Source organism: Gilvimarinus sp. F26214L, assembly GCF_054401055.1.
In genome coordinates this window covers 57,451-100,007 of record NZ_JBTIYG010000015.1, presented here as the reverse complement: position 1 = coordinate 100,007, position 42,557 = coordinate 57,451, and the positions used below count along the sequence as shown (strand labels likewise).

Below are 42,557 nucleotides of genomic sequence, written 5' to 3'. Positions count from 1 at the left end.
GAGAACGTTTTTCTGCGGTGGTCATGCTACTCTCCTTCTGAATAGTGAATCAGGAGGCTAGCAGGACCGAGCACGGGGTTTTAGATGGGGTTTGCTGATCGCTTACAGAATGCCAGCCTTGGAATTCCGTTTGTGTTGGGTTACGGCCTGCGGCCTAACCCAACCTACGGGCAATGGCGAGTTTTCGATAGTCTGTGCGTAGGTTGGGTTATTGAAGCGTAACCCAACAGGGCGTTTCGGAGTGCTCGTCCGCAGTACAGTTTGAATGACTAAATAGCCCGTCCCTTCACCAAGGCATTGCTCAATGCTTTTTGCGCGTAATCGTTGGCTTTTCGCTGAAGCTCGACTAGAACAGACCGGATAAAGGTTTGGCTTAAGTCGGCAGCTTCCACCGCATCACCGTGTCCGGTGATGATCATTATCTTCCGAATCAGGTGGACAACCCAGGTCGAGACGACCTTGGAAACGTCGAGGCCCCGGTTCAAGATGTAAGCGAGCGAGTCGAGCAGAGTGAAATAGCTTGATGCCGCTTGCGAGATGATTTGCGCAGCGCCGTGCATGCACTGCCTCAACACATAGAGGAGCGCATCATTAAGCCACTCAAGGTTGGTCAAGGTCATGCTCAACGGGCGAGTGTCCTCCAGCCATCGAGCAATGGCTGCATCGGTTCGTCGCGGTGGCTTGAGGGCGGCCAGGGATTTCCAGGTCTGGCCGGTAGCAGATTCAACGTAGCTACGCGCCTCGTGATATTTGATCGCGGGAACGATACCGGGTGAGGGTACGTAATAGTCGGCGCCCTGGTTCGGGACATGGATAAAGGGCCAGATCGGTAGGCAGGGGACCAGGTCGGTTTGGTGGTAAACGCGAAACATGCTCTCGCAGCCGATTCGTTGGGTGCAGATATCGGCGAACCCCATGAGGCCAACGCGGGGGCTGCCAAATGTATACAGATAGGGTTTGATCCTGTAAGTGCTTGTGATCCATTCTGCGCAGATGGTGGCAAGAGCACCGCCCAGGCTGTGGCCGATGCAGTGGACCGTTGTTCCCCGGAAACCTCGCATTGCTTCCTGCAACTGGTGTCGCATGCTGCGCAAGGCCTGGGCAAAGCCATCGTGTATTGGCTGGCCATAGGCGGACCGGGAAAGTGTGAAGTTGAGGCTGGTGAGGTGATCCGCGAGATATTGGGTGCCGCGAAAGATTGCAAACGTGTGGCCTGCAAATGAACCCTTACCGGAGACTATAAAACCAAAAGCGGTACGGCACTTGATAAATCCGGGACCACCGGTCTTGCCCCTGACTGTACTGCTTTCGTTGAAATCGAATTGCTGGCCCCATTTCAAGTTCAGTTTCGAGATCGCGCTTTTGAGGTCTTTCATTTGGGCCAGCGCGTAAACGTCGCTCGCAAGTTCGGCGGCTATATTTGGAAGTAGTGCGTTGCCCATTGGTATGCTCACTCATCGCCAGTATCGAAGAATGGCCCGGTAATCTTCGGGTCAGGTTCTACATCCCAGGTGCAGCGACTGCTGATCCAGCCGTGATTCACAAACAGATGAACTTCGTCTGCCTCGAGGTTGCATTCGACGACCAGGGGGTTCCCCCTCGACTCTGCGTTTTCGGAGGGGTCTCGCTTGATCCCATCCCACACCACGTATTCCTTCCCCTCGTGTATCGCCACCAGATCCTGCTTGGCTACAAACTCCTGCGGCAGATATTTGGATATTGACCGTTCATACAGCGGCGGAAACTCGAAGTAGCCGTTCTCGTCGGTGGTTGTTTCGTCCCGTTTCGGGCTGAATTCCAGGGACGCGGTGCGGACCAGTCGGGCGCCAGCCACTGGTTCTCCATGCAGTTTGATCACGCCCGAAATGCCCGAAAACAGGCAAAGTTTCCCGAAATCACTCAGGCTCATGGCACAAGCTCCAGCGGCGGTTATGGTTAACAGGAGAGATAATAAAAGAGCGGTCTTCATTGGGTGGGCCGATCTATGATTTGTGCATTTTTTGTGATCGCTCGCGCTACACGGCGCTCCGCTTTTTGTAGGTTGGGTTAGCGCAGCGTAACCCAACACAGCGAGTCAGCGTGCGACTTTGGAACTCCGATCGTGTTGGGTTACGGCCTGCGGCCTAACCCAACCTACGCGGCGGGTGCATTGCGCGGTCTGTAGGTTGGGTTAGTGCAGCGTAACCCAACACGGCGTGTCAGAATACCGTGTCGGTTGCGCGCGTCTGCGGCCATTATGGCGCCGCGGATTGTGCGGGTCATCAGAAGAAGGACTGACAATTATGGTTTGCTATCGCCCCTAAAACTGCACCTTAAATCCGATGGACGGAAACACACCAAGCCCTTCCGAGCGGGTTGTGTGCATGTCGCCGCTGATACGGTCGGGTGTGGAGCTGATGGCCTGAAGGTTCTCCTGGTTGTAGGCGTTGAGCAGGTCTACGAACATGCTCCACATGCCATAGCCGGTAGGGCGGGAATACTCCGCACGCAGGTCCAGGCGGTGGTAGGCGGGCAGGCGTTCGCTGTTTAGCGGGCCGTAAATCGATTCTGACACAGCGGGGTTATTTGCGTTGGGCCGGGTGTCCACTACGGGGGTGTATAACTGGCCGCTGCGGTAGGACCACTTCATTCCCAGCAGCCAGCGCTCGGATGCCTGGTAGTTCATCACCCAATTCACAATGGCCGGCTTGTCGTAGTCGGATTTCCAAACTTCCCCGCTGCGCTCGTTGCGGCGCTCGGAGCGGGACAGGCTTACGGCCAGCCAGCCGTAGAGCTTTTCAGTCAGGTCTTTTTTCAGGAGCAGTTCCAGCCCGTAGGTTTCGCCGCTCACGTCGTTGCTGTAGCGGTTCTGGAAATCCGGGTCCCGGTCGGCGCTTAAACTGAGGGGCAGGTTGTTCAGGGATTTGTGATAGGCCTCGACGCGCCAACTCCAGCCCTCGCCGAACCGCCGTTCCACACCCAGCACCGAATGGGCGGATTCGATGTAGCCGAGTTGCGGGTTGCCAAGGGCCGGGGCGAACTCGCCGGGTTCGGGCAATTGAGCGTAGTGCCCGTAGGCAGCGTGGAGCCGCCACTGTTCGGTGGCTTGCCATTGCAGACGCAGGCGCGGATCAAGCGCCTGCCCGTTGAGGTAGTCGTCCTGCATGTAGTGCAATCCAGCGCGCAGAGAGAAGTTGGGCGAAATGCTCCAGAAGTCTTCCAGGTATCCCACTTGGCTGTTCATCTCAAAGTGGTCGTCGAGGCGAACCAAAGGCGCGTCGATGGTGGGGCAGGCCGGATCGAAGGAGGAGCAGGGCGGCAGCTTAGCGTTCAGGCCTAGCTGATATTCGGTCTCTTCCAGCCAGCCACCTACCGTAAGATGATGCGCTTCGCTCAAGTTTGCATCCCATTGCCCCCGCAGCATCTGCCGGTCGGTGTCGATATTCAGGAATTGGGCCGTGCCATAGTGTGCGTTGTCGTAATCACTGGTGCGGGTGATGGTCAGGTTCAGCCCGTGCTTGCCGCTCTCGGACAGGCGATCCCAGGCGAGCCCGTGACTGTCGAAGCCGGTGGTCACCGCGGCGGGGCCGGCGAAGGCGGGGTCGCGGCGCGCCATGTCGGAATGGGGGCGCAGTGTCGCGGCCACTTCATCGGAGGCTCCGGCGGCAAGCACGGTGAGCCGGTTGAGTGGATTGAGGTCCCAGCGGTACTTGAACTGATAATCCTCCGCCACCGGCAGTTGCTGAATGGTTACGCCGGAATTTTCATCGATGCTTTCGGGGTCTTTCACGAACTGGTCGAACAGACTGCGGCGGTAGGAGGCGTAAAAAGCCTGGTTGTCAGTGATCCCACTTTCCAGCAACAGCCCTGCGCTGAGAAAGCTGGCGTCCAGTGTGGTGCTAAAGGCCTGGTTGCGGGGGTCTCGCAACTGCACATCGATAACGGCACCCGTCGCATCGCTGAACTGGCTGCCGAACGCCGCGGGGTACAGGTCAAAGGAATGAATCAGTTCGTGGCTTAGAATGCTGTTCCCGAACATGTGGAACACATAACGGGCGGGAATGAAGTCCACGTAATAGCCGTTGTCGTCCGGCGCGGAGCCTCGCACAGCCGGCTCGCTGCTGTGGTCGGAGGTAAAGGTTACGCCCGGTAAACTCAGGGCCGCGGCCAGCGGATCAATGCCGGCGCCGGCCACATTCAGCAGCCGCTCGGTCTCGGGCTCCATTTCGGTTCGCAGGGCGAGTGCCTGGCCCGTAACCACCACTTCCTCAATCAGTTCGTCATTCCGGTCATCCGTATCCGGGTGCCGCCCGGCATGCTCCTCTGCAGCGTGCGCGCCGGGGCTCAATGGCGCGAACAGAGTCAAACACAAAGCAATCCTGCGATATCCCTCGCAATTCCACATGGGCGTCCTTGCTCCAAAATCGTGGCAATGTCGAGTTTGAGACTGGACGAGAAAAGGGAAGTTGCGGGCGGAAGGGGAACCGGGTGCTGAAGAGTGCCACGCGTTTCGCAATTACGTAGGTTGGGTTAGCGAAGCGTAACCCAACAGAGTTGGTGCATGGTGTTGGGTTACGGCCCTTCGGGCCTAACCAAACCTACGGGGTATGGTGCGGGGTGTCGGGCACGGGGCTCGCGTCGCGACAGGTTGTGTAGGTTGGGTTAGCGGAGCGTAACCCAACAGAGTTGGTGCCCTACGGGTGCGGGAAGGGAACTCGCGCCAGTCATGAGTGACTAAAAAATGTACAAAGGTGTGCCGGTGAACCGCCCGGGGGCGGGATCGAGCGGGCACCTGTGCTAAAATCCGTCTGTTTTTCTCAGTCAGGACCGCTGATTCCAGCGCCACATCACGCCTATGACCCTTGTTAAAGAAGCCATGACTCCCCAGGAGCTGGTTCAGGTGTATCTGGACCAGGCCACCGCCGCACCTGCTTACAGCCCAGAGCAGCTCGCAGCCTATACGGCGAAGATTAAGGAGCTGTTACAGCAGCAGAACGCCGTGCTGGTGGCTCATTACTACACCGATCCCATGGTCCAGGCTCTGGCCGAGGAGACCGGTGGCTGTGTGTCGGATTCACTGGAGATGGCCCGGTTCGGCCGTGACAACCCCGCCTCGACCCTGATCGTGGCCGGTGTGAAGTTCATGGGCGAAACCGCCAAGATACTCAGCCCCGAGAAGCGGGTGCTGATGCCCACCCTGGAGGCCACCTGTTCTCTCGACATCGGCTGCCCCGAAGACGAGTTTGCTGCCTTCTGTGACGCCCACCCGGATCGCACCGTGGTGGTTTACGCCAATACCTCCGCCGCTGTGAAGGCGCGGGCGGATTGGGTGGTGACTTCCAGCATCGCCCTGGACGTGGTGGATTATCTGGATAGCCGTGGCGAGAAGATTATCTGGGCCCCGGACAAGCACCTGGGCCGCTACGTGCAAAAACAGACCGGCGCCGATGTGCTGCTGTGGGACGGTGCCTGCATCGTTCACGAGGAATTCAAGGCCAAGGGCGTGGAGGATCTCAAGGCGCGTCATCCGGACGCCGCCGTGCTGGTTCACCCGGAATCCCCGGAGTCGGTGGTGGCGCTCGCGGACGTGGTGGGCTCAACTTCTCAGCTCATCAATGCGGCCAGGAGCCTGCCGAATCAGGAGTTCATCGTCGCCACGGACCAGGGCATCTTCTACAAGATGCAGCAGACCTGCCCGGACAAGATATTCCACATCGCACCCACGGCCGGCAACGGCGCCACCTGCCGAAGCTGCGCCAACTGCCCCTGGATGGCCATGAATGATTTGGAACGCCTGGCCAAAGTTCTGGAGCACGGTGGCGAGGAAATTCACGTGGACCCGGAGCTGGCTCGTCGCGCCATGATCCCCCTGCAGCGCATGCTGGATTTCAAGAAGGCTCCAACCCCCGCCGAGATGGCGTAAGGCCCCCGTAGGTTGGGTTAGCGAAGCGTAACCCAACGGTTTGTCCATTCTCCCTGAGCGCACCATGTTGGGTTACGGCCTGCGGCCTAACCCAACCTACGATCCCGGTCGTCGTGTAGGTTGGGTTAGCGAAGCGTAACCCAACGTTTATTCCAACTCCCTAAGCGCACCATGTTGGGTTACGGCCTTCGGCCTAACCCAACCTACGATGTCCGGGTCGTCGTGTAGGTTGGGTTAGTGAAGCGTAACCCAACGGTTGGCCAATCTCCCTGAGCGCGCCATGTTGGGTTACGGCCTGCGGCCTAACCCAACCTACGATGTCCGGGTCGTCGTGTAGGTTGGGTTAGCGAAGCGTAACCCAACGTTTATTCCAACTCCCTGAGCGCGCCATGTTGGGTTACGGCCTGCGGCCTAACCCAACCTACGATGCCCGGTCGTCGTGTAGGTTGGGTTAGCGAAGCGTAACCCAACATCCGGACCGGATCATGCTGACTAAACATGGCAGCAGCACTGCGGTATGGTATGGGAACATCTTCGGTCACATGGACAATGCAGCATCATGAGCGACTACAACACCTACACTCCCCCCAAGGTCTGGACCTGGGAAGACAAAAACGGCGGGCGATTCGCCAATATCAACCGGCCTGTGGCGGGCCCTACCCACGAGAAGGAGCTGCCGGTCGGCACTCACCCGCTGCAACTGTATTCCCTGGGCACACCCAACGGCATCAAGGTCACTGTTCTGCTGGAAGAGCTGCTGGCTCTGGGCCATGCCGGTGCGGAATACGATGCCTGGTACATCAACATTGGCGAGGGGGATCAGTTCAGCAGCGGCTTTGTGGCGGTCAACCCCAACTCGAAAATTCCCGCTCTGCTCGATACCAGCACCAACCCCCCCACGCGCGTGTTCGAGTCGGGCGCCATCCTGCTTTACCTGGCGGAAAAGTTCGGTGCGTTTGTACCCACGGAGCCGTCCGCCCGCGCGGAATGCCTGTCCTGGCTGTTCTGGAATATCGGCAGCGCACCCTTTCTCGGTGGCGGCTTCGGCCACTTCTTCGCTTACGCGCCCGAGAAATACGAATACCCCATCAACCGCTACGCCATGGAAGCGAAGCGCCAACTGGATGTACTGGATCGCAATCTGGCTGAACGCAAGTTCCTTTGCGGTGACGACTACAACATCGCGGACATGGCCAACTACGCCTGGTACGGCCAGATGGTGATTGGGGACATCTACGGGGCCCAGGAATTCCTGGATGTGGGCACCTATCAGAACGTGGCCCGTTGGGCCCGGGCAATTCGGGAGCGTCCCGCGGTGCGCAGGGGCGAGCGCGTCAACCGCACCGACGGTGTGGAAAAGCCAGTGCGCGAGCGCCACGCCGCCAGCGACCTGGAATGACGCGGGGGCCGGATGTTGCGAATGGGCGGCCTGCCTCTGCAAATTTGCTGACAGGCGGCCCGCCCCGATCCTTCCGGCCCGAGCTGGGCCGCCTACACGTTGCCTGAACCGCGCCGCCTTTATTGCACGTGTTCAGCGGTGCCGGCCGCAGCCGTTTCGGCTTTGGCCTTGCGCCCAAACAGCGACTGCACCACCACAAAAAACAGCGGGATAAAGAAGATCCCGAGCAGTGTGCCCACCAGCATCCCGCCCAGCACCCCGGTGCCGATGGCCCGCTGCGCGCCTGAGCCGGCGCCGGTGGAAATGGCCAGGGGCAATACGCCGAAGCCGAAGGCCAGCGAGGTCATCAGAATCGGGCGCAGCCGGTCGCGCACTGCCTGCAGGGTGGCCTTGATCAGGTCCATGCCTCCTTCCAGATACTGCTTCGCGAACTCCACAATCAGAATGGCGTTCTTGCTGGTCAGGCCCACGGTCGTGAGCATGGCCACCTGGAAGTAAATGTCCCGCTGCATGCCCAGGGTGGTGTTGGCCAGCGTTGCGCCGAGAACCCCCAGGGGCGCCACCATCAGTACGGCGGTGGGTACGGTCCAGCTTTCATACAGCGCCGCCAGACAGAGGAAGACCACCAGCAGCGACAGTGCATACAGCAAGGTGGACTGGGCGCCGGCTTCCTGCTCCTGGTAGGACAGGGCCGTCCACTCCAAACCAAAGCCCGCAGGCAACTGGCTCACCAGCCGTTCCATCTCAGCCATCGCCTCACCGGAGGACACGCCGGGGGCGGGTTCGCCGTGAATCTCCATGGCGGACACACCGTTGTAACGCTCCAGCCGTGGGGAGCCGTAATCCCAGTAGGAGCGCCCGAAGGCGGAGAAGGGCACCATTTCGCCGTGGCTGTTTTTAACCGACCACTGGTTGAAGTCCTCCGGTGTCATCCGGTAGGGCGCGTCCGCCTGCACATACACCCGCTTCACCCGGCCGCGATCATTAAAGTCATCAATGTACTGTCCACCCCATGCCGCCGACAGGGTGGCGTTGATGGTGGCCGTGGAAAGGCCCAGTGAAGCGGCCTTTTTGTTGTCGATGTCCAGACGCAACTGGGGCGTGTCCGGTTGACCGTTGTGGCGCACGTTCTGCACCAGCGGGCTGGCTTCGGCCATTTCGAGCAACTGGTCCCGCGCCTGGGACAGGGCTTCGTGGCCCAGGGCGCCGTTGTCCTTCAGGAAGAAGGAGTAACCGGCGGCGATGCCCAGTTCCGGCATGGCCGGCGGCACAAACACGTTGATCATTGCATCCTTTACCTGGCCGAGTGCTTCCATGCCGCGGTCGGCCACTGCTTTGGCGCTCAGGTTTTCATCGGTGCGCTCGTCCCAGTCCTTCAACTTCACGAAGGCGATACCGGTGTTCTGGCCTATCCCCGCAAAGCTGAAGCCCTGCACGGTAAAAACCGATTCCACCGCCTCTTTCTCGTTCTCCAGGAAGTGGGATTCCAGCGCGCGGATGGAGCGCATGGTGCGTTCCTGGGTCGCGCCCACGGGCGCTTGCACCATGGCCAACAGTACGCCCTGGTCCTCATCGGGCAGGAAGGCGCTGGGCAGGCGCATGAACAGCACCGCCATTACTGCAGTGAGCGCAACAAAAATTGCCATGAAGCGGCCCTTGCGCGCGAGTATGCCGAACACGCCGCGCTCGTAACGGGCGCTGCCCTTGTCGAAGGTGCGGTTGAACCAGCCGAAAAAGCCCGTCTCGCCGTGGTGTTCCCCCTTCTTGAGTGGCTTCAAAAAGGTTGCGCAAAGCGCGGGAGTCAGCACGATGGCCACCAGCACCGACAGCGCCATGGCCGAAACAATGGTCGCGGAGAACTGCCGGTAAATGACCCCGGTGGAGCCGCTCATGAAGGCCATGGGGACGAACACCGCAGACAGCACCAGACCGATCCCCACCAGCGCGCCGGTGATCTGATCCATGGACTTGCGGGTGGCCTCCAGAGGCGAGAGGCCTTCCTCGCTCATCAGGCGCTCCACGTTTTCCACCACCACAATGGCGTCGTCCACCAGCAGGCCGATGGCGAGAACCATGGCGAACATGGTGAGCATGTTGATGGAGAATCCGAGTGCGGCCAGAACTCCGAACGTGCCCAGGAGCACCACCGGAACCGCAATGGTTGGAATGATCGTGGCGCGGAAGTTCTGCAGAAACAGAAACATCACCACAAACACCAGCGCAATGGCTTCGAGCAGGGTTTTGACCACGTTGTCGATGGACACCTGCACAAACGGTGTGGTGTCGAAGGGAACAACCACCTCCAGGCCCGGCGGGAAGTAGGGCTCCAACTCCGCCAGCGCCTCCTGAACGGCGGCGGAGGCTTCCAGTGCGTTGGCGCCGGTGGCCAGGGAGATGGCGATCCCCGATGAGGGCTGGCCATTGTAGTTGGCCTTGAAGTCGTACATCTCCTTGCCCAGTTCCACCCGTGCAATATCGCCGAGAGTCAGAACCGAGCCGTCCGCAGTGCTGCGCACCACGATTTCGCGGAATTGCTCCGGCGTTTGCAGCCGGTCCTGAGCGTTGATGGTTGCGTTCAATTGCTGGCCATCGATTGCCGGTGCGCCGCCCAATTGCCCAACGGACACCTGGGCGTTCTGGGCCTGGATTGCGCTGACCACCTCCGGTACCGCGAGTTTGTAGGTTTCCAGCTTGCTGGGGTCCAGCCAGATGCGCATGGCGTACTGGGTGCCGAACACCTGAATGTTGCCCACGCCCGGCACACGGCTGAGCGGGTCGGCGATGTTCGCACCCACGTAATCCGCAATGTCCCCCTCATCCATGCTGCCGTCGGTGGACACAAAACCCACCACCTGCAGGAAGGTGCTGGTGGACTTGCTCACGTTAATGCCCTGGCGCTGCACCTCCTGGGGCAACATGGGCATGGCGAGTTGCAGCTTGTTCTGCACCTGCACCTGGGCAATGTCCGGGTCGGTGCCGCTGGCAAAGGTGAGCGAAATGGTCGTCATCCCGTTGGAGGAACTGTTGGACGAGAAGTAGAGCAGGCCATCGAGGCCTTTCATGTTCTGCTCGATGATCTGCGTCACCGACTCCTCCACCACCTTGGCGGAAGCGCCCGGATAGGTTGCCCGCATTTCCACGGTGGGCGGCGCCACCGTCGGGTACATGGACACCGGCAACTGGGTAATGGCCAGTCCGCCCGCGAGCATGATCACAATGGCGATCACCCACGCGAACACCGGCCGATCGATAAAGAAGCGCGCCATAAATCAGATCTACCCCTCGTTCCGGGTGGAGGACGATGCGTCCGCGAAGCCGGATTCCTGGCCGGCCGCATTTGAGGACATTTCGGTGATCTGATGGGCCGCCAGCTCATCGCCGGGCTGGACCTTTTGCAGGCCTTCCACAATCACCCGGTCCCCGGCGGACAGGCCGCTTTCAACCAGCCACTTGTCGCCCACCGTGCGGCTTACGGTCACCTGCCGCACCTGCACCTCATCATCGGCGCTAAGCACCATGGCCGAAGTACCGCCCCGGGGAGTGCGGGCGATGCCTGGCTGAGGCACCAGTATGGCGTTCTCCCGAACGCCCTGGCCGATCATTGCCCGCACATACATGCCGGGCAGCAGGGTGTGGTCCGGGTTGGGTACCACCACCCGCAACAGATTGCTGCCGGTGGATGGGTCCACGGTCACCTCGGAAAACGCCAGGGTGCCCTGGTGCTCGTAGGGCGTGCCATCTTCCAGGATGACGGTGACCGGCAGTTTGTCGCCGCGGGACAGGCGCCCGGCCTCCAGCGCTTTGCGCAGGGCCAGCAGCTCGCTCACGGACTGGTTTACGTCCACATAGATGGGGTCCAGTTGCTGGACGGTGGCCAGGGGCTGACCCTGATTGGCGGTAACCAGTGCGCCGGGCGTCACCGTGGAGCGGCCGACCAGACCGGATATGGGGGAGCTGATGCTCGCGTAGTCCAGAATCACTTTGCTCCGGTCCAGCGCCGCCTGGGCCACGGATACATCCGCCGTTGCCTGTAGCAGGGTGGTCTTGGCCGTGTCGTGCTCCTGCCGGCTGACTGCGCCGGTCTCCACCAGCTCTTCAATACGCCTGGCGTTGAGCTGGGCAATTTCCAGCGCGGCCCGGGCGCGCTCGAGGGCCGCCTGTGCGCTCTTGTAGTCTGCCTGGTACATGGCGTCGTCCAGTTGATACAGGGGCTCGCCGGCTTCCACCAACCCGCCTTCCGTGAACAGACGATCCTCAACGATACCGCTGACCTGTGGGCGAACCTCCGCCACCAGATAGGGGTTGGTGCGACCGGTCAGCTCGCGGGTGAGCGTAACCCGCTCGGGCTTGAGCGTTACCACGGATACGGCCGCCGGCGGCTCGGCCGGAGGCGGGGCTTCATTGCTGCATGCACCGAGCAGAACTACAGAAAGCAGTGCGGCGACGAATGGGGTATTCCTTTTCACTGAGTGACCTCTTGTGAATCCGTAATTGGGGTTGGCCCGGATAACTCACCAGCACGCTCGGGGTCTGCCTTGGAAACGGCTGAGCGAATAATGGTGGGTCCGGCAGGGGCAGTTGCCGATGGTTGCGCATCTTATACATTCATGCATGTATGTCAACGTATTTATTCATGAATGAATATGACGTATGATTGCGTGCAAACGTTCCCCAATGTGAGCACGGCTCCGAGAGAGAAATGGCAAGACGCACCAAAGCAGACGCGCTGGAAACACGGGAGAGCATCATTGATGCCGCCATCTCCGTGTTCCATGAACGGGGGGTCTCGCGGCCCTCATTGACGGACATCGCCGAGCTGGCCGGTGTCACCCGCGGCGCAGTCTACGGCCACTTTAATAACAAAGCCGACCTGCTCAACGCAATTACCTCCCGCATCCGTTTACCCTCCGATACCCTCTGCGATACCGATCCGGCTCGCGTTCGCGACGATCCTCTGGGAGAATTGCGGGCCCGTTGGCTCGAGCTCTACGAGAAAGCCACCACAGACAGGGAATGGCAACTGATCCTGGACATTATTTTCCACCGCCTGGAACTGGTGACCGAAAGCGGCGAGATCCGCGACCGGGTTGAACAGGGCCACAGCCTGGCCATCCAGCGGATGCGCAAGCTGCTCAAGCTGGCAGTGGAGGCGGATCAGCTACCGAAGGATCTGGATATCAAACTGGCCGCTTCCGTGCTGCACGGTTCGCTCATGGGCATTGTTCAGGATTGGCTGATCAAGCCCGGCGAATACAACCTGGTCAAAACCCGCGAGCGCAATGTGGATGCATTGTTCGACATGCTGCGGCTGTCGGGCGCATTGCGAAAAACGCGCAAGGGCTCCGGCGGGAACGGCCGGTAAATTGCTGGTCCGCACGAGCCCCGGGAGAGCAAGTGCTCAAGCTGAACGAATTACAAACCCGAAAGAGGAGTAATCTATGATCGTCCGTAACCTGGAAGAGTGTCGCAAGACCGACCGCTACGTTGAGGCCGAAAACGGCAACTGGGACAGCACCCGGCTGGTCCTGGCCGATGACAACGTCGGTTTCTCCTTCAATATCACCCGCATCCGTCCGGGGACCGAAACCCACATTCATTACAAGCATCACTTTGAAGCCGTATTCTGCTACGAGGGCGAAGGCGAAGTGGAAACCCTGGCCGACGGCAAAAAGCACCCCATCAAGGCGGGCGACATGTACCTGCTCAACGAGAACGACGAGCATCTGCTGCGCGGCCTGGAGAAGGGCATGACCGTGGCCTGCGTATTCAACCCCGCCCTGAGCGGCCGCGAAGTACACCGCAAGGACGGCTCCTACGCGCCGCCCGAGCTGGAAGACTGAAACTGAACATGACCTGGCCGTTATCTGTTCGGGCTCGTCCCGGACACACGGCCATCGCCGCACCGCGGCGAATCCACGAACCCCGGCCCTTGCGCCGGGGTTCTTCGTTATGAGCGGCCCGATTCCTGCTGACACACCCTCGCAGCCAACAGCACACACCCGTTGAAAAGGAGGTTGTCATGACCCATTCACCCGGACACCGCAAATGGCCCGACCACAAGGTGGAGGAAAAGCAGCTCAGCGATCACGTTCAGGTTCTGGTTCGCGGGGAGGTCATTGCGGACTCCCAGCACGTTATCGAAGTGGATGAAACCGAGCACCCCGCGCGCTTCTACATCCCCAAAAGCGATGTGGACATGAGCAAGCTCTCCCCCTCCGATCAAACTTCGACCTGCCCCTTCAAAGGCAGAGCCAGCTACTACAATCTCGCCGATGGCCAGGGGGAGTTGCAGGACGCGGCCTGGAGCTACGATGACCCCTACGAGGAGCATGCGGACCTGAAGGACCACATCGCCTTCTACGACGACAAACCGGAGATCGAGGTCAAGCGCATCCATTAAACGCGCAGCGCGCGACCCCTCCTGCACAGACTCCGATCCGGGCCCGCCAACCGCGGGCCCGTCCGAAGGCCCCGCGGCGGCCGCAATCCCGTCATCCGCCAAACAACGGGGCGCCCGCAAACCGCGACCGGCGGCCAAGCCCGGGAATTGCGCCTTGCGCTCACGGGCTCACTCAACAATACTTCACGACGTTCCGCCACATTTCCGGCGGACCGGAATCACATCGTATAAAAAGCCCGCACGCGAGCGCGCCGGCATCAAGCAAGACCGAGGAGCCAAGAATGAGTGAGTTGTTGTTTTACGGGAAGACGGTCCCACTGAACCGCGAGAAGCATAAAAACCTGAAGTTCAAGCCGCTGGTGGACCTGAGCTTTTCCAAGCACGCCAACTCCGTGCCCGTGGCCGGCATCGAGTTCTTTGAAGCGAGTCGCGACCTCGCCATCCTCTTCACCAAGTCCCCCAAGGGCGACTACGGCCCCGTAGCCCTGCTGTCCCTGCGCAACGACGGCCACGATATGGTCACGGAAGAGGGCAAATGGCGGGGCCAGTACATCCCCGGCTTCATCCGCCGCTATCCCTTTGGCCTGACCGAAAACGGAACAGTGTGCCTGGATGAGACCTGCCCGGCCTTCTCGGAGAAAGAGGGCGAGCCGCTCTTCGACGGCGACAAGAGCACCGAGCAACTGGACCGGGTCGTAAACTTCCTGCAAGCCTACGATGCCGATATCAAGCGCACCCGCGCGTTCTGCGAGGCCCTGAAGGAACAGGACATGCTCATACCCTTCGACGCCCAGGTGGGTGGCGGCAGCGGCGGCTCCGTGCGCCTGCAGGGCCTGTATGCCATCGATGACAAGAAGTTCGCCAAACTGTCCGGCGAAACCCTGGAGCAGTGGTTCCAGCGCGGCTGGGTTGGCTGGGTCTTCGCCCACCTTCATTCCCTGGGCGCACTGCGCCAACTGCCCCGCCCGGCACCCAAGCCGGACGCCCAGCCCGAGGCCGCCAACTCACCGGAAGGCGAGCCCGCCTAAGACCCCGGCACGTTCCACCCGCGCGGGCGACCTGCTGGTCGCCCGCCTGCCGCTGCCCTGTTAAAAATCCCGCACATTGTCGTTTTCGTCCCCGCCCGCTCGACTGATCTCTGACCATCACGCCTCAGCAGCGTGATGCACTCGCACCCACAACTTCGACAATACAGGGATGAGCACATGACAACCCGAAAAATCAGCGCCTATACCTGGGTTCCCCCGTTCGCACAGGGGCTGGTCCGCGACCTGCGCGTCCGCTGGGCCCTGGAAGAGGCCGGCTTCGATTACCAGGTCAACCTCATCGACCACCCCAACCGGCTGGTTCCCGACTACCTGGCCAAGCAGCCCTTCGGGCAGGTGCCTGTTTATGAAGAGGACGACCTCGTACTCTTCGAATCCGGCGCCATCGTCCTGCACATCGCCCACCAGTCAGCGGCCCTGATGCCCGAGGACCCGACCCGCCGCGCGAAGGTCACCACGTGGCTCTTCGCCGCCCTCAACTCGGTGGAGAACGACGTGAGCGCCCTGACGGAGCTGGACGTGTTCCACGGTGAGGAGGATTGGGCAAAACAGCGTCGCCCGATGGTGGAGGAGGCCCTGAATACCCGCCTGGAAATGCTCGCCGCCGCCCTGGGCGAGGACGACTACCTCGCGGACCGCTTCACAGTGGCGGACCTGATGATGAGCACCGTGCTGCGCATTCTGCGCCACACGGATGTTCTGGCCCGATTCCCCGCCCTGGCCGCCTACCGCCAGCGCTGCGAAGCCCGACCGGCATTCCAGCGGGCACTGGACGGGCAAATGACCACCTTTGCCGCCCACGAACCGGCGGAGCAGCAATAAAGCGCCTGATCAGCCCAGCAGGCTCGCCAAGGTCTCCCGCACCTTGCGGGCCTGCTCCTCCACCACCAGGGCGTAGTAGTTTCGGGTCTTTCAGGGCGGCGGCTACTTTCAGGTCGGTACGCCGCAGCCCCCGGCCTGCCGGGGCCCGCTCAGTCGCGCCAGTAATTGTTGGCCGCCGCCACGGTCTGAAAGTGCACGGCCACAACATGGGAGACAGCGATCAGCGCGTCCGCGTCCCTGGAGTACTTGCCGCGCCCCACCACCAGAACATCCTTGTCCTTCTGCGTACGGGTGACCGCCCGCCGGGCCAGTTCAACGGCCAGCTCGAAGCCTTCCTCCGGTGAATCCGTCATCAGGTTCAGAGGTTCCGGCGTTTGGTCCGCGTCGTTGGTCTGGGCGCCGGCGCCACCAGGCAGTGCAAGCAACAGGCTGGACAAGCTCAGAATCAGCAGGTGTTTTCGCATAACGACCTCCCTGTGAGTGTTATGGGTGATTCTCTACTGTGAGTTGCGAAACCGAAAAAAGTCCCTGAAAAGACCCGCGCCACCCCGACGGAGCGAGCTTCCCCGCCCCTGGCCACCTACCGCCAACCCGCGAAGCACGACCGGCATCCCAGCGGCCGCTGGACGCGCAAACGACCACCGTTTCTGCCCACGAACCCCGGCGGAGCTGGAATAAAGCGCCTGATCAGCCCAGCAGCCGCGCCAGGGTCTCCCGCACCCTGCGGGCCTGCTCCTCCACCACCAGGGCGTAGTAGCTCCGCGTCCCCAGAGCCAACTCCTGCTCGCCTTCGGTGAGAGCCGTCTGGGCCACACAGAGGGCCAGGAGCTTGTCCATCTGCAGGAAGATCTCGTCTTCCAGGGCTGCGGATTCTTTCAAGTCGGTGGTGGGTTTGTAGTTCTTTGGTTGCACGAGTGTCCCTCCTGAATGGCGTCTCACGCCGTATCCCAAAATCGGATACTAACAAACCATAACCCGAAATGGTATATCCCAAAAACGGATGTCCAATTCCCGCATGCTGGCGAAGAATTGGGACAAGAGCTACGAAGTACTCCGGACGGAACTGAAGGCCATCCGGATAGGGGCTGGTTTGCGCCAGCAAGACCTGGGAGCGCGGCTCGGTGTGCCGCAGAGCTTCGTTTCCAAGTATGAGAGGGGAGAGCGGAAACTTACGTTTGTCGAAGTGCTGTTGGTGTGTGATGCCTGCCAGTACGATCCTGGCGAGTTGGTGAGGCAGATTTTGCCTTATGTGCAGCGGTAGGGCGATGGCGGGGGAAGACTTACGATCGAGCAATTGGAGATTTGCTCGACCATTCTTCTTGGACGTACCCGAAAAATAAATCTGTCCCTTTCTTTCTTTTTGTCAATAACTGTACGCACCAAACTGGCGTTAAATCCAACCACGAAGTAGAAGCGCATGAAGTTGACTAAACTTCGCCCGGAGAGAGATGTCGATAAGATTGAGCTGGAGAGAAGTGGAATGGGCACTCACAGTATCGGGTGTGTGCAGAACGAATTCTGCTCCGCTCTTCTTTGCTGGTGGGGTTGCGCCCCTCCAGGCCGGAAGAGAAGAACGACCAGGTAACTCGGCCTGTTCAGTGGGAACTAAAAAGGAACAAAGCTACTTGGTGGAACTGATGTTGTGCCCACTCCAGCTCGGCAGTATATATTCCTCAGTAGGATGGCTTCAATTCCTTTTTCTCCAAGGCGTTTAGTAGATCAATCTTGCGCCAGTTTACAAACCACGAATGTTCGAGATGTTGCTCGGCTTCCTTCGAAAGCTCTGCTGGCGACAACGCGCCTAGTCCGTTCGCCGACCGGAATTTCTGTAGTAGCTGTTTCCTTAATGCCTCGCTAACATAGGGGCACGCGATCACATCCAAGAATAGGTGCGCCTTCGCTGAGTCTTCTTCTACGTCCTCGACGCGGTCCAGAAGCTCTAGCACTCGAATTTCTAATTTTTCACGGACATTTCTATACTCACTCTCACCCTTAATGTAGAAGAGCAGCGATATGATCTCAAAGTACCCAAGCTCTTTGCTGCCAACTACCTTTGTTTCGATGAACTCTTGTGGAACAGCGTAATCTCGGCCCAGTTCGGCCATGGCAACCAACAGATTGATTTTCTCCAAGGTAATATGATTGTGAACGTAATCCGGTGCAACAAATCCAGGGGCGTTCAGTATTCTGACGCATTTGTCATAAATGAATTGCTTAACTGAATCTGCGGAGTCGGCAGCATTAACTTCAAAGAACCTCGTCGTCAATACTAGTATTTTACCTATCTGATAGGATGCGGAGACAAGTGGGGCGACCGCGTAGAAGAAGAAAGCTATTTCGCACAGCACTTCGAAAACTCGCTGATACTCTCCGCCCTCTATTCCTTCTTTTTTTAGTTCGGAAGATCCAACAAGCTTTACGATTCTAGAGAAAATTGCGGATATAGCGTAAGGGCCAACAGCGGAATAGGGCTGTTCATAATCTTTGCAAATACCTTTTACCCTTGCGATAAAATCTCTACTGACGCCACCTTTCCTATGTACATGCTTAGGGAATGTACTGTTGTCTTCGCGGGTTGTTAAAATTCTTGAAAAAAGATGCGACAGTTCGTCAGACATCTTCTTCATCAAGGTGGATCTCGGTGTCTGGAATGGCCTTATATAATTCTCTGTTTTACTCCCGTTTATGGTGAGCTTGTAGTCCCCGAGCGTATCTGTGACAACACCTGCTACACATTTTTCTATTTCCTTTGTGTTGGAGTACAAGAAGTAATCATCGACATAACGCCTGATGAGGTAATCCTTCCCTAGGGTCCAACCTAGTCCCGCAACCCTTTTCATCACCGCTTGATCGACAGACTCCAGGATTATCTCGGCAAAAACTCGAGAAAATTCTGGCCCTATCGGTATTCCATTGGTTTCTCCGTCGTTTGACCTTGAGATAACCTTGTCAAACTGATTGCCGAAAGCGGAGTCCCTGGTTTTGATTTCCTTGGCGAAATTTTTGTTTTTAGTTGCCCATGTGATGCTGTGAGTGTAGACAGAATCGAAACATCTGCTTATGTCAAGCATCATCATAAAGGGATAGCGACTCTCTAGCTTAATATACTCGTGTGATTCTATAAATTTATGTAAGCGACTGTAGTTCGAGTAGGCAAAATAGGATGTCGAGAATCGGCTAGTGTGGTCGTCGACGAGGGTGTCGATCTTGTCTCTTCGATACTTGGCTAGTGCTGCGTGGTATCTTGGGATGTAATATTTATTGCCTATTTTGATTGGTGCGCGAATCGACGTTTTGCTTTCAGCGCAATAGAAGCATACCAAGCTGGCGTATCGGCGGTAGAATTCTGCATAGGAGAGCTGCGATGCTGGGTGTATGAGGGACAGTGTGCGAAGACTTCCTCCGCCTTTATTTATTTTGTACAAGTAGGGCTTGGTGTACGTACGTTTTTCAAAGATTGCTTCGCAAATGGTTGCTAAACAGGAGTCGATGTTTTCGGAGTTTTGCCAACTTTCTATGTTCGTATAAAGGCCATAATTCGAAAAAATCAACGGTGTTTCGTAGGGAGAGGTATCGGTAAGGAGTGCTCTGAGGTAGTCTTTCTTGTCCGTTTGGATAAATTTTCTAGACATGCTTCCAACACTTAACAATTTGCTCAAGTCGGTGCTTTCCAAAGTTGTAGATGGGCTTGTGGGCAAACCCGGAGGTAAATCTACACGAGAGAAGTTGCGCCCTCTGGTTTCGTGACAGCTTTCGATAAAGGTCTTTCGATATTGCTGTTCTTCGTCCAAGGAGAACCCCTCGAAAGAATCTATCAAGATCCGGCAGTCCCTTTGATTGGCGAAAGGTGACGTGGCGATAATTGTAATAGATGCCAGCGAGGCGTTGGCTTTCTTCGTCTGGATCGAATACTGGGTGGTTGGAAGAAAGGTAACGGAACCGGTCAAGCAATAAACCGAAATCCGGATTTCTCAAGTAATCGATGCAGGCCCTAACGCCGCGGGTTTTAATTTTTCGTAGTTTCTTATCCGCAATATCTACAGACACCCTACGCTTGAAATTCCGGCCCTCCTGTGGGTCCTCTATTTCTAGCCTGTATCCGAGGAAGTCAAAGTGCGCCCGGTAAAAGGGGGGCTTCTTAGTCTTCTTGAAGGTCACCAGGTGGTGGTCAGTCTTGGCCTTGTTTAGGTATAACCCTTTGGGTAGTCGTTCTTCAATAGATTCGATAAATCCTTCGGCGCATTCCTTTCCGCTCGTAATCAAGATCATGTCGTCTACGAAGCGAGCGTAGCAGAAAACATCCGTCTGCTCCCGAATGGAACCGTCGAAATCACGCATGATGAGCTCGCATAGGACTGAACTCAATGCGAGGCCGCGTGGTAACCCTCTGTATCCAGAGCTGGTGATTTTATCGAAAAACGAGGAAACGACCTTGTACGTAGGACGCGAAACGAGAGGGTCCTGTCGAAGCCCTTCTACGAGGTGATCGGTATCCACGCTCTCGAAGAACTTGCGAATGTCTAACCTGTATACCCGGTAGTCGATGTTCTCTTCGAGCAGAAGTATAAGGTTCGCCACTATCCGATTGCGGTCGGCTTGCTTGACGTTGGTAAGGGTCTGGATGTTGTAGGCGGCCTTTCTAAGGACCAGCTCTTCGGCGAAATCCTTGAGCCGAACTATCACCTTTCCCTTTACAGAGTGAGCTGAGATAGAAATGCTTTTATCGAAGCCATTTTTCGCTAGTGAGGACGCCCGCTCTAAAAGCATTAGGCGATTAGAGGGTGAAAGCGAGCTTGCATGCCTGGAGAAGTCACTGCTCCGTAAAAGAGCGCCAAGGCCGGACTTAGTGAATGACTGATCGTACATGATCAGAGCTTACGTGTTTGCTGTGGAGAGGCAAGGGTACACGTTACTTCTCTAGCTGATCAATACCGCTCTTCTAAGCCCACCTGCTTTCGAGGGCAAGAATCCGCAACAAGCCTTGGGGGAGGATCGACCAGGAATAAAAGCGAATGAATTCTGGCGATGCGAGGCGTGTCAGAATGAGATGTTTACAGGCGGCCCGAACGGGACACGGACAGAAGAGCATGAGCGGGCTGACGGTCGTCTACTATTCGTCTACCAGCACTGCCTCGAGGGTTGGCAAAAAAGAAGGGGGCTGCGTAAGCCTATGATTTGTATGGTACCAGAGGCCGGACTCGAACCGGCACGGGTTTTACCCCGGGGGATTTTGAATCCCCTGTGTCTACCAATTTCACCACTCTGGCATTGACTGTTTCGATCGTGTATCGACTGTTGGGTTACGCTTCGCTAACCCAACCTACGGGGCGGTGTGGCCGCGGTGGCGGCGGAGCGGGCCCGGATCGAAGAGGGGCGAGATTATAGCAGGGGTCGGTCAGGGGTCAATGGAAAAGGAAAGGTGGGTAGGTTGGGTTAGGCCGGAGGCCGTAACCCAACATTTGAGCGCCGCTGGGGCTTAGTCGCGGCCGGCGGCCTTGCGGGCGATGCCCAGGGCGCGGCTGGGTTCGTCGGAGATGCCGGCGTCGTTCCAGTAGCCCACGGTCACGAAGGAGTAGCCCTGGTCCAGGTAGTCCTCCACGGTGCGGCTGTTGGTGGTGAGGCCACAGGGGATGTCGCGCTTCTTGCAGACGTTCAGGACCTTGTCCATGGCGGCCTTCATGTCCGGGTGGTTGGTCTGGAAGGGGACGCCGAGAGACATGGAGAGGTCGGCGGGGCCGATGAAAATGGCGCCAATGCCGGGCACGGAGGCGATTTCCTCGATGTTGTCCACGCCCTCCTTGGATTCGATTTGGATTACCGCCAGCAGGTCACCTTTGGGGTCCAGGGGCCAGACGTCCGCGCGCTGTACGTAGTCCCGCACGCCCCAGAACCAGCTCGGGATACCGGGGGAGAGGCCGCGCAGGCCGGCGGGTTCCATGGCTTTGTCGCCACGGGCCTGGGGGTAGCGCATGGCGCGGATGGCGTTTTCCGCCTGTTCGCGGGTTTCCACATAGGGGAAGACCACCCCGTAAGCGCCGGCATCCAGCACCTGCTTCACCTGCCATTGCAGGTTTTCGCGGCCGTTCATGGGGATGCGCACCAGCGGTGTCACGGCCATTTGCGCGTGCCCGTTCTTGGCTACGGCGGCCTTGTCGGTCATGCCCAGCAGGAAGGTCTGCAAGGTCTCCATGTTCATGGGGGTGTGCTCCATGTCGATGAAGAGGTAGTCCAGGCCGGAGCGGGCCAGTGCTCGCGCGTTGGCGAGGGAGAAGTTGCCGGTGAATACGCCGAACACCGGCTTGTCGGCGGCCAGGGTCTCCACGGTCTTGTTCATATGCAGGTAGTCCTCAGCGGACTCGGCCTGCCCGTAAAGGGGCGCCGAAACAGCAGCCGCGGTGGCGAGAGCAGCAACAACACTTCTTATTTTCATACTTCCAATCCCGTTCAGTGAATTGATGAGGTGTTCGGCGCCTGAGTGTAACAGCTGAGTTTTGCCGATCAGCCGCGTTTACATTTCTTGCCACCGAACCGCCGGGCCTGCACGGATCGAGGGGCTCCGTTAACGATTCTGTTAACGTTAACCGCGTCCTTTAACCGTTTCCCAACCTGCCCGTTCTTGCCCGGCCGTGGTGCCGCTCATAGCCTGCATCGCTCCCGATGTATTGGAGCGAGACATGACGGACGATAGATCAGAATTGGGCAGGGGCCTTGGCGCAATGGCCGTGGCGATGTTGGGCCTTGGGCCGGTGGGGGCCGCTGCGGCGGATGGGCGTGAGAGCGCGCCGGCCATCGACGAGATTATTGTGTACGACCATTCGCGCCGGTCCAGCCTGCATCTGGAGGAAAACACCGGCGTCGGCGGGCGCCTGGGCCTGTCGGTGTTCGAGTTGCCCGCCAGTGTGGATGTGATCGACCAGGAGAGCATGGCCCGGCGTGGCGACTACGATGTGCTGTCCACCGTGACTCGTTCCACAGGCATGGTCTCCAGCGCCAGCCCGGGCAACGGCGGCAGTTCGGTTTCCGCCCGTGGCTTTGGTGGGCACGGTTCCGTCGTGACCAGTTACGACGGCAACCGCCTGTACGTGGGCGCCGGCAGTGTGACCTTCCCCACGGATACCTGGCTGCTGGAGCGGGTGGAGGTGTTGCGCGGGCCCGGTTCGGTGATTCACGGCATCGGTGCCACGGGCGCCACCATCAATTACCTGCCCCGCGCGCCGCGCTTTGGGGATAGCGAGATGTCCGCCCTGGTCTCCAGCGGCAGCTATGGCGCCCGTCGCGTCGGCTTGGGAGCCGGGGGGCAGTTGTCGGATACGCTGGCCTATCGGGTGGACGGCATCCACCACCGCAAGGATGGTTACGTGGAGCGCGCGGAGGAGCAGCGCGATGCGGCCGCCGCGTCCGTGCTGTACCGCCCCAGTGAAGACCTGAGCGTAAAAGTCAGCATGGATTACGCGGATGTGGAGGCGGCCCCGTACTTCGGCACGCCGTTGATCAATGGTCGGGCCAGCGAGCGCATGCGCAAGAGCAATTACAACGTACGCGATGCCCTGGTGGAATACCGGGACCTCTGGCCCCGGGTGCAACTGGAGTGGCGGCTGTCCGACACGGTGAGCTTTCGGCACAACAGCTACTACATGGATGCGGAGCGCCACTGGCGCAACCTGGAAACCTACGCCTACAACGAGGCCAGCGGCGCGGTGGACCGCTCCTTCTACCTGGAGATCCTTCACGACCAGGAGCAGGTGGGCTCCCGCTCCGACCTGCTGTTCGACTTCGATCTGGCGGGCATGGAGAACAAGCTGACCGTCGGAGTGGAGTTCAACCAGTCGGACTTTGCCCACTACAACAACTCGCCCTACGGGGGTGAGTCCCGGGTGCCCGTGACCGGTTTCGAGCCGGGGTACTTTTTGCCCGTGGACGAAACCACGCTGGACTACGTGACGGATCTGGGCCAGTACGCGGTGTTCTTCGACGATGTGCTCAACATTACCGAGCGCTGGAGCGTTGTGATCGGCGGCCGTTACGACCGGGTGGATTTCGAGCGCGCGGACCGGGCCCGCAGCAACGGCCAGGCGGCGGGCTTTTTCGATGCCGGGTTCTCGGAGCTGTCCTGGCGGCTCGGTACGGTCTATCGCCTGCAGGATTCATTGAGCCTTTACGCCCAGTACAGCACCTCACCGGATGCCATCGGCTCGCTGGCCTCACTGAACGTGGACGCGCAGGAGCTGGACCTGACCGAAGCCGAGCAGTTCGAGGTGGGCGCCAAGTACGGGTTCTGGGGCGGGCGGGGCGAATCCACGGTGGCCCTGTACTCCATTCGCAAGCGCAACCTGTTCACCCAGGAGGTGATGGGCGGCCCGGTAGAGCAGATCGGTGAGCAATCCTCCCGCGGGGTGGAGCTGGGTTTCGGGTTGCGCCCGGTGGATGCGCTGGCCCTGAGCCTGAACCTGGCCTGGACCGACGCGGAGTTTGACGATTTCGCCGGGCTGTCCGGCAACACGCCGCCCCACGTCCCCGAGTGGACCGCCAATCTCTGGGCGGACTGGTCCTTCGCCCCAGGCTGGGAGGCCGGCGCCGGGTTGCGGTATGTGGATGAGCGTTACAGCAGCAACAGCAATGCGGAGCAGTTGCCGGCCTACACGGTGCTGGACGCCAGCGTCCATTGGCAGGCCAGCGATTCGGTCACGGCCTTCGCCCGCGGCCGCAACCTGAACAACGAGAAGGACTACGTGCTTTCCAGCTACGGTGCGTCACAGTGGCTCTTCGCCGAGCCGCGCGCCTTCGAGGTGGGCTTTGAGATGCGCTTCTGACGCCCGCGCCGTGCTGAAATCCCTCAAACGCTGGATCTTCCTGCTGCACCGCTGGCTGGGTATCGCCCTTGGCCTCCTGTTCCTGCTGTGGTTCGCCTCGGGCATCGTGATGATGTATGTGCCGTACCCGGCGCTGACCGACAGCGAGCGGCTCGGTGCCCTGGCGGATCTGGAACCGGAGCACATCAAAGTACCGCTCGCGCAGGTGCTGGCGGACCTGCCCGGGGCCGGCACGCTTGAGTCCCTGACAATAAGCACTCTGCTGGGGCGCCCGGTGTACCGGCTGAAGGTCGGCGGCGAACGCTTCACGGTGTTTGCCGACGACGGCAGCCACTTCACAGGGCTGCGTCCTGGCGAGGCGGAGCAGGTGGCGAACCGGTTCCGCCCGGGCAGCCCGGCGGTGCACCTGGGCCAGATTCACATGGATCAATGGACGGTCTCCGGCGGCCTCAATGCCCTGCGGCCACTGCACAAGGTCGGCCTCGAAGATGAACGGGGTACGGTCGTGTACGTTTCCCAGGTGAGCGGGGAGCTGGTGCGCGATACCACCGTGCGCGAACGGGCCTGGAACTGGGTCGGCTCCACGGTCCATTGGTTGTACCCCATGCAGCTGCGCCGGCATCCGGGGGCCTGGGCCAATGTGGTGATTTACCTGAGCGTGGCGGGGATGCTGGTCCTGGTCACGGGTGTTTTCGCCGGCGTGCAGCGCCTGCGGCTCCGGCGCCGTTACCGTGGCGGACGTACTACCCCATACACGGGTTGGCAGAAGTGGCATCACCTGCTTGGGCTGTTGACCGCAGTGTTTCTTTGCACGTTTCTGTTCAGCGGCTTGCTGTCCATGAACCCCTGGGGCGTCTTCGACAATAGAACCTCCCCCCGTGAGCAGATTCAGCGCTACACCGGCGGGCCCTTGCAGGCAGCGGGGGCCCAGGAGATTCTCGCGCACCTGGCCCGCTCGCCGCGCGCTGGGGGCATCAAGGAGTTGGAGTGGGCGCAACTGAGCGGGCAAGGTTATTTCATCGCCCGTGCCGTCCCCGGGGAGGCTCGTTTGCTATTGGGCGGCACGCGGGATACGGAAGCCTTTGCCGCGCACATCCGTGCCGCTGTGCCCCGGCTGCTGCCCGATGCGGCCATTCGCTCCTGGAAGCTCCTGTCCAGTTCCGACAACTATTACTACAGCCGCCACCATCGTCAGCGGCCGCTACCCGTTTACCGGGTCGAGTTTGCCGACGAAGCCCGAACCTGGTTTCACATCGACCCGGCCACCGGCCAGGTGCTCAACCGGCTGACGGCCACCGACCGGGTGCAGCGCTGGCTGTACAACGGCCTGCACAGTCTCGATTTTCACGCGCTTCTTACGCGACGTCCGCTCTGGGATCTGGTGATGATTGTTCTGAATGTGGCGGGGATCTTTGTGTCCTGCACGGCCATTGTGCTGGCTGCGCGTCGCACGCGACTGTGGTGGCGGCAGCGCAGTGCACGACGGAGCCGGCCACCGGCCTCACTGCACCAGAGTCCCGCCCCGATATCTGATTAACCAACAACCTGATTAACGAACACGGGATCAACCATGTACTCACGACTGTTTCGAACTCCCCGGCCAACCCTCCTTATAACGGCCCTGCTGATCAGTGCCTGCAGCGGGCAGGAGGGGGACTGGATCGACGTTCCGCTGGCGGACCACACCTACTACGAAAGCGAGCGCAGCTATCAGGAGAGCGAGTACGAGATTCTGGTGCTGAATCAGTCGGCCCGGGAGTTCAAGCTGGCCCTGAATGAAGGCGATAGCATTGTCTATGAGTGGTCCGTCGAGATGGACAAGCCGGAACTGCTGACGGCGGAGTTTCATGGCCACACGGACCGGGTGGGAGAGGAGCCGGGCACCGTCATGTTCTACAAGATTCACACGGACGGCCGAGAGCAGGGGGCGCTGGTCGCGCCCTTCGATGGCATTCACGGCTGGTATCTCAAAAACGACAGCGACCAGGACATCCACATCAAGCTGCGCGTGGCCGGTTATCACGAAGAGGTGGAGTGACATCTACGTGAGGGGGCCGTCCCCGTTGGCCTCGGGGGTGATTTCCGCTACCCTGTCGCCCCCTTTGCAACGCCGCCCCCATGAAACGCCAGGACTTCTATTACTACCTTCCCGATGAGCTGATTGCCTCGCGCCCCACCGAAGAGCGGCGGGGCAGCCGCCTGCTCTGCCTGAGCGGTGAAACCGGCGCGATCGAGCACCGCCAGTTTCCGGACCTGCTGAGCAAGCTGGAGGCAGGGGACCTGATGGTCTTCAACGACACCCGCGTGATTCCCGCGCGGCTGTTTGCCCGCAAGGCCAGCGGCGGCAAGGTGGAGATTCTGGTGGAGCGGATCATCGACGAGCAACGCGCTCTGGCTCATGTGCGCGCAAGTCGCGCGCCGAGGGCGGGCAGCGAACTGGTTCTGGAGGACGACAGCGTGCTGGAAGTGCTGGGCCGCCAGGGCGACCTGTTCGAACTGCAACTCCCGGGTACCCGCCGGCTGCTGGATGTGCTGGAAACCCTGGGGCAAATCCCCTTGCCACCCTACATAGAGCGCAGCGCCACCGAGGAAGACGCCGAGCGCTACCAGACCGTGTACAGCCGCAAGCAGGGCGCGGTGGCGGCGCCCACGGCGGGGCTCCATTTTGATGGTGCGCTGATGGCGCAACTGGCGGACAAAGGCGTCAACACGGCCTTTGTGACCTTGCATGTGGGCGCCGGGACTTTTCAGCCGGTGCGGGTGGACGACATCCGGGAACACGCCATGCACAGCGAAGTCATGGACGTTTCCCCCGCGGTGTGCGAAGCGGTGCGCGCCACACGGGCGGTGGGCAAGCGGGTGATAGCGGTGGGGACCACCACCGTGCGCTGCCTGGAAACCGCCGCCGGGGGCGGGGAGATTGCGCCCTTCCAGGGTGAGACCAACATCTTCATCTTCCCTTCGTACCAGTTTCGGGTTGTGGATGCCCTGGTGACCAACTTCCATCTGCCCGAGTCCACGTTGATGATGCTGGTGTCGGCCTTCGCCGGCTACCGCGCGACCATGAATGCTTACAGCGAGGCGGTTAAGGAGCGCTACCGCTTCTTCAGTTACGGGGATGCCATGTTCATCACCCGCAACTCAAACCCGGACAGCCCTGACGAGGGCAGCCCTCGTCCGTCCGCCGATCACAGCCCACAACAGGAATGAACCAGTGAGTGCAGCCTTTTCCTTTACCGTGAAAACCACCGACGGCCGGGCCCGCCTGGGTGAGATCCAGTTCCCGGGTGGCGGCAACAAGGCGCCGCGCGGCACGGTGAACACGCCGGCCTTCATGCCTGTGGGCACTTACGGTACGGTCAAGGGCATGCTGCCGCGGGATATCGAGCAAATCGGAGCGCAGATCATTCTCGGCAACACCTTCCACCTGATGCTGCGACCGGGCACCGAGGTGATTCAGGCCCATGGAGATCTGCACGATTTCATGCAGTGGCAGGGGCCCATCCTGACGGATTCCGGCGGCTTCCAGGTGTTCAGCCTGGGCAAGCTGCGCAAGGTGACGGAGAAGGGCGTGTCCTTCCGCTCGCCGGTGGACGGCAGCCCCGTGTTCCTGGACCCGGAGCGCTCCATGCAGGTCCAGCGGGAACTGGGCTCCGACATTGTGATGATCTTTGACGAGTGCACTCCGTACCCGGCTACGGAGAAGGAGGCGCGCGCCTCCATGGAGCTGTCTTTGCGCTGGGCCGAGCGCAGCAAAAAGGCTCACGAAGGCAATCAGGCGGCCCTGTTCGGCATTGTGCAGGGCGGCATGTACGAAGGGCTGCGGGACGAAAGCCAGCGCGGGCTGACGGAGATCGGCTTTGACGGCTATGCCATCGGCGGCCTCTCGGTAGGGGAGCCGAAGGAGGACATGATCCGCATCCTCGAGCATACGGCGCCCCAACTGCCGGCGGACCGGCCCCGCTACCTGATGGGCGTGGGCAAGCCGGCGGACATCGTGGAGGCCGTGCGCCGGGGCGTGGACATGTTCGATTGCGTCATGCCCACCCGCAACGCCCGCAACGGGCACCTGTTTGTGCGCGAAGGGGTGATCAAGATTCGTAACGCCAAATACCGCAGTGATACCCGGCCCCTGGACGAGAGCTGCACCTGCTACACCTGCCGGCATTTCAGCCGCTCCTACCTCCAGCACCTGGACCGCTGTGGCGAAATTCTGGCCGCCCAGCTCCACACCATCCACAACCTGCACCATTACCAGGTGCTGATGGCGGAGCTGCGCGAGGCCATCGGCGCCGGCCGGCTGGAGGATTACGTGGCGGAGTTCTATGCCCGTCAGGCGCCCCGCACGGCTTCCGGCGAGGATAATGGCTGAGCGTGAGCGCTTGAAAACCCCTGGCGGCGCCTCCATCTACATGCAACGCCCACCGTCGCCGGTGGGACTGGCCTTCCCGGGCCTGTATAATCCCGCACTTTTACAAGAAGACGGGTGCCGCCTACGCTTACCTGGGGCCCCGGATAACAAACGCGTGAGTTGACCCTCCTCTGACTCAACCCATGTTTCCAACAGCAGCACGAACGACAGTGAACTATGCGCGGCCGACGGGCTGCAGCGAACCGGATCAGCTATGTTGAATCGATATCCTCTCTGGAAAAACCTTCTCATCTTCTTTGTGGTGGCCTTCGGGGTGCTTTACGCACTGCCCAACATCTTCCCCCAGGATCCGGCGGTGCAGATCGCCAGCCAGACCAGCGGTGAAAACGTCTCCCAGCGGGTGCTGGACCAGGCCACCCGCGCTCTGGAGGGGGCGGGCATCGAGTTCATCCGCGGCGAGCTGGGTGAATCCGCCGCGCTGATCCGGCTCCACGAGGCGGAAGACCAGCTCCCCGCAAAACGCGCCATCGAAAGCGCCCTGGGCGGCGACTATGTGGTGGCCCTCAACCGCGTGACCACTACCCCCGACTGGCTGGCCAGCATTGGCGGCCAGCCCCTCAAGCTGGGGCTGGACCTTGCCGGCGGGGTGCACTTTCTCCTGGAGGTGGATACGGACGCTGCCATCGAGAAGCGCCAGGAAACCACCGCCAGTGAAATCCGCCGCCTGCTGCGCGCCGACCGGGTTCGCTACCGCTCCGTCGACCTGAACCGCGATGGCGTGATCGTGGCGCGCTTCAGCGATCAGGAGGACCGCAGCCGGGCCGATACCATCGTACGCCGTGAACTGCCGGAGCTGGAGCGCGTCTCCCGCAACGCCGGGGACGAGTACGAACTGCGCATGAATCTCACTGAGCTTGCCGTGCAGGAAATCGAAGATTACGCGGTGAACCAGAACCTCACCACCCTGCGCAACCGGGTGAATGAGATCGGGGTATCCGAGCCCCTGGTGGCCAAGCAGGGCAGCAACCGCATCGTTGTGGAGCTGCCGGGCGTGCAGGACACCACGGAAGCCAAGCGCATCATCGGCCGTACCGCCAACCTGGAGTTCCGCCTGGAAGCGGAGCCCGGCGGACTGGTCTCCAGCAAGGAGCAGTTCGAATACATGGACCCGGAGGAGCAACGCCTGCGGGGCGGCGTGTGGCTGGAAGAGGACATCATCATTACCGGGGACTCGGTGGCCAATGCCCAGGCCGGCTTCGATTCCCGCGATAACCGGCCCCAGGTGTCCATCACCCTGGACAGCGCCGGCGGTACCCGCATGAGCATGGCCACCCGCAACAATGTGGGCCGCAACATGGGCACCCTGTTCATCGAAACCAAGACCGAGACCAGCTACCGCACCAACGAGGACGGTGAGCAGGTGCCGGTGGTGCGCCAGACCCAGGACAAGAAGATCATCAGCCTGGCCAACATCCGCGAGCCCCTGGGGGTGCGCTTCCAGATCACCGGTCTGGACAGCCCCCAATACGCTTCGGAACTGGCCCTGCTGCTGCGCTCCGGCGCCCTGGCCGCGCCCATGACCTTTGTGGAAGAGCACACCATCGGCCCGTCCCTGGGGCAGCAGAACATCGACGCGGGTGTTACGTCGATTCTGATCGGTATGGCTTTGGTGGTGGTCTTCATGCTGGCCTATTACAAGGTGTTCGGCATTGCGGCGAACTTTGCCCTGGCCATGAACGTGGTGCTCATCGCCGCGGCCATGTCCATCCTCGGCGCCACCCTCACCCTGCCCGGCATGGCCGGTATCGTGCTGACGGTGGGTATGGCGGTGGACGCGAACGTGCTGATCTTCTCCCGCATCCGCGAGGAGCTGCGCAACGGCATGTCGCCCCAGCAGGCCATCAATGCCGGCTTTGACCGCGCCTTCGTCACCATCATGGACGCCAACATCACCACGCTGATCGTTGCCTTTATCCTCTGGGGCATCGGTACCGGACCGGTGAAGGGCTTCGCGGTGACTCTGTCCATCGGGATTCTCACCTCCATGTTCACCGCGATCATGGGTACCCGCGCGATCGTGAATTTCGCCTACGGCGGCCGCCGCGTGAAAACACTGTCGATTTAACCGGTCATCGCCCAACGAATCAGTCCGAGTCAAGAACATGAGCCAGAAGCTAGATACTTTGAACATTAACTTTATGCGCTTTCGCAAGCCTGCCGCGATCCTGTCGGCGGTCTTGCTGGTCCTCTCCGTGATCGCCCTGTTTGCCAAGGGGCTGAATCTGGGGCTGGACTTCACCGGGGGGACCCAGGTTCGGGTGGCCTTCTCCGACAGTGTTCCCCTCGACACGGTCCGCCAGGCCACCGATGCCCAGGGCTTCACGGGCGCCGTGGTGGTGTACTACGGGTCCGAGTCGGAGGTGATGATTCGCTTTCAGAACTCGCTGGAGGATTTGGCCGTTACGCGGCTGAACACTGTCCTGGCGGAAGCGGCTCCGGGTGCTGCGGTGCAATCGGTGACCCAGGACACCAGCGGCACTTATCAAAGCCAGGTGACCATTGCCGGCGCCGATAACCTTGGTGAACTGGCCGACCGCCTGTTCCCGCCCCAGGTTTACGGCCCGGTCGAGGTTCGGGACCAAGGTGAAGAGGGGACGACCTTCATGCTGCGCCGCAGCGTGGACGATCCGGTGGCTCAGTCCTTTGTCCAGGCCCTTAGCACCGCAACCGGCCAGGACGCGGAGTTGAAAGACCTTTCCTTCGTCGGATCCCAGGTGGGCGATGAAATGGCCGAGAATGCAGTAATCGGTCTTCTGACGGCCCTGGCCATCGTCATGCTCTACGTGTCCCTTCGCTTCCAGTACAAGTTCGCGGTGAGTGCAGTCGCGGCTCTGGCCCACGACGTGTTGATCGTGACGGGAATCTTCGCCATCTCCGGCCTGGAGGTGGATCTGACCGTATTCGCGGCCCTGCTGGCGGTGATCGGTTACTCCATCAACGACACCATCGTGGTGGCGGACCGCATTCGGGAGAACTTCCGCAAGATCCGCAAAAGCGATCCGGTGGACGTGATGAACACGTCGCTGAACCAGACCCTCGGCCGAACCATCGTCACGTCGTTGACCACCATTCTGGTGCTGGTGGCCCTGTATCTGTTCGGTGGTGACGTGATTCGCGGCTTTGCGCTGGCGCTAATCGTGGGGATTATCGTGGGTACCTACTCGTCCAACCTCGTTGTGTCCAACATCCTGCTGGCCATGAAGGTGAACAAGGAAGACCTGATGATTCCGGTCAAGGAAGGGGCGGAGTTCGACGAAAACCCCTGAAGCCAGGTGCCCGTGGCAGCGCGTTGATCAGTTTTTGCAACGCGCTGCCAACTCCCTTCTTCGCTCGCGGGCTCAGCCGAATTGCGGCTGGGGCTGCCGGGCCCTCATCCAGTTTTCCACTTCCTTCACGGGCAGCGGCTTGCTGAGCAGGTAGCCCTGCATGATGTCGCAGCCTTCGCGGCGCAGAAACTGGCGTTGCGCTGCCGTTTCGACCCCTTCCGCAACCACTGTGAGCCTGAGGCTGTGGCCGAGGGCGATGATGCCGGAGATGATGGCTGCGCTGTTGGCGTCTTCCGGTATGTCCTTCACGAAGCTGCGATCGATCTTCAGGGTGTCCACCGGGAACAGCTTCAGATAGCTCAGTGATGAATAACCGGTTCCGAAATCGTCGATGGCGAGGGTTATGCCCAGGTTTCGCAGCGCGTGCAGGTAGCCGGTGGTCTGCTCGGAGCTGCTGGCGAGAGTATCTTCGGTGATTTCCAGTTTCAGCAGGTGGGCGGGAATGCGAAACTCTTTGAGCGCCGCGCGCACCTTCTCCAGCAGGACGGAATCCGCCAGTTCGCCGCCCGAGACATTGACCGCAACCGGCACCGGCCGCAGCTCCGCGTCCAGCCAGCGTCGCAGTTGCCGGCAGCCTTCGCGAATGACCCAGTCGCCGATCTTGCCGATCAGCCCGGCTTTCTCCGCAATGGGAATGAACTCCTGGGGATTGACCAGACCGCGCTGGGGGTGCTGCCAGCGAATCAGGGCCTCCAGACCGGACAGCCGACCGCTCTGCAGCTCCACCTGGGGCTGATAGTAGAGCTCGAACTCGTTGCGCTCCAGGGCGCGGTGGATCTGCGACTCCAGCTCCGCCTGACGGGTGATTTCCAGCTCCATGCCGCGCTGGTAGAACTCGAAGCAATTGCCGCCCCGGGCCTTGGCCCGGAACATGGCGGCGTCCGCCTGGCGCATGAGTTCGGCGATGCTCTCCCCGTTGTCCGGGAACAGGGTGATACCGATGCTGGTGGAGACGTGGATCTGCTGTTCGGCCACTACGAAGGGCTCCAGCATGGCCGCGAGAATCTTCCGGGCCACGGCCGCCACATCGGCACTGTGGTGGATGTCGCTGAGGATGACGGTGAACTCGTCGCCGCTGAGGCGCGCCACCAGGTCCGTGTCGCGCACACAGGTCTTCAGGCGCTGGGCAAGGCTCTTCAGCAGGCGGTCGCCCAGGTCATGGCCCTGGGTTTCATTGATGATCTTGAACCGGTCCAGATCCAGAAACAGCAGGGCCGCGCCCTTGGCGTGGCGCGCCGCATGGGCGAGCAGGTTGGAGCCGCGCTCCACGAAGTGCATGCGGTTGGGCAGCGCGGTGAGATGGTCGAAGTGGGCCAGTTGATGAATGTGGCGGTCCACGTCGCTGGCTCGCAGCACCTGTGACACCCGCTGACGCAGGACTGTAATGTTGATCGGTTTGTGGATGAAGTCCGCTGCTCCGGCTGCGAAGGCCCGCTCCAGCGTCCCTTCATCCTGCAGGGCGGTAATCATCAGGATGGTCGGATGGGTGTCCGCCCGCAGGGCCAGGATGTTCTCACAGGCGGTGAAACCGTCCATGATCGGCATGAGGGCGTCCATGAGAATGAGGTCCGGCATGGACGAGCGGCAATAGTCCAGCGCCTCCTGCCCATCGCTCGCCTGGGACACGCGATAACCATCCCGCTCCAGCACCCCGCGCATGATCATCCGCGAGCTCTGGTCGTCGTCCACAACAAGGATGTGGGTGGGTGGCTGGGAGTTGAGCGTCACCTCGCCCTCGGCGTCGCTGGCTCCGTTCCGCAGCTCCTGGTGTTCGGGACTTTCGCCTTGGGGAATGTCGCCTTGGGGAATGTGGCCTTGGGGAATGTGGCCTTCGGGACTGGTGGGGGGAGAGCTCTCAAGCCCGGGGACGGTACCGCCTGTATCGGCCTCCTCGCTCGCGGGGATGAGCGGCAGAGTGAACCAGAAACGGCTGCCCAGGCCCACTTCGCTCTGCACGCCGATGTCGCCGTCCATCTTCTGCACCAGGCGGCGGCAGATGGCCAGGCCCAGGCCGCTTCCGCCAAAACTCCGGTTGCTGTGGCGATTCGCCTGGACGTAGGGTTCGAAGATCCGCTGCCGCGACTCTTCGGGAATTCCGATGCCTGTATCTTCCACCGAGATCATGAGTTTCGGTGCAGGGCTGTCGTGGCCATAGTCCGCGGCTGCAAAACGCAGGGTAACGCCGCCGCGATCGGTGAACTTGATGGCATTGCCCACCAGATTGATCAGCACCCGGCGTACGCGGCGGCCGTCCCCGAGCAGGAGTCGGGGAACGTCCTGCTCCACCTGAAAGCTCAATTCCAGGCCTTTTTCCCGGGCGAGCCGGCCGAGCAGGGAAACGATCCCTTCGACAATCTCGCGGGGACGATAAGGCTCGCAGTGGACCGTCCCCTTGCCCGCATCGAGCTGGGCGAAGTCCAGCACTTCGTCGATCAGGAGCAGTAGTTCGTCGCTGGCGGTCCGCGCCTCGCTCAGATACTGGCGCTGTTCGGAATCCAGCGTCGTGGAGCCCAGCAGGTCGAGCATTCCCACTACCCCGTTCAGGGGCGTGCGCAACTCATGGCTCAGGGTGGCGGCCAGCAGTTGTGCCTGGTCCACTTCCGTCTCATTCACCTTGGGCTCCGGGCTTACCCGGGATTGAGCCGACAGAACCACTTGCCGGCGAATGGCCAGCCGCGAGAGCAATTTCTTAATGTAATCCATACAAACCAAACAGCGAGGGATATTGAGGGGTTGCGATCGTCACCCGCGGTTCGTCCGTGTCTCCGGGGGAGTGTCGGGAAGGGGCCTGTGACCTTGACGCGCAATAATGACTGGGGAGCACGATAAATCGATACATCAATTGATTTTAGACCAAAGCGGCGCAAGGGTGGAGTCGCGATTCCACAGGAGGAGGCGGGTACGCTGCGGGAACGTGTGCAGGCGCCGTGATGAGCGACTCCTGACCGGCCACATCCTGCTGCGTCGTGATCCGTTTGTCAGCGGTATCGTCGCGATGGTGGCAGACCGCGCAGTTTTGGGTGAGAATACACGACACAATAAAAGTATGAAGGACCGGGGTCCACGAGGGAGTCACGCAGGCCGTGCCCGGGGGAAACAGCTTAGGGATGAATCAGGATGGCAAAGCGCGTCTGGCTAACAGAAGACGATTTGAAGTCGCTCAGTGCGGATGAACTGCGAACAATCGTCGCCCGGCATCAGCGGATTTTCGACAGTAGCAGCGGTTACGGCTTCTGGGAATGGGATATGCGCACTCACCACTTCGACTGGAGCGGTGAGTTCTGGCAGCAACTCGGTTACGGTGAGGACGACGCTCACTACATCAACGACGCCCGGCGCCTGCCGGAACTGATTCACCCGGACGATCGTGTTCATTCCCAGGACGCCATCGTCCACCACCTGAAAACCGGCGAATCCCTCAATGTGACCTTTCGCGTACGGGCAAAGGACGGCGGTTATCGCTGGTCCCAGTGTCTCGCCGACTCCATGCGCGACGAGAACGGGTGGGTGGTCTACCTCTCCGGCATCAACTTCGACATCACCGGCCTCAAGGAAGCAGAGGACGAAACCCGCCGGCGGGAAGCGCGCCAGATGCGCATCATCAACGCGTCCAACGACGGCATCTGGGAGTGGTCTGCCGAGGAAGACACCTTCTTTTATTCCAAGCGCTGCTTCGAACAGATCGGCATTCCCGTCTCGGACGAGGATTTGCAGAAGGGCTTCGGGCAGTTCAAGAAGTTTCGTGATCTCATCGTTCCCCAGGATCGCCGCCGGGTGGACCTGGCCTGGCGGCGGCACCTGCGCAACCAGGCTCCCTTCGACGTGGAGTACCGGATCATCGGCGGCGGTGGGCAGCTCTACTGGATCCGCGCCCGGGGCCAGGCGATCTTCGACGAGCAGGGCAATGCGGTCAGCTTTTCGGGAACGAACCTGGATATCACCGAGCTCAAACAGGCCGAAGAGCGTGTTATGCAGGCCAAGGAAGCGGCGGAAAAAGCCAACCAGGCCAAGAGCCAGTTCCTTTCCAGCATGAGCCACGAACTGCGTACCCCGCTCAACGCCATTCTGGGCTTCTCCCAGCTTTTTGATTTCGAGAACGACCTGACCGACAGCCAGCGGGAAAACATTCGCGAGATTCGCAAGGCGGGCCAGCATCTGCTGCGTCTGATCAACGACGTGCTGGACCTGGCCAAGATCGAATCGGGCAAGCTCACCCTGTCCCTCGAACCGGTTCTGCCGGGCCGCATCATCGAGGAATGCCGGGGGTTGATGCAGTCCCTGGCGGATTCGTGGCAGATCAGTCTGCGGGTGGACACTGCGGGCCTGGACAACGTCTACCTCTATGCCGATGCCGTGCGCCTCAAGCAGGTCTGCCTGAACCTGATCAGCAACGCCATCAAGTACAACCGCCCGGAGGGCTCGGTGGTGGTGCGCTTTGTGACGCCGGACCCGGACCATCTCACCATTCAGGTCCAGGACACGGGCTACGGAATCCCCGAGTCCCAATACGAGGCGGTATTCGAACCCTTCAACCGGCTGGGTGCGGAGCAGAGTGACACGGAAGGGAGCGGCGTCGGGCTGGTCATTACCCAGCAGTTGATGGAAATGATGGGCGGGCAACTGGAATTTCACAGCGAGGTGGGCGAGGGCAGTTGTTTCAGCGTGACCCTCAAACGGGTGGAGCAGTGGAGCGCGGACGACTCGTCATCGGACCAGGACCGAAAGCGGGGGCAGGCTCCCACTCTCGATTTTGAAGGCGAGCGGCGGATCCTCTACATCGAGGACAATGCCTCCAACGTTCGGCTCATGGAGCAGATGCTCCAGCGCTTCCCCCAGATCAAGCTGTACACCGCCAATGAGGCCTTCCGGGGCCTGTACCGCGCCCGCACGGAAAAGCCGGATCTGATCATCCTGGACATCAACCTGCCGGGAATCGACGGCTTCGAAGCGCTAAAAGTGTTGAAGAAGGACCCGGCCACCGCACAGATCCCCGTGATCGCCCTCTCCGCCAACGCCATGCCCTACGACATCGAGCGCGGCTTGCAGGCGGGCTTCGAATCCTACCTCACCAAACCGGTACTGGTGACTGAACTGATGGAGACCCTGAACCGGCTGCTGGCCCGGGAAGAGGCGCTCAGCGACTGAGAAGAGTCGCTGAGCAGCGAAGGAGCTTAGCGTCCGATGTAGCCCAGATGCTTCTGGGTGATTTGCACCAGGCTCTTGAAGACCTTGGGGTTGCCGGCGGTGATGTTGCCGGTCTCCAGGTAGCTCTCGCCACCTTTGAGATCCGACACCAGGCCACCCGCTTCCTTGATCAGCAGAATGCCGGCGGCGATGTCCCAGGGCTGAAGGCCAATTTCCCAGAAACCGTCGAAACGTCCCGCGGCCACATAGGCCAGATCCAGTGCGGCGGACCCGGGACGACGAATCCCCGCGGTCTGCTCCGCCACCTCCCGCAGACAGCTCAGATAACCTTCCATGTGCTGGAGCGGATAACCGCTGAAGGGAATGCCCGTGCCGATCAGGGCGCCTTCCAGACTGTGGCGGGGGCTGACGCGGATGCGGCGCCCGTTCAGTTGGGCGCCTTTGCCGCGGCTGGCGGTAAATTCTTCCCGCTTGATGGGGTCCACAATCACCGCGTGTTCAATCCGGCCCTTGTGCAGGCAGGCAATGGAGATCGCAAAATGTGGCATGCCGTGGATGAAGTTGGTGGTGCCGTCGATGGGGTCGATCAGCCACTCGTACTCACTGCTGCCCTCGTGCAGGCCGGACTCTTCACCCTGGAAGCTGTGGTCCGGATAGGCCTTGCGCAGATGGAAGATAATCTCCTTCTCTACGGCGCGGTCGGCCTGGGTCACGAAGTCATTGTGGGATTTGGTTTCGACGACCACCTTGTCCAGCCGTTCGGCGGCTTGTTCCGCCAGCCGGGCCGCTTTGCGCGCGGCGTTGAGGGCAACATTGAGCATGGGTTCCATAAGAAAGCTTCCGACAACACCGTGACAGGATGGGGGAGGGTCCCCTCGAGGGCCGCGCAGTATACCAGCCTCCCGGCCTTTTGCTAAACTTCGGCCCCTTTGCTTGCCCGCTCCTGTCCGGCGGGCCCCACGGGACCCAATCATCGCAATGACTCAGCCTTCCTTCGACGATATCCGCATCGTCATGGTCAACACTACTCACCCTGGTAACGTGGGGGCGGCGGCCCGGGCCATGAAAAACATGGGCCTCTCGCGGCTGTATCTGGTGGAGCCGAAGGATTACCCATCCCCAAAAGCGGTCTGGCGCGCAGCCAATGCGGTGGATGTGCTGGACAAGATAGTTGTGGTGGAAACGCTGGCGGAGGCGGTGGGGGACTGCGGCCTGGTGGTGGGCACGAGCGCCCGCGAGCGCCGCATCCCCTGGCCGCTGCTGACGCCCCGCGAATGCGGCGAGCGCAGCCGGGCGGAATCGGCCGAGCATGAGGTGGCGATTGTGTTCGGTCGCGAGGACCGGGGCCTGACGAACGAGGAGCTACAGCAGTGTCACTATCACGTGCACATTCCCGCCAACCCGGATTACAGTGCGCTGAATATCAGTATGGCGGTTCAGGTGATCTGCTACGAGATCCGGATGGCTTTTTTAGCCGGCGAGAGCGGGGAACCGGTCCATTTCAATGATTGGGACATGCCGCCCGCGAAGCAGAAGGATCTGGAGCACTATTATGACCATCTCCAGCAAACCCTGGAGCGCCTGGGCTTCCTTGAGCCGGACAATCCCCGCCAGACGATGACCCGCCTGCGCCGCCTCTACAACCGCATCCGCCTCGACCAGATGGAGCTGAGCATCCTGCGCGGCATTCTTACGGCCACCCAGAACTACATTTTCCACACGGACAACAAAATCAAGAAACTCGAGAAAGGCCCGGACTCAGACTCGTAGGTTGGGTTAGGCCGCAGGCCGTAACCCAACACCGCGATCCTGGAGAGAGATAACTTTCCGCGTTTTGTGCCACCAATCCGTTTGAAGCAGGGGTGGGCCTTTCAAAAACGCATGAATACCTCCCTGTAGCTCCTTCGCGGGGTCCCTCCCGCGAAGGTTTTGAAAGCCCCACCCCTGCTCCAAACTCCCACCGCAGAATCATCGACCATCGACCAAATGAGCCCAAACCCGTAGGTTGGGTTAGGCCGCAGGCCGTAACCCAACACCGCGATCCTGGAGAGAGGTAACTGTCCGTGTTCGTGCCACGAATCCGTTTGAAGCCGGGGTGTGCCTTTCAAAAACGCATGAATACCTCCCTGTAGCTCCCTCGCGGGGTCCCTCCCGCGAGGGTTTTGAAAGACCCACCCCTGCTCCAAACTCCCCTCGCAGAAACTTCGACCACCGACCAAATGAGCCCAAACCCGTAGGTTGGGTTAGGCCGCAGGCCGTAACCCAACATCGCGATCCTGGAGAGAGGAAAACTTCCGTGTTCGTGCCACGAATCCGTTTGAAGCAGGGGTGGCGGCCTTTCAAAAACGCATGAATACCTCCCTGTAGCTCCTTCGCGGGGTCCCTCCCGCGAAGGTTTTGAAAGGCCCACCCCTGCTCCAAACTCCCATTGCAGAAGCTTCGACCGCGATCTGCGTTGGGATCTCTTATGGTCTCAGGTGCTTAGAGTTAACTGGAGTCGCGGCGTACTCCGATGAGAGTTTGGAATAGGCCCCTGACTTTTAAAACCCTCACGGCAGGGAAGCCGTGAGGGAGCTACAGGGATGTATTTACCGCGATTTTGAAAGTAAGGGGCCTGTTCCAAACGGGCTAGTGGCTCCTTACCCTCGACCCAACCCGAAAACTAAGCAGCCGCATCCTGCTCCGCGAGCAGTTCGTTGATGGCTGCTTCGATATCCTTGTCCGTGAACTGCTTGTTGGGGTTGGTGCCCGTCAGGCGGTAGCGCTCGCGGCCTTCGCCGTCGTAAATGACCACTGCAGGGATGCCGATCAGCCCGAAATGCTCGAAAGCCTCGATGAGGTTCTCATTCATGTGGTAGTTGTCGAAGTTAGCGCCGATCTCGGCCAGAAATGTCTCGGCCCGCTGCAACGCATCCTTATCGTCCCGATTGTCCAGATTGACCGCCACAATCTCCACGCCCTTCGACGCATATTGCTCATGCATATCCACCATCTTGGGGAAGCGCTCGATGCACGGCGAGCACCACATGGCCCAGAGGTCCACCACCACAACCTTTGGCTGATAACTCTCCAACTGCTGGCCCCACTCCTGGAAGCTGAGCGGCTTGATGCGCCCCCCGGAGGTCGCCGGGGCGGCGTCAGTGCCACTGCCAGTCTGCTGGCCGCAGGCGCTCAGGAATACAACCAGAAGGGCGGTGGTGAACAGGGTTGATAATTGTTTCATTGCACATACTCCACAGTGCAGCCATAGGCACTGGTTTCGCGGACTTTGATTTGGTTTTCCGTGCCTGCAAGGGCGTGGTCAATGGCGTCCTGCACGTAAAAATCCTGGGGTTCGCCGCGCAGATAGACCGACTCGTTCGGTCCGTTCTCCATGGCCGGCGAATTATGCAGCAGGCCCATGTAGATCAGTTTACGGTCTTTGTTGAACACAAAGAACTCCGGCGTGACCGAGGTGCCGAGGGCGCGGCCCAGCTCCTGGCTGTCGTCGCGCAGGTAGGTGAAGTTGAAACCCTGCTCCTTGGCGCGCTCCTGCATGGCCGGCATTTTATCCAGGTGATTAATGTTGAAGCTCATCCCGACGACTTTGACGGGCTTGTCCGCGTTGTCGTTCACCAGTTTCAGCAGGTCCTTCTCGAGGCCCCGGGAAAAGGGGCAGGTGTTGGAGAGCGATATGAGCACGACCACGTCCTCATCAATATCGCTGGAGGAAATTTCGTCGCCCGATACGGTGGGCAGTTGGGAAAACTCGGGCATGGGGTCGCCAATGTTCAGCACGGCGTTGTACTCACCCGCCAGTGTCCAGGTGCTGCAGGCGGTCAGAACGGCCAGTAGCAGCAGGGGGCGGAGATTACACACAGCTTTCAGCATACGGCACCTCAAATTGTAGTTTTATGCGTCCGGTATGGCCGGGTTCAGCCAGGAGCCCATCAGCGCTCGGCATCAGCCGCTTCGATTGTACCGAAGCAAAAATTCTGGGCACCCGCGGATAACAATAATTAACAGAGGAGCCAGAGGCGCGGATCGGCCGGCGGATTCAACAGATGGCGGGAGGCGTTGTCCAAAAGATACCCGAGTAAAACACTGGGTTAAATACTTGACCAAAATGCTAGGTTATAAGAGAATGCGCACGATTGGCACGAGAGAGGAGTGGTCATGCGACTAACCACCAAGGGCCGCTATGCGGTGACCGCAATGCTGGACCTGGCGCTGCACGCCGACCGGGGGCCCATTAGTTTAGCGGATATTTCCAAGCGACAGGAGATTTCCCTCTCCTATCTGGAGCAGCTGTTTTCCAAGCTCCGACAGAACGAGTTGGTGAGCAGTGTGCGCGGGCCGGGCGGCGGTTATCGCCTGAGCCGGGGCGCGGACGAGATTTTTGTGGCGCAGATCATTGACGCGGTGAACGAGTCTATCGACGCGACCAATTGCGGCGGCGCCGGCAACTGCCAGAAGGGCCAGGTCTGTCTGACCCATCATCTGTGGTGTGATCTGAGCGCGCAGATTCACCAGTTCCTCAGCGATATCAGTCTGGCAAGCCTGGTTGCGCGTCAGGAAGTGCGTTCGGTTTGCGAACGTCAGGAGTCCCTGGAAGCCCGGGATAGAGAGCAAAATCTGCAGCTCATATAATACGCCGCCATGATGAAGCCTATTTATTTGGATTACGCCGCTACCACTCCGGTGGACCCGCAGGTTGCAGAGGCCATGACAGCCTGCCTGACCATGGACGGCATCTTTGCCAACCCCGCCTCACGCTCGCACATTTATGGCTGGCAGGCAGAGGAAAAAGTTGAATTCGCCCGCCGGCAGGTGGCGGATCTGCTGGTTTGCGATCCGCGGGAAGTGGTCTGGACCAGTGGTGCCACCGAGTCCAACAACCTGGCTCTGAAAGGCGTGTTCGAAAAATATCTCCTTGAACGAGGAAAGCCGGGTCACCTGATTACGTCGGCTATCGAGCATAAGGCGGTGATTGATCCGGCCCGGTGGCTGGAGACCCGCGGCGTGGATGTCACCTGGCTTGAGCCGGACCGTGACGGCGTGATCAGCCCGGAGAAGTTGCAGCAGGCGCTGCGGGCGGATACCCGGCTGGTGAGCCTGATGCACGTGAACAATGAAGTGGGCAGTATCAATCCCATTGCCGAACTGGGTGCGCTTTGCCGCGAGGCGGGCGTGCTTTTCCACGTGGATGCGGCGCAGTCCGCCGGCAAGCTGGACCTTTCGGTCGAGCCTCTGAACGTGGACCTGCTCAGCCTTTCCGCACACAAATTTTATGGCC

At 60.3% G+C, this 42,557-nt stretch carries 33 protein-coding genes and 1 tRNA gene (1 of these 34 running past the window's edge); 19 read left to right on the top strand and 15 right to left on the bottom strand.

Annotated elements, in window-relative coordinates:
* Positions 1-269: 269 nt before the first annotated feature.
* From ACURWW_RS14985 to ACURWW_RS14975, 3 genes are all read right to left on the bottom strand, one after another.
* Complete coding sequence (locus ACURWW_RS14985; RefSeq protein WP_445618310.1) at positions 270-1,442, bottom strand: lipase family protein; 1,173 nt, start codon at positions 1,440-1,442, stop codon at positions 270-272.
* A gap of 8 nt (positions 1,443-1,450) precedes the next feature.
* Positions 1,451-1,909, bottom strand: coding sequence for a DUF6795 domain-containing protein (locus tag ACURWW_RS14980; protein WP_445618309.1), 459 nt, complete (start codon positions 1,907-1,909; stop codon positions 1,451-1,453).
* Between the two features lie 390 nt (positions 1,910-2,299).
* Positions 2,300-4,345: a TonB-dependent receptor gene (locus tag ACURWW_RS14975; RefSeq protein WP_445618308.1), complete on the bottom strand. Its 2,046-nt coding sequence runs from the start codon at positions 4,343-4,345 to the stop codon at positions 2,300-2,302.
* Between the two features lie 510 nt (positions 4,346-4,855).
* Here ACURWW_RS14975 and nadA point away from each other — a divergent pair.
* Entirely contained in the window at positions 4,856-5,902 is a 1,047-nt protein-coding gene (nadA, locus tag ACURWW_RS14970) for a quinolinate synthase NadA (RefSeq protein ID WP_445618311.1), read from the top strand.
* A 559-nt stretch (positions 5,903-6,461) separates the two neighbouring features.
* Positions 6,462-7,301 (top strand): glutathione-dependent disulfide-bond oxidoreductase, encoded by an 840-nt coding sequence (gene yghU, locus ACURWW_RS14965; RefSeq protein ID WP_445618307.1) that lies wholly within the window; start codon positions 6,462-6,464, stop codon positions 7,299-7,301.
* 119 nt (positions 7,302-7,420) lie between these two features.
* On the opposite strand, the gene ACURWW_RS14960 is transcribed toward yghU, so the two are convergent.
* Entirely contained in the window at positions 7,421-10,567 is a 3,147-nt protein-coding gene (locus ACURWW_RS14960) for an efflux RND transporter permease subunit (protein WP_445618306.1), read from the bottom strand.
* A gap of 9 nt (positions 10,568-10,576) precedes the next feature.
* A complete protein-coding gene (locus ACURWW_RS14955) occupies positions 10,577-11,767 on the bottom strand; it encodes an efflux RND transporter periplasmic adaptor subunit (RefSeq protein ID WP_445618305.1) in 1,191 nt (396 codons plus the stop codon).
* A gap of 233 nt (positions 11,768-12,000) precedes the next feature.
* Here ACURWW_RS14955 and ACURWW_RS14950 point away from each other — a divergent pair, with 233 nt between their 5' ends.
* The 5 genes from ACURWW_RS14950 (at position 12,001) to ACURWW_RS14930 (ending at position 15,569) form a co-directional block, all read left to right on the top strand.
* On the top strand, positions 12,001-12,663 hold the full coding sequence (locus tag ACURWW_RS14950) for a TetR family transcriptional regulator (RefSeq protein ID WP_445618304.1): 663 nt from the start codon (positions 12,001-12,003) through the stop codon (positions 12,661-12,663).
* 76 nt (positions 12,664-12,739) lie between these two features.
* Positions 12,740-13,141, top strand: a complete 402-nt coding sequence (locus ACURWW_RS14945; RefSeq protein ID WP_445618303.1) for an ectoine synthase — start codon at positions 12,740-12,742, stop codon at positions 13,139-13,141.
* Positions 13,142-13,320: 179 nt separating this feature from the next.
* Positions 13,321-13,701 carry a DUF427 domain-containing protein gene (locus tag ACURWW_RS14940; protein ID WP_445618302.1) on the top strand — a complete coding sequence of 127 codons (381 nt, stop codon included), beginning with the start codon at positions 13,321-13,323 and terminating at the stop codon, positions 13,699-13,701.
* 281 nt (positions 13,702-13,982) lie between these two features.
* Positions 13,983-14,729: a SapC family protein gene (locus tag ACURWW_RS14935; protein ID WP_445618301.1), complete on the top strand. Its 747-nt coding sequence runs from the start codon at positions 13,983-13,985 to the stop codon at positions 14,727-14,729.
* Between the two features lie 177 nt (positions 14,730-14,906).
* On the top strand, positions 14,907-15,569 hold the full coding sequence (locus ACURWW_RS14930; protein WP_445618300.1) for a glutathione S-transferase family protein: 663 nt from the start codon (positions 14,907-14,909) through the stop codon (positions 15,567-15,569).
* Positions 15,570-15,718: 149 nt separating this feature from the next.
* Here the strand turns inward: ACURWW_RS14930 and ACURWW_RS14925 are convergent, their stop codons facing one another.
* Positions 15,719-16,033: a hexameric tyrosine-coordinated heme protein gene (locus tag ACURWW_RS14925; protein ID WP_445618299.1), complete on the bottom strand. Its 315-nt coding sequence runs from the start codon at positions 16,031-16,033 to the stop codon at positions 15,719-15,721.
* Between the two features lie 223 nt (positions 16,034-16,256).
* Positions 16,257-16,481, bottom strand: a complete 225-nt coding sequence (locus ACURWW_RS14920) for a hypothetical protein (RefSeq protein WP_445618298.1) — start codon at positions 16,479-16,481, stop codon at positions 16,257-16,259.
* An 88-nt stretch (positions 16,482-16,569) separates the two neighbouring features.
* On the opposite strand from ACURWW_RS14920, the gene ACURWW_RS14915 reads away from it, so the two are divergent.
* The gene (locus ACURWW_RS14915) at positions 16,570-16,830 is read left to right on the top strand and encodes a helix-turn-helix domain-containing protein (protein ID WP_458618508.1); all 261 of its coding nucleotides are present in this window, start codon (positions 16,570-16,572) and stop codon (positions 16,828-16,830) included.
* A 412-nt stretch (positions 16,831-17,242) separates the two neighbouring features.
* Here ACURWW_RS14915 and drt3b read toward each other — a convergent pair whose 3' ends face one another.
* The 4 genes from drt3b to ACURWW_RS14895 all read right to left on the bottom strand — a co-directional run bounded on the left by drt3b (position 17,243) and on the right by ACURWW_RS14895 (position 21,999).
* Positions 17,243-19,201 carry an antiviral reverse transcriptase Drt3b gene (drt3b, locus tag ACURWW_RS14910; protein WP_445617799.1) on the bottom strand — a complete coding sequence of 653 codons (1,959 nt, stop codon included), beginning with the start codon at positions 19,199-19,201 and terminating at the stop codon, positions 17,243-17,245.
* Positions 19,194-20,435, bottom strand: a complete 1,242-nt coding sequence (drt3a, locus tag ACURWW_RS14905) for an antiviral reverse transcriptase Drt3a (RefSeq protein WP_445617798.1) — start codon at positions 20,433-20,435, stop codon at positions 19,194-19,196. Before drt3a ends, drt3b begins: the two co-directional genes overlap by 8 nt.
* A gap of 314 nt (positions 20,436-20,749) precedes the next feature.
* Positions 20,750-20,836 (bottom strand) — tRNA-Leu (locus ACURWW_RS14900).
* A 209-nt stretch (positions 20,837-21,045) separates the two neighbouring features.
* Complete coding sequence (locus tag ACURWW_RS14895) at positions 21,046-21,999, bottom strand: HpcH/HpaI aldolase family protein (protein ID WP_445617797.1); 954 nt, start codon at positions 21,997-21,999, stop codon at positions 21,046-21,048.
* 244 nt (positions 22,000-22,243) lie between these two features.
* Between ACURWW_RS14895 and ACURWW_RS14890 the strand changes: the two genes are divergently transcribed.
* The 7 genes from ACURWW_RS14890 to secF all read left to right on the top strand — a co-directional run bounded on the left by ACURWW_RS14890 (position 22,244) and on the right by secF (position 32,077).
* Positions 22,244-24,379: a TonB-dependent receptor gene (locus tag ACURWW_RS14890; RefSeq protein WP_445617796.1), complete on the top strand. Its 2,136-nt coding sequence runs from the start codon at positions 22,244-22,246 to the stop codon at positions 24,377-24,379.
* On the top strand, positions 24,363-25,916 hold the full coding sequence (locus ACURWW_RS14885) for a PepSY domain-containing protein (RefSeq protein WP_445617795.1): 1,554 nt from the start codon (positions 24,363-24,365) through the stop codon (positions 25,914-25,916). The genes ACURWW_RS14890 and ACURWW_RS14885 overlap by 17 nt, the downstream gene beginning before the upstream one ends.
* Before the next feature lie 33 nt (positions 25,917-25,949).
* A complete protein-coding gene (locus ACURWW_RS14880) occupies positions 25,950-26,417 on the top strand; it encodes a hypothetical protein (protein WP_445617794.1) in 468 nt (155 codons plus the stop codon).
* 80 nt (positions 26,418-26,497) lie between these two features.
* Positions 26,498-27,589: a tRNA preQ1(34) S-adenosylmethionine ribosyltransferase-isomerase QueA gene (queA, locus tag ACURWW_RS14875; RefSeq protein ID WP_445617793.1), complete on the top strand. Its 1,092-nt coding sequence runs from the start codon at positions 26,498-26,500 to the stop codon at positions 27,587-27,589.
* A gap of 4 nt (positions 27,590-27,593) precedes the next feature.
* Positions 27,594-28,751, top strand: coding sequence for a tRNA guanosine(34) transglycosylase Tgt (gene tgt / locus ACURWW_RS14870; protein ID WP_445617792.1), 1,158 nt, complete (start codon positions 27,594-27,596; stop codon positions 28,749-28,751).
* A gap of 253 nt (positions 28,752-29,004) precedes the next feature.
* Complete coding sequence (gene secD / locus ACURWW_RS14865; protein ID WP_445617791.1) at positions 29,005-30,876, top strand: protein translocase subunit SecD; 1,872 nt, start codon at positions 29,005-29,007, stop codon at positions 30,874-30,876.
* A gap of 37 nt (positions 30,877-30,913) precedes the next feature.
* On the top strand, positions 30,914-32,077 hold the full coding sequence (gene secF / locus ACURWW_RS14860) for a protein translocase subunit SecF (RefSeq protein ID WP_458618507.1): 1,164 nt from the start codon (positions 30,914-30,916) through the stop codon (positions 32,075-32,077).
* A 72-nt stretch (positions 32,078-32,149) separates the two neighbouring features.
* Here the strand turns inward: secF and ACURWW_RS14855 are convergent, their stop codons facing one another.
* Positions 32,150-34,840 (bottom strand): EAL domain-containing protein, encoded by a 2,691-nt coding sequence (locus ACURWW_RS14855; protein ID WP_445617789.1) that lies wholly within the window; start codon positions 34,838-34,840, stop codon positions 32,150-32,152.
* Positions 34,841-35,254: 414 nt separating this feature from the next.
* On the opposite strand from ACURWW_RS14855, the gene ACURWW_RS14850 reads away from it, so the two are divergent.
* Entirely contained in the window at positions 35,255-37,282 is a 2,028-nt protein-coding gene (locus ACURWW_RS14850) for a PAS domain-containing hybrid sensor histidine kinase/response regulator (RefSeq protein ID WP_445617788.1), read from the top strand.
* Positions 37,283-37,308: 26 nt separating this feature from the next.
* Here the strand turns inward: ACURWW_RS14850 and ACURWW_RS14845 are convergent, their stop codons facing one another.
* Positions 37,309-38,112 (bottom strand): inositol monophosphatase family protein, encoded by an 804-nt coding sequence (locus tag ACURWW_RS14845; protein WP_445617787.1) that lies wholly within the window; start codon positions 38,110-38,112, stop codon positions 37,309-37,311.
* 148 nt (positions 38,113-38,260) lie between these two features.
* On the opposite strand from ACURWW_RS14845, the gene trmJ reads away from it, so the two are divergent.
* Complete coding sequence (gene trmJ, locus ACURWW_RS14840) at positions 38,261-39,052, top strand: tRNA (cytosine(32)/uridine(32)-2'-O)-methyltransferase TrmJ (RefSeq protein WP_445617786.1); 792 nt, start codon at positions 38,261-38,263, stop codon at positions 39,050-39,052.
* A gap of 892 nt (positions 39,053-39,944) precedes the next feature.
* Here trmJ and ACURWW_RS14835 read toward each other — a convergent pair.
* Complete coding sequence (locus ACURWW_RS14835) at positions 39,945-40,505, bottom strand: TlpA family protein disulfide reductase (RefSeq protein WP_445617785.1); 561 nt, start codon at positions 40,503-40,505, stop codon at positions 39,945-39,947.
* Positions 40,502-41,152 carry a redoxin family protein gene (locus ACURWW_RS14830; RefSeq protein WP_445617784.1) on the bottom strand — a complete coding sequence of 217 codons (651 nt, stop codon included), beginning with the start codon at positions 41,150-41,152 and terminating at the stop codon, positions 40,502-40,504. The genes ACURWW_RS14835 and ACURWW_RS14830 overlap by 4 nt, the downstream gene beginning before the upstream one ends.
* A gap of 285 nt (positions 41,153-41,437) precedes the next feature.
* Between ACURWW_RS14830 and iscR the strand changes: the two genes are divergently transcribed.
* Positions 41,438-41,911, top strand: coding sequence for a Fe-S cluster assembly transcriptional regulator IscR (gene iscR, locus ACURWW_RS14825; RefSeq protein WP_445617783.1), 474 nt, complete (start codon positions 41,438-41,440; stop codon positions 41,909-41,911).
* A gap of 9 nt (positions 41,912-41,920) precedes the next feature.
* Positions 41,921-42,557 carry the 5' portion of a cysteine desulfurase family protein gene (locus ACURWW_RS14820; protein WP_445617782.1) on the top strand. Its footprint extends 524 nt past the window's final position, so only the first 637 of its 1,161 coding nucleotides appear in the window; its start codon is at positions 41,921-41,923; its stop codon lies beyond the right edge, outside the window.

Excerpts from the sequence above, each read along its gene's own strand:
- ACURWW_RS14980 (WP_445618309.1), bottom strand. The coding sequence starts at position 1,909 with ATGAGCCTGAGTGATTTCGGGAAACTTTGCCTGTTTTCGGGCATTTCG.
- secD (WP_445617791.1), top strand. The coding sequence starts at position 29,005 with ATGTTGAATCGATATCCTCTCTGGAAAAACCTTCTCATCTTCTTTGTG.
- ACURWW_RS14915 (WP_458618508.1), top strand. The coding sequence starts at position 16,570 with ATGTCCAATTCCCGCATGCTGGCGAAGAATTGGGACAAGAGCTACGAA.
- ACURWW_RS14845 (WP_445617787.1), bottom strand. The coding sequence starts at position 38,112 with ATGGAACCCATGCTCAATGTTGCCCTCAACGCCGCGCGCAAAGCGGCC.
- iscR (WP_445617783.1), top strand. The coding sequence starts at position 41,438 with ATGCGACTAACCACCAAGGGCCGCTATGCGGTGACCGCAATGCTGGAC.
- ACURWW_RS14935 (WP_445618301.1), top strand. The coding sequence starts at position 13,983 with ATGAGTGAGTTGTTGTTTTACGGGAAGACGGTCCCACTGAACCGCGAG.
- yghU (WP_445618307.1), top strand. The coding sequence starts at position 6,462 with ATGAGCGACTACAACACCTACACTCCCCCCAAGGTCTGGACCTGGGAA.
- ACURWW_RS14830 (WP_445617784.1), bottom strand. The coding sequence starts at position 41,152 with ATGCTGAAAGCTGTGTGTAATCTCCGCCCCCTGCTGCTACTGGCCGTT.
- ACURWW_RS14895 (WP_445617797.1), bottom strand. The coding sequence starts at position 21,999 with ATGAAAATAAGAAGTGTTGTTGCTGCTCTCGCCACCGCGGCTGCTGTT.
- ACURWW_RS14855 (WP_445617789.1), bottom strand. The coding sequence starts at position 34,840 with ATGGATTACATTAAGAAATTGCTCTCGCGGCTGGCCATTCGCCGGCAA.
- ACURWW_RS14925 (WP_445618299.1), bottom strand. The coding sequence starts at position 16,033 with ATGCGAAAACACCTGCTGATTCTGAGCTTGTCCAGCCTGTTGCTTGCA.
- nadA (WP_445618311.1), top strand. The coding sequence starts at position 4,856 with ATGACTCCCCAGGAGCTGGTTCAGGTGTATCTGGACCAGGCCACCGCC.
- drt3a (WP_445617798.1), bottom strand. The coding sequence starts at position 20,435 with ATGTACGATCAGTCATTCACTAAGTCCGGCCTTGGCGCTCTTTTACGG.
- ACURWW_RS14985 (WP_445618310.1), bottom strand. The coding sequence starts at position 1,442 with ATGGGCAACGCACTACTTCCAAATATAGCCGCCGAACTTGCGAGCGAC.
- ACURWW_RS14945 (WP_445618303.1), top strand. The coding sequence starts at position 12,740 with ATGATCGTCCGTAACCTGGAAGAGTGTCGCAAGACCGACCGCTACGTT.
- ACURWW_RS14930 (WP_445618300.1), top strand. The coding sequence starts at position 14,907 with ATGACAACCCGAAAAATCAGCGCCTATACCTGGGTTCCCCCGTTCGCA.
- ACURWW_RS14835 (WP_445617785.1), bottom strand. The coding sequence starts at position 40,505 with ATGAAACAATTATCAACCCTGTTCACCACCGCCCTTCTGGTTGTATTC.
- ACURWW_RS14960 (WP_445618306.1), bottom strand. The coding sequence starts at position 10,567 with ATGGCGCGCTTCTTTATCGATCGGCCGGTGTTCGCGTGGGTGATCGCC.
- ACURWW_RS14950 (WP_445618304.1), top strand. The coding sequence starts at position 12,001 with ATGGCAAGACGCACCAAAGCAGACGCGCTGGAAACACGGGAGAGCATC.
- trmJ (WP_445617786.1), top strand. The coding sequence starts at position 38,261 with ATGACTCAGCCTTCCTTCGACGATATCCGCATCGTCATGGTCAACACT.
- drt3b (WP_445617799.1), bottom strand. The coding sequence starts at position 19,201 with ATGTCTAGAAAATTTATCCAAACGGACAAGAAAGACTACCTCAGAGCA.
- queA (WP_445617793.1), top strand. The coding sequence starts at position 26,498 with ATGAAACGCCAGGACTTCTATTACTACCTTCCCGATGAGCTGATTGCC.
- secF (WP_458618507.1), top strand. The coding sequence starts at position 30,914 with ATGAGCCAGAAGCTAGATACTTTGAACATTAACTTTATGCGCTTTCGC.
- ACURWW_RS14890 (WP_445617796.1), top strand. The coding sequence starts at position 22,244 with ATGACGGACGATAGATCAGAATTGGGCAGGGGCCTTGGCGCAATGGCC.
- ACURWW_RS14880 (WP_445617794.1), top strand. The coding sequence starts at position 25,950 with ATGTACTCACGACTGTTTCGAACTCCCCGGCCAACCCTCCTTATAACG.
- ACURWW_RS14940 (WP_445618302.1), top strand. The coding sequence starts at position 13,321 with ATGACCCATTCACCCGGACACCGCAAATGGCCCGACCACAAGGTGGAG.
- ACURWW_RS14850 (WP_445617788.1), top strand. The coding sequence starts at position 35,255 with ATGGCAAAGCGCGTCTGGCTAACAGAAGACGATTTGAAGTCGCTCAGT.